This is a genomic window from Bradyrhizobium sp. S3.3.6 (assembly GCF_040546905.1).
Taxonomy (GTDB): Bacteria; Pseudomonadota; Alphaproteobacteria; order Rhizobiales; family Xanthobacteraceae; genus Bradyrhizobium; species Bradyrhizobium cytisi.
This window is the reverse complement of sequence record NZ_JBEPOT010000017.1, coordinates 112,520-170,190: the sequence shown is the minus strand read 5'-3', so window position 1 is coordinate 170,190 and position 57,671 is coordinate 112,520. Positions and strand designations below refer to the sequence as shown.

47 protein-coding genes and 1 pseudogene (2 of these 48 running past the window's edge) are annotated in these 57,671 nt (G+C 63.7%); 29 read left to right on the top strand and 19 right to left on the bottom strand.

The window, feature by feature from the left end; genetic code table 11:
* Positions 1 to 161, bottom strand: partial view of a helix-turn-helix domain-containing protein gene (locus ABID59_RS34560; RefSeq protein ID WP_354086327.1) — the start only. Its footprint begins 769 nt before the window's first position; 161 of the gene's 930 nt are visible here — the first part of the coding sequence; the start codon lies at positions 159 to 161; its stop codon lies off the left edge, out of view.
* 514 nt (positions 162 to 675) lie between these two features.
* On the opposite strand from ABID59_RS34560, the gene ABID59_RS34555 reads away from it, so the two are divergent.
* From ABID59_RS34555 to ABID59_RS34535, 5 genes are all read left to right on the top strand, one after another.
* Positions 676 to 1,626, top strand: coding sequence for a helix-turn-helix transcriptional regulator (locus tag ABID59_RS34555; RefSeq protein ID WP_354086326.1), 951 nt, complete (start codon positions 676 to 678; stop codon positions 1,624 to 1,626).
* A gap of 100 nt (positions 1,627 to 1,726) precedes the next feature.
* Positions 1,727 to 2,716, top strand: a complete 990-nt coding sequence (locus tag ABID59_RS34550; protein ID WP_354086325.1) for an alpha/beta fold hydrolase — start codon at positions 1,727 to 1,729, stop codon at positions 2,714 to 2,716.
* Positions 2,717 to 2,759: 43 nt separating this feature from the next.
* Complete coding sequence (locus ABID59_RS34545; protein ID WP_354086324.1) at positions 2,760 to 3,965, top strand: NAD(P)/FAD-dependent oxidoreductase; 1,206 nt, start codon at positions 2,760 to 2,762, stop codon at positions 3,963 to 3,965.
* 37 nt (positions 3,966 to 4,002) lie between these two features.
* Positions 4,003 to 4,920 carry an MBL fold metallo-hydrolase gene (locus ABID59_RS34540; RefSeq protein WP_354086323.1) on the top strand — a complete coding sequence of 306 codons (918 nt, stop codon included), beginning with the start codon at positions 4,003 to 4,005 and terminating at the stop codon, positions 4,918 to 4,920.
* Positions 4,921 to 5,091: 171 nt separating this feature from the next.
* On the top strand, positions 5,092 to 5,838 hold the full coding sequence (locus tag ABID59_RS34535; protein WP_354086322.1) for an SDR family NAD(P)-dependent oxidoreductase: 747 nt from the start codon (positions 5,092 to 5,094) through the stop codon (positions 5,836 to 5,838).
* A gap of 89 nt (positions 5,839 to 5,927) precedes the next feature.
* On the opposite strand, the gene ABID59_RS34530 is transcribed toward ABID59_RS34535, so the two are convergent.
* Both ABID59_RS34530 and ABID59_RS34525 read right to left on the bottom strand, forming a co-directional pair.
* The gene (locus ABID59_RS34530) at positions 5,928 to 7,058 is read right to left on the bottom strand and encodes a helix-turn-helix transcriptional regulator (protein ID WP_354086321.1); all 1,131 of its coding nucleotides are present in this window, start codon (positions 7,056 to 7,058) and stop codon (positions 5,928 to 5,930) included.
* 951 nt (positions 7,059 to 8,009) lie between these two features.
* The gene (locus tag ABID59_RS34525; RefSeq protein WP_502916848.1) at positions 8,010 to 8,123 is read right to left on the bottom strand and encodes a DUF3606 domain-containing protein; all 114 of its coding nucleotides are present in this window, start codon (positions 8,121 to 8,123) and stop codon (positions 8,010 to 8,012) included.
* 587 nt (positions 8,124 to 8,710) lie between these two features.
* On the opposite strand from ABID59_RS34525, the gene ABID59_RS34520 reads away from it, so the two are divergent.
* Entirely contained in the window at positions 8,711 to 11,839 is a 3,129-nt protein-coding gene (locus ABID59_RS34520; RefSeq protein WP_354086320.1) for an autotransporter outer membrane beta-barrel domain-containing protein, read from the top strand.
* Positions 11,840 to 12,045: 206 nt separating this feature from the next.
* On the opposite strand, the pseudogene ABID59_RS34515 reads toward ABID59_RS34520, so the two are convergent.
* Positions 12,046 to 12,165: pseudogene (locus ABID59_RS34515) on the bottom strand (non-homologous end joining protein Ku); the annotation flags it as partial.
* A 265-nt stretch (positions 12,166 to 12,430) separates the two neighbouring features.
* On the opposite strand from ABID59_RS34515, the gene ABID59_RS34510 reads away from it, so the two are divergent.
* Together ABID59_RS34510 and ABID59_RS34505 are read left to right on the top strand one after the other, a co-directional pair.
* Positions 12,431 to 12,919: a lipocalin-like domain-containing protein gene (locus ABID59_RS34510; protein ID WP_354086319.1), complete on the top strand. Its 489-nt coding sequence runs from the start codon at positions 12,431 to 12,433 to the stop codon at positions 12,917 to 12,919.
* 673 nt (positions 12,920 to 13,592) lie between these two features.
* A complete protein-coding gene (locus tag ABID59_RS34505; protein ID WP_354086318.1) occupies positions 13,593 to 14,981 on the top strand; it encodes an MFS transporter in 1,389 nt (462 codons plus the stop codon).
* Between the two features lie 8 nt (positions 14,982 to 14,989).
* Here ABID59_RS34505 and ABID59_RS34500 read toward each other — a convergent pair whose 3' ends face one another.
* Both ABID59_RS34500 and ABID59_RS34495 read right to left on the bottom strand, forming a co-directional pair.
* Positions 14,990 to 17,185, bottom strand: a complete 2,196-nt coding sequence (locus ABID59_RS34500; RefSeq protein WP_354086317.1) for a hypothetical protein — start codon at positions 17,183 to 17,185, stop codon at positions 14,990 to 14,992.
* 171 nt (positions 17,186 to 17,356) lie between these two features.
* Entirely contained in the window at positions 17,357 to 18,976 is a 1,620-nt protein-coding gene (locus ABID59_RS34495) for a B12-binding domain-containing radical SAM protein (protein ID WP_354086349.1), read from the bottom strand.
* A 272-nt stretch (positions 18,977 to 19,248) separates the two neighbouring features.
* Here ABID59_RS34495 and ABID59_RS34490 point away from each other — a divergent pair, with 272 nt between their 5' ends.
* From ABID59_RS34490 to ABID59_RS34445, 10 genes are all read left to right on the top strand, one after another.
* Complete coding sequence (locus ABID59_RS34490; RefSeq protein WP_354086316.1) at positions 19,249 to 19,698, top strand: (2Fe-2S)-binding protein; 450 nt, start codon at positions 19,249 to 19,251, stop codon at positions 19,696 to 19,698.
* Between the two features lie 11 nt (positions 19,699 to 19,709).
* Complete coding sequence (locus ABID59_RS34485; RefSeq protein WP_148752406.1) at positions 19,710 to 21,896, top strand: xanthine dehydrogenase family protein molybdopterin-binding subunit; 2,187 nt, start codon at positions 19,710 to 19,712, stop codon at positions 21,894 to 21,896.
* A 44-nt stretch (positions 21,897 to 21,940) separates the two neighbouring features.
* Positions 21,941 to 23,224 carry an FCSD flavin-binding domain-containing protein gene (locus ABID59_RS34480; RefSeq protein ID WP_354086348.1) on the top strand — a complete coding sequence of 428 codons (1,284 nt, stop codon included), beginning with the start codon at positions 21,941 to 21,943 and terminating at the stop codon, positions 23,222 to 23,224.
* The gene (gene soxX / locus ABID59_RS34475) at positions 23,217 to 23,666 is read left to right on the top strand and encodes a sulfur oxidation c-type cytochrome SoxX (RefSeq protein WP_148752410.1); all 450 of its coding nucleotides are present in this window, start codon (positions 23,217 to 23,219) and stop codon (positions 23,664 to 23,666) included. Before ABID59_RS34480 ends, soxX begins: the two co-directional genes overlap by 8 nt.
* An 8-nt stretch (positions 23,667 to 23,674) precedes the next feature.
* Positions 23,675 to 24,133, top strand: coding sequence for a SoxY-related AACIE arm protein (locus ABID59_RS34470; RefSeq protein ID WP_354086315.1), 459 nt, complete (start codon positions 23,675 to 23,677; stop codon positions 24,131 to 24,133).
* Positions 24,133 to 24,450: a thiosulfate oxidation carrier complex protein SoxZ gene (soxZ, locus tag ABID59_RS34465; protein ID WP_354035880.1), complete on the top strand. Its 318-nt coding sequence runs from the start codon at positions 24,133 to 24,135 to the stop codon at positions 24,448 to 24,450. The genes ABID59_RS34470 and soxZ overlap by 1 nt, the downstream gene beginning before the upstream one ends.
* Positions 24,447 to 25,226 carry a sulfur oxidation c-type cytochrome SoxA gene (gene soxA, locus ABID59_RS34460; protein ID WP_354086314.1) on the top strand — a complete coding sequence of 260 codons (780 nt, stop codon included), beginning with the start codon at positions 24,447 to 24,449 and terminating at the stop codon, positions 25,224 to 25,226. The genes soxZ and soxA overlap by 4 nt, the downstream gene beginning before the upstream one ends.
* Before the next feature lie 75 nt (positions 25,227 to 25,301).
* Positions 25,302 to 26,627, top strand: a complete 1,326-nt coding sequence (locus ABID59_RS34455) for an ABC transporter substrate-binding protein (protein ID WP_354086313.1) — start codon at positions 25,302 to 25,304, stop codon at positions 26,625 to 26,627.
* Positions 26,624 to 27,562, top strand: a complete 939-nt coding sequence (locus ABID59_RS34450) for a carbohydrate ABC transporter permease (RefSeq protein ID WP_354086312.1) — start codon at positions 26,624 to 26,626, stop codon at positions 27,560 to 27,562. Before ABID59_RS34455 ends, ABID59_RS34450 begins: the two co-directional genes overlap by 4 nt.
* Positions 27,559 to 28,398: a carbohydrate ABC transporter permease gene (locus ABID59_RS34445; protein WP_502916847.1), complete on the top strand. Its 840-nt coding sequence runs from the start codon at positions 27,559 to 27,561 to the stop codon at positions 28,396 to 28,398. Before ABID59_RS34450 ends, ABID59_RS34445 begins: the two co-directional genes overlap by 4 nt.
* A gap of 51 nt (positions 28,399 to 28,449) precedes the next feature.
* Here the strand turns inward: ABID59_RS34445 and ABID59_RS34440 are convergent, their stop codons facing one another.
* Positions 28,450 to 29,385 carry an oxidoreductase gene (locus ABID59_RS34440; RefSeq protein ID WP_502916846.1) on the bottom strand — a complete coding sequence of 312 codons (936 nt, stop codon included), beginning with the start codon at positions 29,383 to 29,385 and terminating at the stop codon, positions 28,450 to 28,452.
* A gap of 36 nt (positions 29,386 to 29,421) precedes the next feature.
* Between ABID59_RS34440 and ABID59_RS34435 the strand changes: the two genes are divergently transcribed.
* Positions 29,422 to 29,973, top strand: coding sequence for a TetR/AcrR family transcriptional regulator (locus ABID59_RS34435; protein ID WP_148752422.1), 552 nt, complete (start codon positions 29,422 to 29,424; stop codon positions 29,971 to 29,973).
* A 229-nt stretch (positions 29,974 to 30,202) separates the two neighbouring features.
* Entirely contained in the window at positions 30,203 to 32,050 is a 1,848-nt protein-coding gene (locus ABID59_RS34430) for a S9 family peptidase (protein ID WP_354086311.1), read from the top strand.
* A 51-nt stretch (positions 32,051 to 32,101) separates the two neighbouring features.
* Here ABID59_RS34430 and ABID59_RS34425 read toward each other — a convergent pair whose 3' ends face one another.
* Together ABID59_RS34425 and ABID59_RS34420 are read right to left on the bottom strand one after the other, a co-directional pair.
* On the bottom strand, positions 32,102 to 33,769 hold the full coding sequence (locus ABID59_RS34425; protein WP_354086310.1) for a regulator: 1,668 nt from the start codon (positions 33,767 to 33,769) through the stop codon (positions 32,102 to 32,104).
* Positions 33,770 to 33,773: 4 nt separating this feature from the next.
* Entirely contained in the window at positions 33,774 to 34,478 is a 705-nt protein-coding gene (locus ABID59_RS34420; protein WP_148752425.1) for a cysteine hydrolase family protein, read from the bottom strand.
* A 621-nt stretch (positions 34,479 to 35,099) separates the two neighbouring features.
* Here ABID59_RS34420 and ABID59_RS34415 point away from each other — a divergent pair.
* Complete coding sequence (locus ABID59_RS34415) at positions 35,100 to 38,576, top strand: indolepyruvate ferredoxin oxidoreductase family protein (RefSeq protein ID WP_354086309.1); 3,477 nt, start codon at positions 35,100 to 35,102, stop codon at positions 38,574 to 38,576.
* Positions 38,577 to 38,716: 140 nt separating this feature from the next.
* Here the strand turns inward: ABID59_RS34415 and ABID59_RS34410 are convergent, their stop codons facing one another.
* The 4 genes from ABID59_RS34410 to ABID59_RS34395 all read right to left on the bottom strand — a co-directional run bounded on the left by ABID59_RS34410 (position 38,717) and on the right by ABID59_RS34395 (position 43,672).
* On the bottom strand, positions 38,717 to 40,444 hold the full coding sequence (locus ABID59_RS34410) for an FAD-dependent oxidoreductase (protein WP_354086308.1): 1,728 nt from the start codon (positions 40,442 to 40,444) through the stop codon (positions 38,717 to 38,719).
* A 58-nt stretch (positions 40,445 to 40,502) separates the two neighbouring features.
* Complete coding sequence (locus ABID59_RS34405; RefSeq protein ID WP_354086307.1) at positions 40,503 to 41,522, bottom strand: S1C family serine protease; 1,020 nt, start codon at positions 41,520 to 41,522, stop codon at positions 40,503 to 40,505.
* 91 nt (positions 41,523 to 41,613) lie between these two features.
* Positions 41,614 to 42,063, bottom strand: a complete 450-nt coding sequence (locus ABID59_RS34400) for a gluconate 2-dehydrogenase subunit 3 family protein (RefSeq protein ID WP_354086306.1) — start codon at positions 42,061 to 42,063, stop codon at positions 41,614 to 41,616.
* 10 nt (positions 42,064 to 42,073) lie between these two features.
* Complete coding sequence (locus tag ABID59_RS34395) at positions 42,074 to 43,672, bottom strand: GMC family oxidoreductase (RefSeq protein WP_354086305.1); 1,599 nt, start codon at positions 43,670 to 43,672, stop codon at positions 42,074 to 42,076.
* A gap of 200 nt (positions 43,673 to 43,872) precedes the next feature.
* Here ABID59_RS34395 and ABID59_RS34390 point away from each other — a divergent pair, with 200 nt between their 5' ends.
* Complete coding sequence (locus ABID59_RS34390; protein ID WP_148752431.1) at positions 43,873 to 44,661, top strand: thermonuclease family protein; 789 nt, start codon at positions 43,873 to 43,875, stop codon at positions 44,659 to 44,661.
* Positions 44,662 to 44,875: 214 nt separating this feature from the next.
* On the opposite strand, the gene cyoD is transcribed toward ABID59_RS34390, so the two are convergent.
* Genes cyoD through ABID59_RS34370 form a run of 4 tightly spaced genes read right to left on the bottom strand, consistent with a single transcriptional unit; the run spans position 44,876 to position 48,726 of the window.
* Positions 44,876 to 45,265: a cytochrome o ubiquinol oxidase subunit IV gene (cyoD, locus tag ABID59_RS34385; RefSeq protein WP_148752432.1), complete on the bottom strand. Its 390-nt coding sequence runs from the start codon at positions 45,263 to 45,265 to the stop codon at positions 44,876 to 44,878.
* The gene (locus ABID59_RS34380) at positions 45,262 to 45,903 is read right to left on the bottom strand and encodes a cytochrome (ubi)quinol oxidase subunit III (protein WP_148752433.1); all 642 of its coding nucleotides are present in this window, start codon (positions 45,901 to 45,903) and stop codon (positions 45,262 to 45,264) included. The genes cyoD and ABID59_RS34380 overlap by 4 nt, the downstream gene beginning before the upstream one ends.
* Positions 45,903 to 47,903, bottom strand: coding sequence for a cytochrome o ubiquinol oxidase subunit I (gene cyoB, locus ABID59_RS34375; protein ID WP_148752612.1), 2,001 nt, complete (start codon positions 47,901 to 47,903; stop codon positions 45,903 to 45,905). Before cyoB ends, ABID59_RS34380 begins: the two co-directional genes overlap by 1 nt.
* Entirely contained in the window at positions 47,893 to 48,726 is an 834-nt protein-coding gene (locus ABID59_RS34370; protein ID WP_354086304.1) for a cytochrome ubiquinol oxidase subunit II family protein, read from the bottom strand. Before ABID59_RS34370 ends, cyoB begins: the two co-directional genes overlap by 11 nt.
* Before the next feature lie 269 nt (positions 48,727 to 48,995).
* On the opposite strand from ABID59_RS34370, the gene ABID59_RS34365 reads away from it, so the two are divergent.
* The gene (locus tag ABID59_RS34365) at positions 48,996 to 49,796 is read left to right on the top strand and encodes an SDR family NAD(P)-dependent oxidoreductase (RefSeq protein ID WP_354086303.1); all 801 of its coding nucleotides are present in this window, start codon (positions 48,996 to 48,998) and stop codon (positions 49,794 to 49,796) included.
* Positions 49,797 to 49,832: 36 nt separating this feature from the next.
* Here ABID59_RS34365 and ABID59_RS34360 read toward each other — a convergent pair whose 3' ends face one another.
* A complete protein-coding gene (locus ABID59_RS34360) occupies positions 49,833 to 51,137 on the bottom strand; it encodes a PQQ-dependent sugar dehydrogenase (RefSeq protein WP_354086345.1) in 1,305 nt (434 codons plus the stop codon).
* 205 nt (positions 51,138 to 51,342) lie between these two features.
* On the opposite strand from ABID59_RS34360, the gene ABID59_RS34355 reads away from it, so the two are divergent.
* From ABID59_RS34355 to ABID59_RS34340, 4 genes are all read left to right on the top strand, one after another.
* Complete coding sequence (locus ABID59_RS34355) at positions 51,343 to 52,536, top strand: urate hydroxylase PuuD (protein ID WP_354086302.1); 1,194 nt, start codon at positions 51,343 to 51,345, stop codon at positions 52,534 to 52,536.
* 157 nt (positions 52,537 to 52,693) lie between these two features.
* A complete protein-coding gene (locus tag ABID59_RS34350; protein WP_148752437.1) occupies positions 52,694 to 53,551 on the top strand; it encodes a VOC family protein in 858 nt (285 codons plus the stop codon).
* Between the two features lie 317 nt (positions 53,552 to 53,868).
* On the top strand, positions 53,869 to 54,471 hold the full coding sequence (locus ABID59_RS34345) for a hypothetical protein (RefSeq protein ID WP_354086301.1): 603 nt from the start codon (positions 53,869 to 53,871) through the stop codon (positions 54,469 to 54,471).
* Positions 54,468 to 54,746: an HGGxSTG domain-containing protein gene (locus ABID59_RS34340; RefSeq protein WP_354086300.1), complete on the top strand. Its 279-nt coding sequence runs from the start codon at positions 54,468 to 54,470 to the stop codon at positions 54,744 to 54,746. The genes ABID59_RS34345 and ABID59_RS34340 overlap by 4 nt, the downstream gene beginning before the upstream one ends.
* 97 nt (positions 54,747 to 54,843) lie before the next feature.
* Here the strand turns inward: ABID59_RS34340 and ABID59_RS34335 are convergent, their stop codons facing one another.
* Complete coding sequence (locus ABID59_RS34335) at positions 54,844 to 55,581, bottom strand: metallophosphoesterase family protein (protein WP_354086299.1); 738 nt, start codon at positions 55,579 to 55,581, stop codon at positions 54,844 to 54,846.
* 324 nt (positions 55,582 to 55,905) lie between these two features.
* Here ABID59_RS34335 and ABID59_RS34330 point away from each other — a divergent pair, with 324 nt between their 5' ends.
* Together ABID59_RS34330 and ABID59_RS34325 are read left to right on the top strand one after the other, a co-directional pair.
* Positions 55,906 to 57,417, top strand: coding sequence for a CYTH and CHAD domain-containing protein (locus ABID59_RS34330; RefSeq protein WP_354086298.1), 1,512 nt, complete (start codon positions 55,906 to 55,908; stop codon positions 57,415 to 57,417).
* Between the two features lie 87 nt (positions 57,418 to 57,504).
* On the top strand, positions 57,505 to 57,671 hold the beginning of the coding sequence (locus tag ABID59_RS34325; protein ID WP_354086297.1) for an inorganic phosphate transporter. Its footprint extends 1,453 nt past the window's final position; only the first 167 of its 1,620 coding nucleotides appear in the window; it begins with the start codon at positions 57,505 to 57,507; its stop codon lies beyond the right edge, outside the window.

Here is a 57,671-nt window from a genome sequence, read left to right as displayed (position 1 = left end):
GCAGCGAACGAGCCGGAAAGACCCGGCACAGGATTGTCGTTGCGTGTTTCGGTGACCGCAATCTCGGTGCCGCGCAGCGAGCGGGTCACCAGCGAGGGCGGCGCTTCCGCGAGGCGAAGGAAGTCTCCGAGCCGTTCGCCGTAAGCGCCTGTCCTGGTCATCGGATGTCTCTTCTGTGAAGGTCCAAAGAAAGGACCAAGAGCAGGCCACAGCGTCCTGCCATTTCGAGAACAGTATATCGGCTATCCACCCATTGCTGTCCACGACCGACGACGTCGCACCCGGCAAGGCCTGCGCGCTCGCCCCAGCGCGACCGGTATCAAAATTTTCCAATCATTTCATAACGATCCGGTTCGCGCCTTGACGACCTGAGGGTGTCGTCGACCGAAACGCGGCGATCACGACTTTTCACAAACGCACGCAAGCTGCACGCGTGAGGCATCCTGGGAGCAGGATCAGGCAACGCAGGGCAGCATCAGGAAAGACGCGGGCCTTCGTGCCGCCTAGAACCCGCAAATCAACGGTGCCTGAGCTGCAACGGATCGCCTTCGGCCCCCCGCCCATTCGTTGAGCAGGGATCGCCAGACCGGCCCGTTCGGCTCCGCCATGCGGCGGCCGACGCCATGATCGCGAAGTCGCGCACCCAGCGACGCGCCCCCAATACGAGCAAAGTCCATGAGCAAGATTGTGTTGCGTGAATCTTCGAATGAAATTCCCGCCGTGTCTCAGGTACGGCGCGACGCCCCGTCGGCCGGCGACCGGCCCCCTGCCGAAGTCGAGATGGCCCGCGTGCTCGGAACGGTGCCTTTCCGTATGGCATTGGATTCGTCCGGCGCCGGGATTGCGCATTGGAAGCACGAGCCATTGCACGACATCGTCGCGCCCATGGGCCACCACGTCATCATGGCTTACAACTGTTCGGTCCAGCGGATGGAGCGGCGGTCCGGACGATCCGTCGCGATCGGGACGTTTCGCCCCGGCGTGGTGACCATCATTCCCGAAGGATCGAGCTCGCGGTGGGACATTCCAAAGCCCGTCGACGTCGTCCAGCTCTATCTTCCACAGGCAACGCTGACGCGTGTTGCGGACGAAGCCAAAGCCGGAGCGCCGGCCGATCTTCTGGAGCGGACCGCCCATCCCGATCCCGTGACGTCCCGATTGCTCCTGAGTGCGGCGGATGTGCTGGAAGGCAATGAGGCGCTGGATACGCTGTTCAGGCAGCAACTGATGGATTTGCTGGCGACGCGCCTTCTCGCTGCGCACAGCGGCTCGCCGAACATAATCGCGCCGGTCAGGGGCGGGCTGGCGCCGAAGACGCTGCTTCGCGCGATCGAGCGCCTGCGCTCGGACAGCGATGACGACGTCTCGCTCGGGGCGCTTGCTGCGGAGGCCGGCCTGTCGCGCTTTCACTTCTGCCGCGCATTCAAGGACAGCACCGGGCTTTCGCCTCATGCCTGGCTGCGCCAGCACCGGCTTGAGCAGGCCATGAACATGCTGCGCGACACCGAATTGTCCGTCGTCTCGGTCGCGGCGACGCTCGGCTACGCCTCGCAGACCGCCTTTGCCGCCGCGTTTCGAAAGTTGACCGGGGAATCGCCGAGCGATTGGCGGCGGCGGGCGCGTTAGCAGCAATCGCGCTGCAATCGCGTCAATCGCGCTGGGGCATCGGCACCTGTGGTTCGCTAGGAATCATGGTGTCCACAAACTCCAGAAATGGAAACTGCAAATGGCCTTGATCAATTCCGTCAGCCGGCTCGCGAGCACCTCGCGGCGGAAAATCCTCGCGACATCGCTCATGTACGCGGCATCGATGACTGTCCGCTCCACCTCGGCAGCGGGTAGCGATACGAAAACAGCGGCCCTCTCGACCGGAACGAACGACGTTGCGACCTCGATTACCACCAACGACGGCGTGAAGCTCTTCTACAAGGATTGGGGACCGAAGTCCGCGCAGCCGATCGTGTTTCATCATGGCTGGCCGCTCAGCGCCGATGACTGGGATGCCCAGATGCTCTTTTTTGTCGGCAAGGGCTTTCGCGTGATCGCGCATGATCGCCGCGGTCATGGCCGCTCGAGCCAGGTCAGCGACGGGCATGACATGGATCATTATGCGGCCGATGTCGCAGCCCTCGTCGAGCATCTCGATCTTCGCAACGCCATTCACGTCGGCCACTCCACAGGCGGCGGCGAGGCCACGCGCTACGTCGCGCGTCATGGCCGCGATCGCGTCGCCAGGCTGGTGCTGATCGGCGCCGTGCCGCCGCTGATGTTGAAGACCGAGTCCAATCCCGGCGGATTGCCGCTTGAGGTGTTCGACGGCTTGCGCCGGCAGCTCGCCGCCAACAGGTCGCAATTCTATCTCGAATTCGCGGGCGGACCTTTCTATGGCTACAATCGTCCGGGTGCCGAGCCTTCGCAGGCCGCGATCTGGAACTGGTGGCGTCAAGGCATGATGGGCAGCAGCAAGGCCCACTACGACGGCATCAAGGCCTTCTCCGAGACCGACTTCACCGAAGATCTGAAAGCCATCGCCGTGCCGACGCTGGTCCTGCACGGCGGCGATGACCAGATCGTCCCCGTTGCCGACTCGGCAGCGCTGTCGGCCCGCCTTTTGAAGCACAGCACCCTGAAGATCTACGACCTGCTGCCGCACGGCCTGTGCACGACACATCCCGACATCGTCAACGCCGACCTGCTCAAATTCGTGACGGCGTAACCACGCGCTTCCATCGCAATACCTCAACCAAGGAACAATCGACATGCGCATCGTCATCATTGGCGCCGGCTTCGCCGGCATGTATGCCGCCCTTTCCGCGGCCCGGCTACGCGACATCCAGGGTGTCTCGCCGGAAAAGCTCGAGATAGCGCTGGTTTCGCCCGAGCCGACACTGGTGGTTCGCCCGCGGCTCTACGAACCGAAACCCGAAACCCTGACGGCCCCGTTGCAGCACGTGCTGAACGCGATCGACGTTGTCTATGTCCAGGGCCGTGCCGAGGCGATCGATACCGGGGCGAAGCTCGTCGAGATCGTTGCCGCACAAGGCGCCAGGAAGAAGCTGTCGTATGACCGGCTGATCGTCGCCACCGGCAGCCGCTTGTTCCGCCCGAACGTTCCGGGCCTTGCCGAGCACGGCTTCAGCGTCGACCAGCTCGATGACGCCATCGCGCTCGATCGCCATTTGCACCAACTCTCCAGCCGCCCGGCCTCGAAGGCGCGCAATACCGTCGTCGTGGCTGGCGGCGGCTTCACCGGAATCGAGGCCGCAACCGAGGTGCCATCGCGCCTGCGCGCAATTCTCGGCAAGGATGCGGAATTGCGCGTGGTCATTGTCGATCGCAACGAGGCGATCGCCCCGGACATGGGCGCGGGCCCCCGCCCCATCATCCAGGAGGCGCTACGCAAGCTCGGCGTCGAAACCAGGCTCGGTGTCGGCGTCGGCTCGCTCGATAAATCCGGCGTCACGCTCTCCAGCGGCGAGCACATCGAATGCGAAACCGTGATCTGGGCCGCCGGCATGCGCGCTGCTCCGTTGACGGCGCAGATTCCCGCCGAGCGCGACCAATTCGGCCGGCTGCTGGTCGACCGCGAGCTTCGCGTGCCATCCGTGAATGGTGTCTTTGCCACCGGCGACGCCGCACGCGCCGCGTGTGACGACAACGGCAATTACGCGCTGATGTCGTGTCAGCATGCGACCCGGATGGGCGCCTTCGCCGGCAACAACGCCGCCGCCGAGCTGCTCGGCGTTTCGACCAGGCCTTATCACCAGAAAGCCTACGTCACCTGCCTCGACCTCGGCCAAGCCGGCGCGCTGTTCACCCGCGGCTGGGAACGCACGGTCGAGATGGTCGGCGACGTCGCCAAGAAGACCAAGCAGGAAATCAACACGGTCTGGATCTATCCGCCCAAAGCCGAGCGCGCCGCAGCGCTGGCCTCGGCCGATCCGGAGCGCGTCACCTCTCTCTAGACATTTCACGATCCACAACGCTCAACAGGAGACTAAAATGAATCTGCACAACACATCCTCCCCTGCGACATCGAAACCCGAAGAGCTCGTCCCGTCGCGCTATGCGGTGCGGATCGGTGAGATCGACGTGCTGGTCGTCAGCGACGGCGTGCTGCCGCTGCCGACCACCATGCTGGCGCACAACGCCGACCCCGCCGTCCGGGCAGCCTGGCTGGATGGCATGTTCCTGCCGCCGGACGCTTTCGACTGGGCACTGAATGCGGTGATGGTGCGAAGCGGCGACAAGACCATCCTGATCGACGCCGGACTGGGCTCCGATCCGGACCTGCACCTGCCCAGGGCCGGGCAGTTGATCAAGCGACTGGAGGCCGCTGGGATCGATCTTGCGTCCGTGACCGACCTGGTGCTGACCCACATGCACATGGACCATGTCGGCGGGCTGCTCGTCGACGGCGTGAAGCAGCGGCTGCGCAAGGATCTGCGCATCCACGTGGCGGCGGCCGAGCTCAAGTTCTGGGAGGCGCCCGATTTCACCCACACCAACATGCCGCAGGGATTCCCGGATGCGCTTCGCGCCGCCGCCAAGCGGTTCGCGAAGGAGTACGGCAGCCAAATCCGGCCGTTCGTCGACGAGCACGAGGTCGCACCGGGCGTCGTCGTCCGTCGCACCGGCGGTCACACCCCCGGACACAGCGTGGTTCGCGTGGCCTCAGGCGGCGACGCCCTGACATTCGCCGGCGACGCCGTGTTTGCTGTCGGGTTTGAGCAGCCCGAGTGGCACAACGGCTTCGAGCACGATCCGGAAGAGGCGGCGCGCGTTCGTATCCGCCTCCTGCGCGAGATTGCCAAGACCGGCGAGCTGCTGGTGGCCACGCATATGCCGTTCCCATCCGTCGGCCATGTCGCAGTCGCCGGCGATGCCTTCCGTTGGGTGCCGGTGTTCTGGGACTACTGATCGCCGATCGCGACCGAACCGGGGCGCGTGCTCACGAGATGAGCGAGTTCGCGCTCCGGTTCAAGACCTTCACAACTGCCGGTCACCGAGAACCGTGACGGACCGCGGTGACCGACAAGCTCGTTTTCAATCCAACCAGACGGTGCGGCCGGCCGCACCAGAGACAGGAACATGCAAGATCAAAAAGTCGTCGTCGTGACAGGCGGCAGTTCAGGTATCGGGCGGGCAGCGGCGTTGCGCTTCGCGAAACAGGGCTACCACGTGCTCGTCACCGGCCGCCGCGCGAGCCTGATCCAGGAGACGATGCTGCAACACGCGAATATCGCGGGGATGGCGGCGGATGCTGCTTCCGCCGAAGATGCCAACCGTACGATTGCCAAGGCAGTCGACACATGGGGGCGCCTCGATGCGCTGGTCAACAACGCGGGCGCCGGCGCCATTCTGTCGCTGGCCGATGCGACCGCCGATCGCATCGCGGATATCTCCTCCGTCAACGTGGTCGGTCCAAGCCTGCTCGCGTCGGCCGCGCTTCCCCATCTCAAGGCCACAAGCGGCACGATCGTCAACGTCTCCAGCACCTTTGGGCACAAGGCTGCGGCCGGACTGTCGCACTACGCGGCCAGCAAGGCTGCCGTGGAGCATTTGACGCGGTGCTGGGCACTGGAGCTGGCGCCATTCGGCATCAGGGTGAACGCCGTCGCGCCAGGGCCAACCGAGACGGGCGCGCTGACCGGCATGATGGGATTGTCGGCCCAACAAGCCGCGGCGGTCGAAGAACAGGAGCGCGCCAGCATACCGCTCGGCCGCCGCGGAGTACCCGACGATATCGCCGAATGGATCGTCCAGCTCGCCGGGCCTGCCTCAGGTTGGATAACCGGCCAGGTGATCAGCATCGATGGCGGACTGGGGTTGGTCTGATCCGGCCGACCCAATAACGTTGCCTACCTGACGCTTCATGCGGGCACCACCGGCAGCTTGCGCGGCTCGTGGATGACATGAGTGTGCTCTTATCCGGCAAACGGCCGGGCATCTGCCGCAATGAGCTTGATCAAGTCCGCCTGACGGCGCACGCCGGTCTTTCCAAAGATATTCTGGAGATGAGTTTTCACGGTGGCCTCGCTGATGCCAAGCGTCTCCGCTATCTTAGGTACTCCGCTGACCTTGAGCACCGCATCAAGTACCCGCACTTCGCTCGGCGTGAGTCGGAATTGTCGCACCGCCACTTCGATCGGATAGGGCGCCGCCATTGATACCTTTCGGACGAAGACGGCAGCGACCGCAGAGTGTCGGCCCCCGATTTGACGCCGCGCGCCCGACGTCAGCGGCAGTATATCGGCGACCCAATTCTGGCCAAGCTTACTAGACAGCGGAATGGCAACACCATCCACGCCGACAGCGCCATCGCCACCGCTCGCGGCGGCGAGAACATTGCGCAATAGCTGCGCCGCATGTGGGTCCACAGCACTCAAATTATTGTTGACGGTTCGCAAGATCGTCGCATCGTCGAGCAGCGCCTGCGCGGCAATGTTGGAGAATGCGATATGACCGTGCTTGTCCAACAGAAAAACGCCGGCATCGAGCCCGTTGAGCGCATCTGACAGACTTCCGGCCTTTTCCTTTTGAAGGTCGATGACATTGCCGATCGACACCGCGCGGCGCATGTGGGGAACCAATAGATGCATGCGCTGCCGCATATCGTCGTCGGCAAGCCCTTGGCGCTCGTTTCGGAAGACTCCGAACTGAGCGAAGCTCGTTGCGGACTTGTCGAGCGTGGCAGCCAAATGATCGGCCCACCCATTCGGCTTGACCCACTCCTTGTAGAAGGTCGTCTCGACGAACTCATCATAAGGCAAAACGTTGGTCGTGTTGTAGATCTCCCCAACTTTGAAAAAGAATTGGGCCGTCAAACTCGGATCGAAGCGGATATATTTCTTGAAGTACGCGTCCACGCTGGACGGTTCAACATTGTATACGTAGTGAAGTTCACCCTGAACGGTGATGTCCTTCCAGTAGATTCCAGCCGCAGTTCCGCCGATGAATTGCGTCGCCTGCTCGAGAACGCCTACCCATAAGCTGGAGTCGAGTGCTGCGTCGTAGATATCGCCGATCAACTGCGACAAAAATTCCGGATCGACCATTCCCGACACCGCTCGTTGGACTGACTGCGATATTGATGCGGGCAATCGCATCAACCGACCTGTGGGACACCCATATGCCCCGAGACCTGATGGCTTTGAGCGTGTGTATGGCGCGAGTCGATTGCCTCCCGCCTTGGTTGAGCTTTGTACAGGCGTGGAATATCGCAGGCCAGCCCAGATTTGGTGCGCCAGTATCGTGGCAACTTGCCAGACGGCACAGCGAACAGGCACTTTGTCGAGTGGAACGGCAGTGGCGGCGATCAAGGCTGGCTTGGTGACAGGAGTGCGCCTCGCCCGCCTGGATCCTAACGCAGGAAACGTCACACTGCACACCTTGAGGCACACAGCGGCGACGCGACTCCTGGCCTGGCGCTTGAACGCTTGGCAGTCGCCGACATCGGAAGACTATCGCTTGCGGCGTGGGCAGCCCTATAAGTCGCTTCCGCGGGGCGGCGGCAGCCTTGGTTGCTCGGTTGCGGCTAGTGCCGTCGCATCGTTGCGGTCTGGAGCCGTGTCCACGTCGATCTCCTGAGGCACGCGCATGGCGGGCGGTCCGGCAACGCGCAGGCGATCATTCGCTGCTGGCGAGCCCACGTAACTTCAATCGTCAGTCATCGCGTCGATGCGCCCGATGGCAGCATCATGGGTGGTTTTTTAAGATGCGCGACGATGCAGCAGCTCTGCTGAGTTTTCCCGACGTGGCAAAACATTTTTCCGGAGTGCCGAGCTCAGAACCAGATCATGCAGGAAAAACTGCTGCATGCCCGAAAGCGAGCCTTCAATATCGCCCGCGAAGATTCGACAGCCGGTGTCTCCCCTGACGCGCCAGCGGCGAAGTTCGCGACGTGCTGAACTCGATCGGTGATACCTGCCCGGAATGCCCTCCTGATTAGAAGGACGGCGCCGGACCTCGAGGCCGACCCGGCTCTCCGATCAGCTGCCCAGTCGTTTCTAAACGCGCTTGCGCGCGTTGCCGACCTTTTTGACGGCCTTTTTCACCGCCGGTGCGGACTTTCCGGTCTCCTTCGCCTCAAACCGCACTTCGTAGTGCTGCCTGCCGGCCACCCTTCTTCGTTGTTTTGTTCAGCGAAACTGGCGTCGCGGCCGAAGATGCAATTCGGCAACACCTAACCCAGAAAGCGGTAGCTAAAGACCGGTATTGCATCGGCTTAAACCGAACGGCTGATGCGCGGGTACGCGATCCCGCGCCACGTTCGCTTCGCGGATGCACGCGCATGGGTTCTGTTTCGCGCGGGTCTAGCCGGCCGATCACAATCGGCGGCGTTTTGGAGCTGAGAACGCGAATGTCTGGCGCCTCCCAGGGGTTACCAAATCTGATCAGATCTCGCCCACGTGCTGATCGGATACCGATCAGGGCAGCTCAAGTAACCATGATAGCGCTCCCCCTGGCAGTATTTAGGCTGATCAGTACTGCGTCGGCGGCGAGCCCAGCCGGCAGGCGCCGGCGTCAGGCCGCCGCGGCGCTGCTTGCCGGGATGTGTCTCGCTGCGAGCAACGCGCGAGCACAGGACGCCACCTGGCTGTCCAATCCGGGCTCGGGCAGCTTCAATACCGCGGCGAACTGGACCCCGGCCGCCGTGCCAACGGGCACGGCTTTCTTCGGGGCTACGAGTACCCCCTCAATATCTTTCGTGGGCGACAACACGGTAGGTGGCTTCACCTTCAATGGGGGCGCCTCGAACTACAACTTCAGTGGCGGCGGTCTGCTGACATTCAATGGCGCCGGCATCGTTATCAACGGGGGCAGCGCTACATTCGCAAATGCCATCGACTTCATTGGTGCGGGCACCACGGCCGGTAGCGCCACGCTGAACGGCGGCGTGGATTTCTTCCAAACAAGCACAGCTGGAACTGCCACCATCAACGTTTCCGCAGGCTTTTTTGACCACAGCACGGCTGGCAACGCCACATTTACAGCCGGCAGCTCCTTGTTCCTTGACGACCACAGCACGGGCGGCAATTCGCATATTACCAATAGCACCGACATGCATTTGGCACACAGCGCCTCGGGAGGCGATGCCAGCATCACCAACATGAGCAGCGGCAGCATCTTGTTCCGGGATTCGAGCACCGCTGGCAACGCCCGGATCACCAACTCCGGCATCGTGGAGTTCGGCATCGACGGCGGTTCCGGCATCACCAACAGCACGGCCGGCAGCGCGACAATCTCCAACGTTGGTACCGGACAGATCGTATTCACCAATACCGCAAGCGCAGGCAATGCCACCATTGCGAACAACGGCACCACCTTTGGCGCAGAGATCGATTTTGGAGACAGCACCACAGCCGGTAATGCGACCATCACCAACAACGTTGGGATTATTCGGTTCGGCGCCAGCAGCACCGCCGGCAACGCCACCATCGTCAACAACGCCGTTTTCGACGATCACGACTTCCTCGTATTCAGAAATAACAGCACGGCTGGCGCCGCCATTATCATCACCAATGCCGGTAGCGTCACCGGCTTTGGTGACAGCGCCACTGGTGGCACCGCGCGCCTCATTACCAATGCGAATGGCTTCCTCGACATGTCAGGGCTGGCGACAGGCGGCATGACTGCTGGCTCAATCGAGGGTGCAGGCACCTATTTTCTTGGCGCGAACCAGCTCATTGTCGGCGGCAACGACCTCTCGACTGTCGTCAGCGGGGTCATTTCAGATGGAGGCGCAGGCGGTGGTGCCGGCGGCTCACTGGTGAAGGTCGGAGCCGGCACCCTGATCCTGTCGGGTATCAACACCTATACGGGAGCAACCGCGGTGAATGGCGGCACACTGGAAGTAAGCGGATCGATCGCCTCCACCAGCAGTGCGACGGCGGGCCCGGGGGGCGTGCTACAGGTCGACAATGGAGGCGCGTTGGGTACGGCGCCGGTTGCGCTCTCAGGCGGCTCGCTTCGCACCAACTTCAACGGGACATTCGCGAATAGCATCACGTTTTCTGCGGGCGCGCTCAGCTCTTTGACCGCAGCCGCCGGAACGCAGGTCATGCTTACCGGTCCTGCCTCCATCGCAAGTGGAGCAACCGCGCAGTTCGGCTCGCTGACGGATACCGGCACGGTCGTGTTCCAGCCGGGTAGCGGGACCATCGCCCCCTCGGCGGAGATGGTCGTCGCAGGCGGCAAGCTGATCGTGAATGGATCGCTCGCCGATGCCGCAATGAGTACGGTCAACTCGGGTGCCACCCTTGGCGGAACAGGTACCCTGGGCAACACCACTGTGGCAAGCGGCGGAACGTTCGCCCCCGGCAACGGCACGGCGGGGAGTTCGATGACCGTCGCTGGCAATCTCGCTTTCCAGTCCGGCGCGCTATATCTGGTCAGCCTCAACGCGACGAACTCGAGCTTGGCCAGCGTGACCGGCACTTCGACACTCGACGGATCGGTTGGCGTCAGCGTGGCCGCCGGCACCACTTTAGCGAAGAAGTACACCATCCTCACAGCGGCCGGGGGCGTCAGCGGGTCCTTCACCGATGTCGCGACGCTGGGCCTACCCGCGGGTGCGTCCGCCAGCCTGAGTTACGACTCCAACAATGCCTATCTGAACTTCACGCTGGATTACAGCGCCAGGAACAAGCTCAACATCAACCAGACCAATGTCGCCAACGCCCTGGCAAACTTCTTCAACACCAATGGCGGCATCGCCGCAGCCTATGCCTCCCTGTCGCCGAACGGCCTGACGCAAGCCTCGGGCGAATCCGCAACTGGGGCGCAGCAGACGACCTTCAATGCGATGAACTTATTTCTGGGATTGTTGACCGACCCCTTCATCGCCGGTCGCGACGGTGCCGGCAGCGGCACTCGCGTGACGCCATTCGCGGAACAGTCAGGCTCGCTGGGTTATGCGGCGAAGCCGGACAAGGATCCGCGCGATGCGCTGGCTGCGATCTATGCAAAGGCGCCGCCGCGTGGATTCGATTTCGATCACCGCTGGAACGTCTGGGCGGCCGGCTACGGCGGCTCGCAAGCGACCGACGGCAATGCGGCGCTAGGCTCGAACAATGCCAGCAGCAGCATCTATGGCACCGCTGTCGGTCTGGATTACCGCTTCTCAGCCAGCACCATCGCAGGCATGGCGCTGGCCGGCGGCGGCACCAGCTTTTCTGTCGGTGGCCTCGGTTGGGGTCGCTCCGACCTATTCCAGGCCGGCGTCTTCCTGCGTCATACTGTCGGCCCGGCGTATCTCTCAGCTGCACTTGCCTATGGCTGGCAGGATGCGACCACTGACCGCATCGTCACCGCGGCAGGCATCGATCATCTGCGCGCGGAATTCAACGCCAACACGTTTGCGGGCCGCCTCGAGGGCGGCTATCGTTATGTGACACCGTGGATGGACATTACGCCTTATGCCGCCGCGCAGGTCACGAATTTCGGCCTGCCGAGCTACGCCGAAAGCGTGGTGTCCGGCGGCGGCGCGTTCGCACTGGCCCAAGCGGCCAAGAGCGTGACCGATACCCGCAGCGAGCTCGGCTTTCGCAGCGACAGGTCGTTCGCCATGGAGAATGCCGTGCTGACGCTGCGCGGCCGTCTTGCCTGGGCGCACGATTTCAACCCGGACCGCAGCGTGGGCGCGGTGTTCCAGGCGCTGCCGGGCGCCGCCTTCGTTGTCAACGGCGCGCGGCAGGCCAGCGACTCCGCGGTGACCACGGTCGCCGCCGAGACGAAATGGCTGGACGGCTGGTCGGCCGCCGCTACTTTCGAGGGCGAGTTCTCCAACGTGACGCGCTCCTATGCCGGCAAGGGCGTGGTGCGGTATGCGTGGTAAAGGCCTACGTTCGGCTGAAAGATGAGCATTTGATGGATGATGGATTCAAAGCAACACCGGACCCGTGACGGTACGAGGTGGTGTCGCTGCGGTTCCGAAGTTCTAGGCCGGCCTCGGCCGCTTCAAAATCGCTCTTGGAAATGATGGCGGGTAACTCGATTGCCGATCGCATGTTTCGGTGAGGTCGGCGGGATAGGCTGCCGGAATGAGATAGGCCGGCGCTTCCGGTCGATGAGATCAATCAGCGCGGTTTCGTACTCGTCCTCGGACTTGTCGGGCTCGAAGGATTCGGATTTCTGATTGACGATGTGCCGGGCGAGATCAAGATGAAAGCGATAGGACGTTGCGGGGGCTGTAGCTAACACCCCGGCAGATACGCCTGCTGCCTTGTTGTTCTCTTGATCTATTTTGGCCTCGCTATCCTGCGAGTGGTTCTCGTCGGTCTTCCGATGCCGCCAGCAGGCGCCGTGCTCTGCGCACTGGCGCCTGGAGAACCTGAGGAGGTCGCAGCGAGGGAAGCGGCGTCCAATGAGTTTTATGAATCGACGATTGTTTGAATGCACCCGGTTATCTGCTGAGAGGGAGCAAGACATGGTACTTCTCCGCGTGTTTGCAGCTGCTCTTGTATGCCTCTGTTTTCAAGCTGGATTTGCCTTCGCGGAGGATACGTTGGGGCAACTCGCAGGTAGCTGGAAGCTAAGCTCATGGACAATTCAGATTATCGGTGGAGAGGCTGCTGAACCCTTCGGTCCCAATCCCAAAGGCAGGGCGATCTTCGCTGCGGACGGATACGTGACGTTCGTCACCGTGGCCGCAAATCGCAAACCGGCAACAAGCAATGACGAGTCGGCAGCCCTTCTGAAGTCGCTCCTTGCTTACTCCGGAAAATTTACGATCGAAGGAGACAAGTTTACAACCAAAGTGGATATATCGGCGAATGAGCTTCTCACCGGACAGGACCAAGTGCGATTTTTCAAGCTGGAAGGTGACCAGCTGACCATTCGAACAGCTGAACAAGTCAGCTCCGTTTTGCCCGGAAAGAGAGTGGTAGGAAGCCTTACTTGGGAACGCGAGCGCTGAGAGCGCTTGGCTGGCAATCTGTATTCAGCTTCGCCCGCTTCGATGAGGCATGAAGATGTCAGGTCAGGAAGCAGCCGGCGCGGCCAGAACCTTCAACCACGACAGACGCCTGATTTTCTGAATCTGGCTTACTGTCAGGCCGGTCTCGAGCCTGATTGAGTGTTCGCCTCCGGAAACGATCACCGTCAATTCCCCGAGCAGGTTGGTCTTGACGGTGGCCTTCCGGTATTTGACGTCGACGTCGTCGTCCGTAGCGCCCAGATCTATCCCATTACACTCGATCTTCGCGTGAAACGTGAAGCGCTATGCGCGTCCAAGCGCACGCGGCCCGATCGACCGCCATGATGACATCGTGCCGGTGTTTTGCCCGACGTGTCAACTTCGCCGGAGCGACAGGGGGCGCGGCGACGCCGCCTCAAAAACTCCTTGTCGCTCAGGGGGCTTTCTACTGTGCATGGGGTTGTTTTCGAACTTCTTGGTTCGGACGCGAAAGAAAAAGCAGAAAAAGCGCGCGCCCCTCCAGCCGCAGATTGAGCTGGAAGCGCTCGCGCAGGGTCATCGCCCGACCTTCGCGCATACAATGCATGCAAGCATATGCCTGTGGCAGCAGCCTCGGGCGTAGTACATGCCGGAAAGACCATTTGAGCCCCGCTGTCGGAGAACGCGCAAGGCAATGACAATCACGTTACCTGCCGCTGCGCGCGCGCCCGATCATCCCGTTGCCGATGGCCTGCCGGCCGCGCAGCGCCGCTGGGCGATTGCCGCGATCTTCACCGCGCTGGCGATGGCCTCGCTCGACACCGCGATCGCCAACATCGCGCTGCCCGCCATTGCCGCGGATCTGCATGTCAGCCCGGAGCAGTCGGTCTGGGTGGTCAACGTCTACCAGATCGCGCTGGTGGCGACGCTGCTGCCGCTCGGTGCGCTCGGCGAGATCGTCGGGCACCAGCGCATCTATCTCGGCGGCCTCGTGCTGTTCACCATCGCCTCGCTGTTCTGCGCCGTCGCCTGGTCGCTGGACAGCTTGCTGGTCGCGCGCACCCTGCAGGGCCTGGGTGCGAGCGGCATCATGAGCGTCAACACCGCGCTGGTGCGCTTCGTCTATCCCGGCCGGATGCAGGGGCGCGGCTTCGGCCACAACGCGCTGGTGGTCGCCACCGCCTTCACCTTCGGCCCCTCGATCGCCTCCGCCATCCTCGCGGTCGGTCCATGGCCGTGGCTGTTCGCCGTCAACATCCCGTTCGGCCTCGTCGCAACCGGCATCGGCTTTGCGATGCTGCCGAAGACGCCGCGCGCCGATCACGGTTTTGATTTCCTCGGCGCGCTTCTCGCCGCCATCTGCCTCGGCCTGTTCATCACGGGCATCGGCAGCGCCGCGCATAATCTGTCGCCTGCTATCGTCGCAGTCGAGCTGGTCACGGCGCTCGCGCTCGGCTTCATCCTGACGCGCCGCCACACCGGCCATCCCGCGCCGATGCTGCCGATCGACCTGTTCAGCCGGCCGATGTTCGCGCTGTCGGCGGCGACCGCCGTCTGCTCCTTCGCGGTGCAGGGCCTCGCCTTCGTCTCGCTGCCGTTCTATTTCGAGGACGTGCTCGGCCGCTCGCAGGTCGAGACCGGTTTCTTCATGACGCCGTGGCCGCTGGTGGTCGGCATCATGGCGCCGATCGCGGGACGCCTGTCCGATCGCCATCCGGTCGGCCTGTTGGGCGGCATCGGCCTCGTCCTGCTCGGCCTCGGCATGGCGCTGCTCGCGCTGCTTCCGGCGAGCCCGAGCATTCCCGATATCGTCTGGCGGATCATGATCTGCGGCATGGGGTTCGGCTTCTTCCAGGCGCCGAACATGAAGGCGATCATGGGAAGCGCGCCGCCACACCGCGGCGGCAGCGCTTCGGGCATCGTCGCCACCGCGCGCCTGACGGGGCAGACGACCGGCGCAGCGCTTGCCGCAGCGTGCTTTGCGCTCGCCGGCCACAACGGCGCGACCGTGGCCCTGGCGTTAGGCGCGGGCTTTGCCGCACTCGGCAGCGTGATGAGCTTTTTGCGGTTGGCGGTGAAGTAGGCCGGCTCTCACGGCGCCCTCTGCGCGATCGGCCGGCTCACGATCGCTGCCGCGTCGAGCGGCTCGCATGTGATCGTCCGCCGCAGCTTTGGTGGATTGTCCCAACCCGCGGTGTCGCTCAGGGGCTTATACGAGCCGTCCTGCGGCGTCAGAACGACCGGCTCCGATTTCAGGCAGGCATCGGGAAACGCGATGCCGTGTCCGCCGCCTTGCGAGAAATGCCCGACCAGCATCTGCGACGCCTGCATCCGTGCCGCCGGCGAGGCCCGCATCGAACGATCGGGATCGAACGCGCGATAGCATGGCCAGTCGGTATGACCGGGTGCGAACTCATAGGTGATCCTACAAGCCGCGCCGGCCGATTTCACGAACGGCGCATCCGAAGGCGCCGCGGCGTCGCGCTCGAACACCAGGGTCTGCAATGTCAGTGCTTCCGTCGTCGCATCCGGCGAGACCGGCCTGCCGGGATCGATCGCGATTTCACCGCGTGAAAACACCAGCCTGGTCCTGGGTTGAACGTCCCTGGTCTCCAGCACCATCACGGGTCTTGCGGCCCAGGAGCGATCCAGCTCCACGTCGCCGCTGCCCATCGTCAATCGCACGTTGCCGAGAGCCGGGTTGTCCCTGGCGAAATCGATCATGCGGAGGCGCACGGTCTCCTTCGATGCCTCCAGGCTGAGGAAGCGCAGATCGTCGACCTTGCGCGTGATCGGCATCATCGGGTCGAAGCGATCGTCGATATTGAACCGGACGATCTTCTTCAGCTTGGCCGCGGCGGGGCCCTTGGGCGTGGCCGGCGGCGCGACGTCGATCACGAGCAGCGCGCCACCCGGTGAAAAGGTATCGCCGAAGGCGCGCTGCCAGATCGCCGTCAGCGGCGAGCTCGTCCGCTGGTCGACGTCCCGCGCGAAGACGATCTGCTGTCCGGGACGAATGACCGGAAAATTCTGGAACGCGCCGAGCGCCGCGCCCGTGTTGACAGCTTCTCCGGTGAAGTGGATGCATCTGGACCGGTCGTCATGGCCGGATTGTTCGACCGGCCTTGATGCCGAACGCGAGCAGAAGCTGAGATCGTTGTCGACCGTCTTCTGCGGACTGATGGCCGTCGCGTAGATGGGCTCCGGCGCGCCTGGAATTTCCATCGGCAGCGGAGAGGTCGCGAACATGTCGACCTCCACCATGGTCAGCAACGACTCGGCGTCCTTTGAGCACAGATCCCGCCGCGGCAGCGTATTGGTGAGAAGCCGCGCGGCGTCGGCACCAACGATGCAGGACATGGTGTCCTGCGAATTGTTCCGGCTCATCCAGATCAGATGATCCTTGCCCCTGCTGTCGACCAGCAAATGCGGTGCCGCATGATGGCGGCGCGGCGGCAGCCAGATCGGGACGGTTTCCGACAGTATCGGCTCGCGCTTGAGCAGCGCCTCCGGAAGCTTGGTCACGCCCACCGAACGCAGCTCGGCGTCGACCTCGTTCGGATCCTGCGTGTACTCGAACACAGGCAGCTTTCCGCAGGTCATGCAGGTGACGGCGATGTCTGATCGCACGTTCTCGAAGGACAGGATGACCTGATCCGGCTCGTTGCGATATTTGGCGGGATCGACAGCCTTGAACGGATGATCCACGACACGGCTGGCCTGGAAGCCGTCAGAGCGGAACGGATCGGATTCGAACTCGAAATAGGTCGATCGATCCCAGCCGCGAAAGGCGTTGTATCCGCCCATGCTGACGCCTGCCAGGACCATCTTCGAATCGGTCTGGCAGCGCGTCGCGCTTCCGGTCCCGCTGCCATTGCGGATATAAGTGCAGAGCCGGAACGCCGCATTTTGCAGGATGCGATCGCAATCGTTCTGGTTATAGCCGTAGGTGGCGAGGCCGTGGCGATAGCAGAGATCGTGGAAGACGCAGGCCTGTCGGAAGCGCTGCAGGACGAGGTGGCGCCTGCCCTTGTCGTCCCTGCTTCCATCGAAGAAGATGTTGGTCACCGCGGGAAGGCTGCAGTTCAGTCCCTCGCCGCTGCCGCTGATCGTGCTGACGACCTCCGGTCCCGATTCGAAGGAGGTGATGGTGGCGGGCATCTCCCCATCGGTGATATCGTCGACATTCTTGTAGAGGGAGTCGGCGACGAACGAGGGCAGATAGTTCAAGAGCAGAAAGATCACGACGATCGCCGCGACCGCCCCGCCGATCACCTTCCTGGACATGCCGCACTCCGCTAAAGCTATTCTCGTCGCAATATGGCTGATAGGCTCGGAAATTGGCGGGCGTCGCCGCAATCGATGGCGCCCCGGTGTTAACCCGAGGACGATCGCCTCCAGGTTGTCTCGCTGTCAAGCGAGGGGCTCACAATCGCGGCCCTGAATTTGGGAGGGATGTCAGGCCAGATTTCGCGCCACGGTCTCGCCGTCAGCAACGACCGGAGCCGGCATTTGCTCATCCAGCGCGGCGAGGCGCGCGTCGATGGCATCGATGACCTTGCGCGAGAACGGCCCGAGATGCGCATAGGCCGCGATCATCTGCACGGCGATCCGCGCCGATGAGGTGTCGCGCTTGGCGCAATTCATGAAGGTCTGCCAAAGCGGCCCCCGCGCCTCGGGAAGGGCTGTGACTACCTTGTGCACCGTCTCCATCGCCCCGATCCTGGCGCGAATATCGCCCACGGCCAGCTCGGAGCGCTGCCTTGACCGGTCGAGCAGCGTCATCAGGCGATCAATACGGCTTGCATAGGCGGCCGGGCTGTAGATGTGCTCCAGCACCTTCTTGTAGTCCATCAGGATGTCGCGCAACGGCCGCACTGGATCGAAGTTGATCCCGGCCGTGCACTGATCGGCGCCGATGGTCGGCGCCACGTCGTGGCCCGGATGCAGCCGGCCCTCGCGCTCGAGCCGGCGTGTGAGCTGCGTGTTCGGCAACGCATAGAGCAGGCCGACCATGCTGACGGGAATCGCGGCCTCCTCGATGAAATCGATCATCGCGTCCGCCATCGAGACCTTCTCGTTGTCGAAGCCGACGATGAATCCCGCGGTGACGAGCATGCCGGCCGCGTAGATCTTGTGGATGCTCTCGGCGATGTTGCGCCGCGTGTTCTGCTTCTTGCGCATCGCAACCAAGGTGGCGGGATCCGGACTCTCGATGCCGACGAAGATGCCGAAGAAATTGGCCGCCCCCATCAGATCGAGCAGCTCCTGATCGTCGGCGAGGTTGACCGAGGCTTCCGTGGAGAGTTCGAACGGGTAGCCATGGGCGCGCTGCCATTCGGCCAGTTGGGGCAAGAACAGCCGCAGCGACTTCTTGTTGCCGATGAAATTGTCATCGACGAAGTCGAGATGTCCCCGGTAGCCCATCCGGTAGAGCGTCTCGAGCTCGGCCAGGATCTGCTCGTTCGTCTTGGTCCGCGGCACGCGGCCGTAGAGCTCGATGATGTCGCAGAACTCGCAGGTGAACGGACAGCCGCGCGAATACTGCACACCGAGATAGAGATAGTCCTCGAACTTAAGCAGGTCGAACCGCGGCACCGGCGTCTTGGTGACGTCGGCCTGGAATTTCGGCGCGGTGAAAGTGCCGGAACGCGCCCCACCCTCCCAGGCCGCGATGAACTCATCGATGACGCTTTCGGCCTCGCCGAGCACCCGGATGTCGGCCCTCTCATAGATGTGGGGGCTCGAGGTGGGATCGGGGCCGCCGACCACCACCGGCTTGCCCGCCGCGCGGCAGAGCTCGATCAAACGCAGCGTGTCGGCCTGCTGCGGCAGCATTCCCCCGGTGAAGACGACGTCGGCCCAGGCAAGATCCTCGTCGCCGAAGGGCGCCGTATTGCAATCGATCAGCCGGACCGTCCAGCTTTCGGGCAACATTGCCGCGACGGTGATCAGGCCCAGAGGGGCGGCTGGGCGCTTGACGCCCAGCACCTTGCAGGATTCGCCAAAGCTCCAGAAGGACTCTGCCGAGAACAGCGGATAGAGCATCAGCACGTTGCAGGGACTCGGCACGTTCAGGGAACTCCTTCTGTTTCGGGTGCAGTGTAGCAAAGCATTGCCGTCTTGCACCCGATAAAAGGGACAAACTGTCGCTCGTCCCTCAAGCCCCGGCGTCGCCCCAAACCATGTCCGCTGGCGCAGGGAGGCAACACCGCCCGATCCATAATCTTCCCGCGACAGCCAGAATCTTCGGCAGCCACCCCTCAGACTGTTGATTTGAACAGTTCCAGCTTGCCGGACACATTGCGTCCCTGAGTCCATCGGTGGATGGGCCAATCAGGGGACTTGCGATGGCAAACCTAACAATCAACGGAAAAACCCTCACGCTTGACGTCGAGCCGGACACCCCGCTGCTCTGGGCGATCCGCGAAAATGCCGGGTTGACCGGCACCAAATATGGCTGCGGCATTGCACAATGCGGCGCCTGCACCGTGCACATGGACGGTGTCGCCATCCGCTCTTGCGGGATCTCGGTCGCCGAGGCCGAGGGCAAGGCAATCACCACGATCGAGGGGCTCGCCTCGGGCAGCACGCTGCACAAGGTGCAGCAGGCCTGGATCGCCAAGGACGTTCCGCAGTGCGGCTATTGCCAGAGCGGCATGATCATGGCTGTGGCAGCGCTCCTGAACGAGAAGCCGAAGCCGACCGACGCCGACATCGACGAGGCCATCACCAATATCTGCCGCTGCGGCACCTTCCAGCAGGTGCGCGAAGCGATCCACACGATCGCAAGCGCCTGAGGAGCTGGCACATGAACAAGCATGTTTCTCCCAAGATGAACCGCCGCTCCTTCATCATCGGCACCGCCGCTGTCGGCACGGGCCTCGCCATCGGTCTTGATATCCCGTTCGGCGGTCCCGCCGTGGTCCGCGCAGCCGACGGCTCGCCCGAGGTCAACGCCTGGGTCGTGGTCAGGCCCGACGACACCGTGGTGATCCGCATCGCCCGCTCCGAGATGGGCCAGGGTTCGCTCACCGGCCTCGCCCAGCTGGTCGCCGAGGAGCTCGAATGCGACTGGTCGAAGGTCACGACCGAATATCCGACACCCGGCCAGAGCGTCGCCCGCAAGCGCGTCTGGGGCGATTTCTCGACCGGCGGCAGCCGCGGCATCCGGAGCTCGCAGGACTATGTCCGCAAGGGCGGCGCCACCGCGCGTGTGATGCTGATCCAGGCCGCCGCCGACGAGTGGAAGGTGCCGGCCGCCGAATGCACCGTCGCCAAGGGCGTCATCACGCACAAGGCATCGGGCAAGACGACGACCTACGGCAAGGTCGCCGAAGCCGCGGCGAAGCTGACGCCTCCGGCCGACGTCAAGCTGAAGGATCCCAAGGACTGGACCATCGTAGGCAAGGGCCTGCTGCGGCTCGACACCGCAGACAAGACCACCGGCACGATGGTCTACGGCATCGACATCAAGCTGCCGGGCATGCTGAACGCCGCGATCAAGGATTGCCCCGTGTTCGGTGGCAAGGTGAAGAGCTTCGACGAAGCCAAGGTCGACGGCATGAAAGGCGTCAAGAAGGTCGTCAAGGTCGGCGATTCCGCGGTCGCGGTCGTTGCCGACACCTGGTGGCACGCCAAGACCGCGCTGGAAGCGCTACCGATCGTCTGGGACGAGGGCGACAACGCAAAGGTCTCGAGCGAGACGATTGCGAAGTGGCTGGCCGAGGGCCTCGACGACGCACAGCCGGCCTATGTCGGCAACAAGAACGGTGACGTGAAGGCGGCAATTGCCGGCGCCGCGAAGAAGGTCGAGGCCGTCTACAACTATCCCTACCAGAACCACGCCACGATGGAGCCGATGAACGCCACCGCGCTCTACACCGCGGACAAATGCGATGTCTGGTGCGGCACGCAGAATGGCGAGGCGGCCTTCGCCGCAGTGCTGGAGGCCTCGGGCCTGCCGGCGGAGAAGTGCGACGTGCACAAGGTGATGCTCGGCGGCGGCTTCGGCCGGCGCGGCATGACGGACTATGTCCGCCAGGCCGTCGCGATCGCCAAGCAGATGCCGGGCACGCCGATCAAGCTGTTATGGTCGCGCGAAGAGGACATGACGCACGGAAGGTATCATCCGATCACCCAGTGCAAGATGACCGGCGCGTTCGATGCCGACAACAATCTGGTCGCGCTGCACTACCGCCTGTCCGGGCAGTCGATCCTGTTCTCGTTGCGCCCCGAAGCGTTGCAGAACGGCATGGATCCGGCCGCCTTCCAGGGCGTCGCCCAATCCGGCGAGGCCGCGTTCGGCTATTCGGTGCCGAACCTGCTGATCGAGCATGCGATGCGCAACCCGCATGTTCCGCCCGGCTTCTGGCGCGGCGTGAACGTCAATCACAACGCGATCTACATGGAATGCTTCATGGACGAGCTGGCCCATGCCGCAGGCCAGGACCCGCTCGAATTCCGCCGCAAGCTGATGGGCAAGAATCCCAAACATCTGGCGGTGCTCAATGCCGTGGCCGAGAAGATCGGCTGGACAACGCCGGCACCGCAGGGCGTCTATCGCGGCATCGCGCAGGTGATGGGCTATGGCAGCTATGTCGCCGGCGCCGCCGAAATCTCGGTGACGGACGGCAGCAAGATCAAGGTGCTTCGCATCGTCGCCTCCACCGATCCCGGCTACGTCGTCAATCCGGCGCAGGTGGAGCGGCAGATCGCGGGCTCCTTCGTTTATGGCCTCTCGGCGCTGTTCTACGGCGGCTGCACCGTCAAGGACGGCCGCATCGAGCAAACCAACTTCGACACCTTCAACTCGATGCGGATCAACGAGATGCCGAAGGTGGAATCGGTGATGGTGCCGAGCGGCGGATTCTGGGGCGGTGTCGGCGAGCCGACCATCGGTGTTGCAGCGCCTGCGGTGCTCAACGCCTACTTCGCGGCGACCGGCAAGCGTATCCGCTCGGTGCCGCTGCGCGACCAGAACATCAGCTTCGCGTAAGAGAAGCCGCGGCGGCCGTTATGGCCGCCGCGGCACTTGCCGGGATGATCCACATGACCACGCGACCGATGACACGGCGCACTGCCGTGCTCGGCATCACCGCCGCAACCGCGACATTGGCGCGGCCATCGGTCTTGCGCGCGCAATCGACAGGCCGCGTCGTCGTGGTCGGCGGCGGCTTCGGTGGAGCAGCCTGCGCCCGCGCGCTCAAGCGCGCGCAAGGCGACTCGCAAGTCATCCTGATCGAACCCAATGCGGTCTTCACCTCCTGCCCCTTCAGCAACGAGGTGATCGCGGGCCTGCGCGACATCGAAGCGCAGCAGTTTGACTACGACAGGCTAGCTGCCGATGGCGTCACCGTGATCGGCCAGGCCGTGACCGCCATCGAGCCGCAGCTGCGTAGCGTCCTGACGGCCGATGGCGTCGCCCTGCCCTATGACCGCCTCGTGCTCTCGCCCGGTATCGACTTCCATTTCGAAGCCCTGCCCGGCTATGACGAGGCCGCATCGGAAAAGATGCCGCACGCCTGGAAGGCCGGCGCACAGACGCTGCTGCTTCGCAGGCAGCTGGAGGCGATGGACGACGGCGGCACGGTCGCCATCGCGGTTCCCCCCAATCCCTCGCGCTGCCCGCCCGCGCCCTACGAACGTGCCAGCCTGATCGCGCATTATTTGAAGACGCGGAAGCCGCGCTCGAAAGTGCTGATCCTCGATGCCAAGGACGATTTCTCGCAGCAGCGGCTGTTCGAGAAGGCATGGAAGGAGCTTTACGGCGAGACGATCGAGCGCATCGGCCTGTCGCAAGGCGGCCGCGTCACCTCGGTCGATCCCGCGACCAAAACCATCGTCACGGAGTTCGGCAACTACACGCCTGACGTCGCCAACGTCATCCCGCCGCAGCGCGCCGGGCACATTGCCGAGATCGCGGGCGCAACTGACGCCACCGGCTGGTGCCCGATCGATCCTGTGACCTTCGAGTCAAAGCTCGTCAAAAACGTCCATGTCATCGGCGACGCCTGCCTCGGCGGCGGCATTCCCAAATCGGCATCGGCCGCAAACGCACAAGGCAAGGCCTGCGCTGCAGCCATCGTCAACCTGCTCGCCGGCCGTACGCCGGAGGCGCCACGGCTGACCGGCGTCTGCTACAACACCGTCGCACCCGGCTACGGCTTCTCGCTCGCCGGCAACTACCAGCCGAGGGGCGACATCTTTGCCGAGGTCGAAGGCGGCGCGACGAGTCCGGTCGATGCGCCGCGTGAACTGCGCGCCCGCGAGGCGGCCGGGGCGGAACGCTGGTTTCAAACCATCACGGCGGACACTTTTGGCTAGATCGACGGTCCACATCGTTGCCCTGATCGCCAGCCTCGCGCTCGTCTCCAACACGAGCGCCGAGGGACTCGCGCCCTACAAGATTGTCGGCGACGGCATCGCGGAATCGCTCACTGGCTCGCCTGGCGATCCCGCGCGCGGGCGCGCGCTGGTGCTGGCACGCACGACGACCTGTATCCTCTGCCATTCCGGCCCGTTCCCGGAAACGCGGTTTCAGGGCGACCTCGCGCCTGATCTCACCGGCGCGGGGAACCGCTGGACTGTGAGCCAGTTGCGGCTTCGGATGGTGGACGCCTCGCGCTTCAACCCGGACACCATCATGCCGTCCTATTACCGCAACGACGGCCTCGTCCGCGTCGGACGCAATTTCACCGGCAAACCGATACTGTCGGCCGCGGAGATCGAGGACATCGTGGCTTATCTTGCAACACTTCGGAACTAGGACTGGTCATGCCAACGACGCGACGACAATTTCTAACCCTGGCTGGCAGTGTCACGGTCATTCCAATCGTTACATCACGGCCGGTCGAAGCAACGCCCGCGATGCTCAACACGGCCATCCGCAACATCGTCGGCGAGGCGCCAATTCGCACCGGCAAGGTCAAGCTCGACATTCCGCCTCTGGTCGAGAACGGCAACACGGTGCCGATGACGGTCAGCGTCGCGAGCCCGATGACGGCAGACGACTACGTCAAGAGCATCCACGTCTTCAACGAGAAGAACCCGCAGCCGAACATAGGTCATTTCTATCTGAGCCCTTCTTCCGGCCGCGCCCAGATCTCGACGCGGATCCGGCTCGCCGACACCCAGAAGGTGGTCGCGATCGCCCGCCTCTCCGACGGCAGCTTCTGGCAGGTCACAGCGGATATTGTCGTGACGCTGGCCGCCTGCACCGAGGAGGTGAACTGATGGCCGCCCTCATCAACGTCCCCGCAAAGGCCAATCGCGGCGACATCATCGAGATTCGCACGCTGACCTCGCACATCATGGAAACCGGCTTTCGCCACACCGTGGACGGTGCGCTGGTGCCGCGCGACATCATCACGAGCTTCACCTGCCGCTACAACGGCACCGAGATCTTCCGCGCCGATCTGTTTCCGGCCATCGCCGCCAATCCCTATTTGTCCTTCTTCACGGTCGCCAGGGAGAGTGGCAAGTTCGAGTTCGAATGGATCGGCGACAACGGCTATTCGTCCACCGCATCGGCATCGATCACGGTCGAATGAATTTTTGGCGCGCGATAGTGCTGGCGGCGCTGGCCGCCACGGCTCCTGTCCTGCTCGCCGGCGAAATCCCGCCCGACGCGCGCCGCTCCGGCTATTCCTTCATGGGCCCCGATACCCGCGCCATGCAGGATGACGACAGCTCCAATCCGGGCATGCTGTTCGTGCTCGACGGCGAGGCGCTGTGGACGAAGAAGGCGGGCAGCGCGCACAAGGCGTGCGCGGACTGCCATGGCGATGCGCGAAGCAGCATGAAGGGCATCGCGGCCCGCTATCCCGCCTTCGACAAGGCGCTCGCGCGCCCCGTCACGCTCGACCAGCGCATCAACCTCTGCCGCGCCAATCATCAGCAGGCAGCACCGCTGCCCTACGAGAGCCGCGACGTCCTGGCGCTGTCTGCCTTCGTTGCCCACCAATCGCGCGGCGTCGCAATCACCGCAGGCGACGATCCACAACTCAAGCCTTTCGTCGAACAAGGCCGCAATCTCTTCATGCAGCGCGAGGGTCAGCTCAACCTGGCCTGCACCAATTGCCACGACGACAACTTTGAGAAGCGCCTCGCGGGCTCGCCGATCACGCAAGCGCAGCCGACCGGCTATCCGCTCTATCGGCTGGAATGGCAGACGCTGGGATCGCTGGAGCGGCGCCTGCGCAGCTGCATGACCGGTGTCCGCGCCCAGGCTTATGACTACGGCGCGCCCGAACTGGTGGCGCTCGAGCTCTATCTGATGTCGCGGGCGCACGGAATGCCGATGGAAACGCCAGCGGTGCGACCGTAACGCCCAAATTAGGGCTAGGCAGGCGTGGAACGGTCGCTAGTATCCCCCCAAATTGAGTCACAGGGAGGAACTAAAGTGGCTGACCACAAAATCTCGCGCCGTACGCTTTTGACCGGCACAGCCGCAGCTGGCGCGCTCAGCCTGACGGGATTGCCGGCGCGCGCCGAGGTGAACTGGAAGAAATATGCCGGGACCAAGCTGGAGGTGATCCTCGCCAAGGGACCGCGCGGCGATAACTTACAAAAATACGTCAAGGAATTCACCGAGCTCACCGGTATCCAGGTCGAGGCCGAGCAGATTCCCGAGCAGCAGCAGCGCCAGAAATGCGTCATCGAGCTCACCTCGGGCCGGCCGAGCTTCGACGTGGTCCATATCAGCTATCACGTGCAGAAGAGGCAGTTCGAGAAGGCTGGCTGGCTCGCCGACATGACGCCATTCATGAAGGATCCGACGCTGACCGCGCCCGACCTGGTCGAGAGCGATTTCTCGGCTGCCGGCCTGCAATACGCCAAGAACGACAAGGGCCAGATGCTGTCGCTGCCCTGGTCGGTCGACTATTTCATCCTCTACTACAACAAGGAGCTGTTCCAGAAGAAAGGTGTTGCCGTCCCCAAGACCCTCGATGAGATGGTTGCGGCCGCGGAGAAGCTCACCGACACCAAGGAAGGCACCTTCGGCTTCGTCGGGCGAGGCTTGCGTAATGCCAACATGACGTTGTGGACCAACTTCTTCCTCGACTACGGCGGCGAATTCCTCGATGCCAAGGGCAACATCCTGACGGACGGCCCCGAAGCCATCGAAGCGACCAAGCTCTACCAGACGCTGCTGACGAAAGTTGCCCCTCCTGGCGTGGCCGGCTTCAACTGGATGGAGTCGATGGCGTCGTTCACGCAAGGACGTTCGGCGATGTGGATCGACGGCGTCGGCTGGGCGCCGCCGCTGGAAGATCCGGCCGCCTCACGCGTGGTCGGCAAGGTCGGCTACACCGTGGTCCCGGCCGGACCGAAGGGGCAGTATTCGGCCACCTACGGCGACGGCGTCGGTATTGCCGCGGCGAGCAAGAACAAGGAGGCGGCCTATCTGCTCTGCCAATGGATCGTCTCGAAGCAGCAGGGCGCCCGGCTGCTCCAGGCCGGCGGTGGTGTCCCGTTCCGCAACTCGATCCTTGGCGATGCCGAGGTCCAGAAGGGCGTGAAGATGCCCAAGGAATGGCTGCAGTCGGTGATCGATTCCGGCAAGATCAGCAAACTTGGTCTTCCCGTCGTGATCCCGGTCGCCGAATTCCGCGACATCGTCGGCGCGGCGATCACCGCGACCCTGTCCGGCGCCGATCCCGCGACTGAGCTGAAGAAGGCAAACGATCAGTTCCGGCCGATCCTGGAGCGTAGCGAAAAGGCGTGAGTGTATTGACACAATCGACTCCGGGCGCGGCACAGTCTGCTGCCGCGCCGGAGAAGGAATTGCGACCGCCATCCTATTGGCCGTTCGTGGTGCCGGCGCTGGTCGTCGTGCTCGCCATCATCATCTTTCCGTGGGTCTTCACCATCTGGATGAGCCTGAACGAGTGGAAGGTCGGTTCGCCGACCACCTTCGCCGGATTCTCCAACTATCTGCGGCTGACCAGCGATCCTCGCTTCATCGAGGCGATCGGACATACGCTGGTCTACACCGTGCTGTCTGTGGTGTTGCCGCTCGTGTTCGGCACATTCGCGGCCGTGGTGTTTCACCAGAAATTCGCGGGACGCGGCTTCCTGCGCGGTGTCTTCATCATGCCGATGATGGCAACGCCCGTGGCGATCGCACTGGTCTGGACCATGATGTTTCACCCGCAGCTCGGCGTGCTGAACTATCTGCTGTCGCTGGTCGGCATCCCTCCGCAGCTCTGGGTGTTTCACCCGGCAACGGTGATCCCCTCGCTGGTGCTGGTCGAGACCTGGCAATGGACGCCGCTGGTGATGCTGATCGTGCTCGGCGGCCTCGCCGCGATCCCGACCGAGCCTTACGAGAGCGCGCAGATCGACGGCGCGAACCTGTGGCAGGTGTTCCGCTTCATCACCCTGCCGCTGATCATGCCATTCCTGTTCATCGCCGGCATGATCCGCATGATCGACGCCGTGAAGAGCTTTGACATCATCTTCGCGATCACGCAGGGCGGACCGGGCTCGGCCTCGGAGACGATCAACATCTATCTCTACAGCGTTGCCTTCTCTTATTACGACCTCGGCTACGGCTCGGCGATCGCGGTCGTGTTTTTCCTGCTGATTGTCCTGCTTGCGGCGGTGATGCTCTACGCGCGCCAGCGCATGCTGTGGACCGAGATCGCGAGCGACGCATGACCCCAGGTCAGATCAACCCAAGGCAAATCATCGGCAAGATCAGCCTGTGGTTCGCGGTACTGGTCATCGTGTCGCCGGCAATCCTGTTCTTCCTCTGGATGGTGTCGCTCTCGCTCAAATTCGAGGTCGACAACGCCGCCTACCCGCCGGTCTTCGTCCCCGAGCATTTCGCCTGGAAGAACTATGCCGACGTGGTCGCCTCCAATCGATTCGTGACCTATTTCTTCAACAGCCTGATCGTGACTGGAAGCGCGACGGCGCTCGCGCTGATCGTCGGAGTCCCCGCCGGTTACGGCATCGCGCGCATGGCCGCGCATAAATCCGCGATCGTGATCCTGATCGCCCGCATCACGCCCGGCCTGTCCTACCTCATCCCGCTGTTCCTGCTGTTCCAGTGGCTGGGACTGCTCGGCACGCTGGTGCCGCAGATCATCATTCATCTCGTGGTGACGGTACCGATCGTGATCTGGATCATGATCGGCTATTTCGAGACGACTCCGCTGGAGCTGGAGGAAGCCGCGCTGATCGACGGCGCCACGCGCTGGCAGGTGTTCCGCCACGTCGCGCTGCCGATTGCAAAGCCCGGCATCGCGGTCGCCTTCATCCTCGCGGTGATCTTCTCCTGGAACAATTTTGTGTTCGGCATCGTGCTGGCCGGACGCGAGACCCGCACCCTGCCCGTCGCCGTCTACAACATGATCTCGTTCGACCAGCTGAGCTGGGGACCGCTCGCCGCCGCTGCGCTGATCGTCACTCTCCCGGTGCTGCTGCTCACGGTATTCGCCCAGCGGCAGATCGTGGCCGGGCTCACGGCAGGTGCGGTCAAGGGCGGGTAACCGCTCCTCACCCAGCGATACGATGCTGACGCTTGTTCCGGCCGCATGCCGTCAAAAGGCTCGCGCCGCGCGGGGAGGCTGCGATGCGGCTACCACATCGAGCCGCAGATCCTTTCGAATCCCGGCGTCCACCAGACCGGCTGGCGCAAACCTGCGAAGGAGCCGCAGGCGGTTCGCGAGCTTGCCCGCCGCATACCGGACTTTCGGCTGCGCCGCGCTGGCCGCCTTCAGAACGGTCTCGGCCACGACGGCAGGGAGCTCGGCCGTTGCCATCACCTCGTTCACCCGCTTGATGACGCCCGCGCGAGACTCGCGATACTCGTCGAGCTTGGCATCCGGCTCCATGAAGTTCGCATCGAATGGCGTCTTCGTGTACGCTGGCTCGATGACCGAGACCCGGATGCCGCGCGTGCGCAGCTCATGGTCGAGCGATTCCGAATAGCCTTCCACCGCGTGCTTGGTCGCAGCATAGAGCGCGCCATAAGGCATCGGTAGAAAGCCAAGCACGGAGCCGATGTTGATGATGCGACCATTCCCTTGGCGTCGCATGTGAGGCACGACAGCGCGCGTCATCCTTACCAGTCCGAAGAAATTCGTGTCGAAAATCGATCGAGCCTGATCCATCGAGCTCTCTTCCGCTCCGGCAGGGGCAACACCGAAGCCGGCGTTGTTCACGAGCAGATCGATGCGGCCCTCGCGCTGCATCACTTCGCCGACGGCGGCTTCAACGGATTCATCGCTGGTCACATCGAGGGCCAGCATCTCGAACGACCGCCTGCCGGCCTGTGCGCCTCGTCTGCTGGTGCCGTAGACCTTGTAGCCGGCTTTCGCGAGCCGCTCCGCTGTGGCTTCGCCGATGCCTGATGAGGCGCCGGTAACAAGCGCGATCCTTGTGTTGGTCGTATTCACGAGCTTCTCCTGTGAGGGTGCCAGCCCCGAACGATTTTGATTACGGTCGTAACTATTGATGTAAATGACGATCGTCATTATGATTGTCAAGACCCGGGACCAAGGATCTGTGACATGCGCGTTTCAAAGGAACAGGCGGCCAAGAATCGCGAGCGCATTCTCGATGCCGCCTCCCGCCTCATGCGAGAGCGAGGCATCTCCGGCATGGGTGTCGACGCGCTGGCCGACGCTGCCGGGATGACCCATGGCAGCATGTACAGTCAGTTCGGCTCCAAGGAACGGCTTGTCGAAGAAGCGGTGGCTCACGCCGTTGTCGGCAAAGAGCGAGAAATACCCGACGGATTTGCGCTCGGGGACTATTTTTCCGAGTACCTCTCGGCGGGACATCGCGACAAACCGGGAAGCGGTTGCCCTTTCGCAGCCCTGTGTTGTGAGATGCCGCGCCAAAGTGGCGGCGTGAGAGAACGTTTCACAGCCGGAGTGCGGCGCATGATCGGGCTGCTGAGTGCTCGAATGGCCTCAACGCTAAAGCCGCGGCAGCGCGAAGAGAAGGCGCTCGCGACGGCCGCCTCCCTGATCGGAGCACTCGTGCTCGCCCGGGCCGTGAACGATCCCAAGCTGTCGGACGACATTCTTCGCGCGACCAGAAATCAGTTAGGCGATTGATCGCACCTAGTAGCGCCGCCGACGTTTCTACGTGGAGTTGACGGACGGTCCGCGCGCCCGTATGCGACACATCGTAGCGCTACCATACGTGACAACAAAGGCATAAACTGCGCTGGTTGTGCACACGAACGCGATAGAGACGCCAATGTCAGCTCGCCCCCTGATTCCGCGCCGGAAGCTGTTTGGTAATCCCACATACGTTGGAGCCAAGCTATCGCCGGATGGTCGATTGCTGTCCTGGCTTGCTCCCGTCGACGGCGTTCTGAACGTCTGGGTGTCACCGGTCGACAGCATCGCCGCAGGACAGCCAGTGACGCGCACCCGAGGCCGACCAATCAACTGGCAGACCTGGAGCCCGGATGGTCGCTACATCATGTTTCTCAACGACGAGAACGGGGACGAAAACCTGCATTTGTTCGTGGTCGATCCCCACACGCTGGAGCTTCGGGATCTGACGCCATTCGCAAACGTCCGGGCGCTTCCAACCTACTGGTCGCACGTCGTGCCGGACAAGATCGCGGTCAATCTCAACGATCGCGACCCGCGATGGCACGACACCTTTCTGCTCGATCTGGCAAGCGGCGAGCGTTCTCTGATCTGGGAAAATCGTCAGGAGTTCGACTATGTCGGGCTCGACTGGCAGCTGAGGCCGCGCCACGCCCGGAGCAACGCGGCCGACGGAGGTACGCGGCTTTGGCGCCTCGAGCGTGGGACGGCGACGCATTGGCGCGACGTCCCGTTCGAGGCCTACACAAGTACACGGCTCTGGACGTTCGACGCCGGATGTAACCACCTCCACATGAGCTCGAGCCTGGAGCAGGACAAGTCGGCACTGCTGCGGATCGACTGGTCGACCGGCGAAGAGCGCGTCCTGTATCAAAGCAACCGCGCCGACGTGACGGGTGCCATCTTCAATACCAGAACCTTCGAACCGGAAGCGGTTTGCATCGACCCCGGCCGGCAGGAATGGGCGGCTTTAACGCCAACAGTTGCAGGCGAGCTCGATCTGATCAGGGCGCGACTGCCGGACCACGCATTTCACGTCGAAAGCCAGAGTGATGATGGCCGGCAATGGATCGTGGCGGGCCACGCGCCAGATCAGCCCGTCACATATCATCTGCTTGACCGCGATAGGCAGACCATCACCGAGCTATTCACGGCGCGGCCCGAGCTAAGACCCTACCGCCTCGCACCGATGCAGGAAGTTCAGGGCAAGTCGCGCGACGGACTCACGCTCGTCTCCTACCTGACGCTACCGGCGGATATCGAGGGCGACCGCCCGCCCCGGCCGCTGCCGATGGTCCTCATCGTCCACGGTGGTCCGTGGGGCCGGGACATCTACGGCTATCGCAGGGATCACCAATGGCTGGCCGATCGTGGCTACGCCGTGCTTTCGGTCAACTATCGGGGATCGACGGGTTTCGGCAAGGCGTTCGTCGCGGCAAGCGAGAAAGAGCACGCGCGCAAGATGCATGACGACCTCATCGACATGGTCGATTGGGCAATTGCCGAGGGCATCGCGCAGAAGGACAAGATCGCGATTTTCGGCCTGTCCTACGGTGGACTGGCCTCGTTCGTCGGCGCGACCTTCACGCCGGACGTGTTCTGCTGTTCCGTACCGGTCGTAGGCATCTCCAACCTGCAAACGCTGCTGGAATCCATGCCGCCCTATTGGGCCGGCTTCGCTGAATTCATGTATCGCAGTTACGGCGATCCCCGCACTGAGGAAGGCCGCAAGCTGCTGGCCGAACGCTCGCCGATCAACAAGGTCGACAACATCAAGAAGCCCATGCTGATCTTTCATGGCGCCAACGACGTTCGCTGCAAGATTGCGGAAAGCGACACCATCGCGGCGGCCATGCAGGCGAAAAAGATTCCCGTGACCTACATCGTCTATCCCGATGAGGGACACGGATTTCAGAGGCCGCCGAACCAGCTCTCCCATCTCGCAATTGCCGAAGCGTTCTTTGCACGGCATCTGGGCGGCGCCTGCGAGCCCGTCGGCGAGGATTTCAATGGATCCAGTCACGAGGTTCGTGCCGGGGCCGATATCCTGTCCGATCTGGGCCTGGCCTGAAAAAGCGGCCGGGCGACATGGTCACCCGGCCGCGATCAATGCCGGCTAAAGCTACTCCGCCGGCGCGGCGTGCATTTCCGGATGAGAGGCATAATGCTCGGTGGTGCCGAGCTTGCTGGCCGTGAACAGGCCGGCCGCCATCACGGCATAGGCGAACGCCACCGCAGGCGTCACGCCGAAGCCGCCGCCGATGCCGACGGCTTCGCCGTGCATGAAGCCGAAATAGGTCAGTACCGCGCCAACGAGCGCGAAGGCTGACGCCTTTTCGAAATCGCGCTCGATGATAAAGACGCCGATCGCACCGAGGATGAGGCCACCAAGGATGGAGCCGCCGCCCATCACTTCCAGCCCGTGATAGAACACGCCCTGCTGCGGCAATGCGGCGATCGCTGCGGTCTTGACCGCGTCGGCCTTGTCGGCGGCCATCCCGCCAACCGTTGCTGCGGCCGTCATGGTCGAGCCCAGCATGGTGTCGATCTGGAGCTTGGCCCAGGCGGCGAGATGCGGGGTCAGCGCCAGCACGATCGCCGGCGCGTGCTTGACCGGCGTGGTCTGAAACGCCTGCGCACCGATCAGCATGCCGATATAGAGCAGGATCGGCGAGATCGCGACCACCGGCACCAGCGCCAGCAGCACCGAGATGATGCCGAACCAGGCCAGCACCACCACCATGATGCCGGTCGCAGCCGAATAGCCGATGCGGCCGCCCATCGCCTTCCAGCCGGGATGGCCGATATAGACGGCGTTGATGAAGGGATTGCCCATCAGGCAGCCGATCAGGCTGACGATGCCGTCGGCGGTCAGCACGCGCGTGGTCGGATATTCGTCACCGGCCGCTTCAGCGCTCTCCACATTGTCCATCGCCTCGACCAGGTCATAGATTCCGAACGGAATGGCGGTAACGAGGATGACGCCGAGATATTCGAAGCCGGAGAAGACATAGCCTACCGCCGGGATCGGCACCGAGAAGCCGAAATTGGAGAAGGCAGCCCCCACGCCCGCGATGCTCAATCCGCCGAGGCCGAGCCCGAACAGATTGGAGCCCCAGGCGATGATCATGCCGGCCGCAATGGCGACGAGACCCGCAGGAATGCCTTTCGGATACTTCACACCACCAAACCAGCTCACCAGGATGATGGCAAAGCAGACCAGGCCGATCTGCGGCGTCATGTACATCTCGAGCGCAGGCCGCATCGAGATGAAGGTGACGGAGACGCCGGCAAGCGTGCCGAGCAGCGCTGCGCGCGGCGTGATCTTGCGAATGAACGGCGCGACGAAGCCGCCGATCATGAGGATGAAGCTCTGGAAGAACACCCAGACCAGGCCGGCCGACCAGCCCTTGAGCGGATCGCCGGTCTTGAGCGTGATCGGCAGCATGATCACGAAGGTGACGATGAACATGTGCGGCACGCTGACACCCGAGGGCAGCGCGCAGACGTCGCTGCGGCCGGTCTTCTGCGCCAGGCGATAGGCAAGGAAGGCGTAATAGAAAGTCGACAGGCACATCATCAGCCCGAGCGCGGGCAGGATGCGGCCGAATACGAGACTGTCCGGCATCTTCAATACGAAACGCAGCAGGCCCGTGAGCACCAGCATGTTGACGAGGATATTGGTGCCGAAGCCGAAAAACGCGTTCCAGTCGCCCGATGTCCATAACGCCGGCTTGAACTCGGGCTTGTTCAAATCGGACTTGCCGGCCGTCCCCGTCAATGTGCTCATCATATTACCCCTGTGTGGTCGAAGTCTTCATCGCCTCCAGTACTGCAGCTGAGTCAGCTACCCAGCCGAAGATGCCGCCCTGGGCCTTGATCATCTTCAGGCCCATCTCGTGAAACTCGGGGAAGTAGGATGCGCAACCGTCCGAGATGACGACGCAGCGATAGCCGCGGTCATTGGCCTCGCGCACGGTGGTGTTGACGCACACTTCGGTGGTGACGCCGCACACCAGAAGATTCTCGATGCCATATTGCTCCAGCACATCGGTGAGCTCGGTGGCGTAGAACGCGCCCTTGCCGGGCTTGTCGATGATGACCTCGCTGTCGAGCGGATAAAGCTCCGGGATGATGTCGTGACCGGCTTCGCCACGAATAAGAATGCGGCCCATCGGACCGGGATCGCCGATCCGCAAGGACGGTGCGCCGCGCTCGACTTTCGCCGGCGGCGCATCGGAGAGATCGGGCAGATGGCCCTCTCGGGTGTGAACCACCAGCATGCCGGTGTCGCGCGCAGCCTTCAGCACCGCGCCGATCGGCTTCACGGCGCGCGCGAGCTGACTGACGTCGTTGCCGAGCGTTTCACCGAAGCCACCGGGCTCCATGAAGTCGCGCTGCATGTCGATGATCACGAGCGCGGTGCTCGCCCAGTCGAGCTGGATCGGCTCGGGTTCGGCGCTGATGACGCCCAGTGTCGGCTTGGTTGAGCTCAACATGACTCAAGGCCCCCGCGAGAACTCTCTTTGCCAGGAGTTCTGCAAGCGCCGTGCCATTGTGTACAATTGCGATTGAACGCGCAGCGTAGAGAAATTCGCTGCGCTATCAGAATGTTATCGGATGAGATCGTCTCTGCTTATTCGCTGTGCGACGGCTTTGCGACGTGCATTTGCTCAAAGGATGAGCGCTCTCCGTCGTCATTCCGGGGCGACGCATAAGCGTCGAGCCGGAATCCATCGGGCCGCAATATATGAGGCGAAATGGATTCCGGGCTCACCACTTCGTCGCGCCCCGAATGACGAGCGGAGAGTGTGGCGCTGCCACCCCACCCCAAACAGCTACCGATGTTTTTCCTCATACGCCTACGAATCCTTCAGCGTCGCCATATTGCGCAACATCGTCGCGACAAACGTCCTTGCCTTTGTCGAACGCGCGTCTTCACCCCCGGGGCTTCTGTACGGCGCCTGCCACAAGCCATGACGAGCGGGAGCGCCACGGATGCGGCCAGCGATATTGACTTCACCGGTCCATGCTTTTGACTGCGACCAGCTGCTTCGCAACCGAAATTCCCTCCCGCAGCGCACACCCTCGCCGGACCAAGAAAAGCAAGGACTTTCGAAATGACGCTGATGCAGGTCGAGCTGGACGACAAGTACCGGCTCGAATCGAAGCGGATCTTCCTGTCCGGCACCCAGGCCTTGGTCCGCCTGCCCATGCTGCAGCGCGAACGCGACCGACTCCAGGGGCTCAACACCGGCGGCTTCATCTCCGGCTATCGCGGTTCCCCGCTCGGCATGTACGATCATGCGCTGTGGCGCGCGAAGTCGCACCTCCAGCAGCACGACATCGCCTTCGTCCCCGGCCTGAACGAGGATCTGGCGGCGACCGCCGTCTGGGGCAGTCAACAGGTCGGCCTGTTTCCCGGCGCCAAGGTCGATGGCGTATTCGGCATCTGGTACGGCAAGGGCCCCGGCGTCGACCGATCGGTCGACGCGCTCAAGCACGCCAATGCGGCCGGTACCTCGCTCAATGGCGGCGTGCTCGCGCTCGCCGGCGACGACCACGGCTGCCAGTCCTCGACGCTGGCGCATCAGAGCGAGCAGGTGTTCGCAGCAGCCCTGATCCCCGTGATCAATCCGGCAACGCTGCAGGATTATCTCGATCTCGGCCTCTATGGCTTCGCGCTGTCGCGCTTCTCCGGCTGCTGGGTCGGCTTCAAGGCGATCAGCGAGACCGTGGAAAGCTCGGCCTCGATTGACAGCGATCCCGCGCGCATCCAGATCAGGCTCCCCGATGATTTCGAGATGCCGCCCGGCGGCCTCAACATCCGCTGGCCCGATCCGCCGCTGGACGCCGAGCGGCGGTTGTTCGGCCCCAAGATGGCCGCGGTGCAAGCCTTTGCCCGTGCCAACCAGCTCGACCGCATCGTGCTCGATTCAAAGCCCGCGCGGCTCGGCATCGTCGCGACCGGCAAGGCCTATCTCGATCTGCGCCAGGCGCTGGCCGACTTGGGGATCACCGACAAGGACGCGCAGGATCTCGGCCTTCGCATCTACAAGGTCGCACTGACCTGGCCGCTGGAGGAAAGCGGCGCCAGGCGTTTCGCCGAAGGCCTTCAGGACGTGCTGGTGGTCGAGGAAAAGCGCGGCTTCATCGAAGACCAGCTGATGCGCATCCTCTACAACATCGATGCGTCCCGGCGTCCGACCGTCACGGGAAAACGCGACGAGAGCGGCGCGCCGCTGCTGCCGAGCGAAGGCGAGCTGACGCCGACCATCGTTGCGGGCGCGCTGGTGGCGCGGCTGCGCAAGCTCGGTCATCACAGCCCGGTGCTGGAGCAGCGTCTCGCCCGGCTGGAGGCCTTCGACAATCCCGTCACCGCCACCACGCAGATCAAGCTCGCGCGCACGCCGTTCTTCTGCTCGGGCTGCCCGCACAACACGTCGACGCGTGTGCCCGAGGGCAGCCGCGCCATGGCCGGCATCGGCTGCCACGGCATGGCCCTGAGCATGCCGACCCGCCGCACCGACCTGATCTCGCACATGGGCGCCGAGGGCGTGAACTGGATCGGCCAGTCGCCCTTCACCACCGAGAAGCACATTTTTCAGAATCTCGGCGACGGCACCTATACGCATTCCGGGCTCCTCGCCCTTCGCGCGGCATCGGCCGCCGGCATCAACATCACCTACAAGATTCTCTACAACGACGCCGTCGCGATGACGGGCGGCCAGCCGGCCGAGGGCGCCTTTAACGTCGCACAGATCGCGCACCAGGTCTGGGCCGAGGGCGTCAAGCGCCTTGCGATCGTCTCGGACGATCCGAGCAAATATCCCGACGGCAATTACTTCCCGCAAGGCGCGACCATCCATCACCGCCGCGAGCTCGATGCCGTGCAGCGCGAGCTGCGCGACATCACGGGCCTCACGGTCGTGATCTACGATCAGACCTGCGCCGCGGAAAAGCGCCGCCGCCGCAAGCGCGGTCTCTATCCCGATCCCGCCAAGCGCGCCTTCATCAACGAGCTCGTCTGCGAAGGCTGCGGCGATTGCTCACAAGCGTCCAACTGCGTCTCGGTGCAGCCGCTGGAAACCGAGTTCGGCCGCAAGCGCCAGATCGACCAGTCGAACTGCAACAAGGACTTTTCCTGCGTCGAGGGCTTTTGCCCGAGTTTTGTCACCGTGCATGGCGGTTCACTGAAGCGCGTGAAGACGTCGGCGGTGGATTCAGGCCAGATGTTCGCCGATTTGCCGCTGCCGCCCGCGCGTGAACTCGAAGGCCCCTACAACATCCTCGTCACCGGCATCGGCGGCACCGGCGTCATCACCATCGGCGCCCTGCTCGGCATGGCCGCTCATGTCGACGGCCGCGGCTGCTCGGCGCTGGATTTCACCGGCCTGTCGCAGAAGAACGGCGCCGTGATGAGTCATGTCCGTATCGCACAGAGGCCGGAGGACATTTCCGCGGTCCGTATCACCACCGGCGGCGCGGACGTCATCCTCGGCTGTGACATGATCGTCTCGGCCGGCCCCACCGCGCTGAGCCGCGCCGAGCGCGGGGTGACCAAGGCCTATATCAACGCCGACCTGCAGCCGACCGCCAGCTTCGTGCAAAACCCCGATCTCGATTTCGAGATGGGCACGATGCAGACCGTGCTGCGCGACGCCATCGGCGACAAGAACCTCGACATCATCGACGCGACGGGCGTCGCCGCGGCGCTGATGGGCGACAGCATCGCGACCAATCCCTTCATGCTCGGCTTCGCCTTCCAGAAGGGCGCGATCCCGCTGTCGCTGGAGGCCCTGCTCCGCGCCATCGAGATCAACGGCGCCGCGATCGAGATGAACAAGCTCGCCTTCACCTGGGGACGGCTGGCCGCCCACGACATGTCGCGCGTGCGCAGCGTGCTCCAGTTCAAGAGCCGGGCGAGCGCGCCGACGAAGTCGCTCGACGACATCATCGCGACCCGGGCGGAGTTTTTGACCGGCTATCAGAACAAGGCCTATGCGGATCGCTATCTCGCGGCCATCGCCAAGGTACGCAAGGCGGAAACGGCTACCTCGCCCGCGTCCACGGAGCTGACCGAAGCGGTCGCAAAAAACCTGTTCAAGCTGATGTCCTACAAGGACGAGTACGAGGTCGCGCGGCTCTACACCGACGGCAGTTTTGCCAGGAAGGTGTCGGAGAAATTCGACGGTGACTTCACGCTGAAGTTCCATCTGGCGCCGCCGATCTTCGCGCAGCGTGACAAGACGACCGGGCATCTGCAGAAGAAGGAGTTTGGCGGCTGGATGATCCACGCCTTCCGCGTGCTGGCGAAGCTCAAGTTTTTGCGAGGCGGCGCGTTCGATCCGTTCGGCCGCACCGAGGAGCGGCGGGCGGAGCGCAAGCTGATCGAGGAATATCTGTCGATGATTGATCAGCGGACAGCCGGCCTGCAGGCGGAGGAAATTCCGCTGCTGGCGAGGCTTGCCCGCGTGCCGGAGACGATCCGCGGCTTCGGCCATGTCAAGGAGGCGAACGTCAAGCTGGCTGCGGCCGAGAAGGCGCGGCTCGAGGCCGAGCTGGAGAACAGCCGTTTCGCTGCGGCGGCGGAGTAACGACGAGAGGGGCAAGCCCTCTGCTCGTCATTGCGAGGAGCCCTTGCGACGAAGCAATCAAGACTGCCACGTGGAATGATTCCTGGATTGCTTCGCTGCGCTCGCAATGACGGAGATTGTGGATACAGCGGAGATAACGATCAGAGGGATAGCTTGGCAGCACGCGTCGCCGTCACCACACCCCCCTCCGCCAGATGTCGTCCCGCGATATACCCGAACGTCAGCGCCGGCCCGAGCGTGATGCCCGGCCCGGGATAATTCCCATTCATGATCGAGCCCATGTCGTTGCCGCAGGCGTAAAGGCCCGCGATCGGCGTGCCGTCCGCGCGCAGCACGCGCGCCTGCGCGTCCACCTTCATGCCGATGGCGGTGCCGAGATCGGCCGGGTAGATGCGCATCGCGAAGAATGGCGCATGGTGGATCGACGCGACGCAAGGGTTTGGCTTATTGCTGATATCGCCGAGGTGCCGCTGGTAGATGGTGCTGCCACGGCCGAATTCGGGATCGCGGCCCTCCTTCGCGCCGGAATTGTAGCTCGCGATCGTCGCACTCAGCACAGACGGCTTGATGCCGATCTTCGCCGCGAGCTGCGCGATATCAGGCGCCTCGATCAACTCGCCGCTCGCGATATAGCGCCTGGTACCACGCGCAAATGGCTTGATGCGGCCGAGGCCATAGCTCCACAGGAACTGACGGTCGCAGATCAGATAGAACGGCCGATCCGGCTCGCCATTGCCATCGCGCAGCATGGCGAGCACGAACTCATGGTAGGACAGCGCCTCGTTGACGAAGCGTCGCCCCGCCGCGTTGACGGCGATCACGCCGGGCTTGGCGCGGTCCGTCACGGTATGCGGAAAGACGCCGCGGCTGCCGTCGTCACGGCGGAACAGCGAAGCAGGTACCCAATAGGCCGGGCTGGTCGCCTCCGTGTTGAGCGCAGCACTGGCCGTCATCGCGAGCCGAAGCCCGTCGCCTGTACCTGCTGTGCTGGTCGCCGAGACGAAGCCGGCCGCAGGCGGGAAAAAGCGCTTGCGCAACGCGGCGTCGTGCGAAAAGCCGCCGGTCGCCAGCACGACACCTCGCCTCGCTGCGATGGAGCGATCGCGTGAGCCATGGCGAATGACCACGCCGCTGACTCGATCGCCCTGCACCGACAAATCCTCGACATCGGCGCTGAAGAGGATCTCGACCTGCCGCGCCAGCAGCGACGCATAGAGCCGCGCCGCAAGCGCATTGCCGAGATGCAATGTCGTGCCGCGGGGCCAGCGCAGCCGCTGCAGCGCATACTCCGAGACCAGCCGCGCCGCACGCAAGGTCGAGCGCAGCGATTTTCCGATCCGGCGCAGATGCCGGATGTCGAGGCGATTGACCATCATCCCGCCGAACAGCGTGAACTCCGGCAATGGCGCACGCAGCCGCGCGAAATGCGCGCCCAGCCGGGTGCCGTCGAACGCAACTGGCTCCAGCACGCGTCCGCCCGGCGTCGCACCGAGCCGCTCCGGATAAAAGTCCGGATAGGCTTTCACCGGCTGCAGGCGAACTTCCGTGTTGGCTTCGAGATAGGCAACCGCCTCTGGCCCACGCGCAAGGAAGGCAGCGCGCAGGCCCGCATTAGCGGGCTCCGGCACCGTGCTCGACAGATACCGAACGGCATCCGTGATGCTGTCGGCGAGCCCCGCCTCCTTCATCCTGGCATTGGCAGGGATCCACACCATGCCGCCGGACCACGCGGTCGTGCCACCGACAAAGGCGGTCTTCTCGATCACCAGCACGTGCAACCCTTCGGCGGCGGCAACCGCCGCAGCGGTCATGCCGCCGGCACCGGCGCCGATGACAATGACGTCGTAGGTCTCATGCGCCGGCATCATGCGGCTGGGGTGCGGAGGCGAGGCATGACACCGTCATACCCCGCCCGTGGCCTCACAGCTAGCGCTGCGGCTTCCGCTCGATCGGATCGATCTCGATCGCCCGCAGGCGCCCGAGTCGCAGCACGTCCATGGCGAGCCGCCTGCCAATCCGGTCGCGGTCGAGCACCCGGATCAGATCGTCGACGCCGTTGATGTCGACACCGTCCAGCCTGATCACGACGTCGCCTGGCAACAGGCCCGCCTTCGCCGCCGGGCCGTCCTGCTCGATCTGCATCAGGAGCGCGCCCATCTTGTTCTCGACGCCGGCCAGCACCGCGTGCCGCCGCGGAACAGGCGCGGTCTGCCCGGCGACGCCGATGAAGGCGCGGCGGACGTAACCATGGCGGATGATCTCCGAGAGCACGAACTGCGCGGTGTTGCTGGCAACCGCAAAGCAGATGCCTTGCGCGCCATTGATGATCGCGGTGTTGATGCCGATCACCTCTGCATTCGACGACACCAGCGGTCCGCCGGAATTGCCAGGATTGAGCGCGGCATCGGTCTGGATCACGTCCTCGATGGTGCGGCCGCTGACGGAGCGGATCGAGCGCCCGAGCGCCGAAACGACGCCGGCGGTGACGGTCGATTCAAAGCCGAGCGGATTGCCGATCGCGATCACAAGCTGGCCGCGCCGCAACGTCTTCGAGTTGCCAAGCGCGGCATAGGGCAAATCGCGCACGCCATTGGCGCGCAGCAGCGCCAGATCTGTATCAGGGTCGACGCCGAGCACCCGGGCGTCGCCGACGTTGCCCTCGACGTCCCGCAGCCGGATCTCCTTGGAGGTCCCAACCACATGGCTGTTGGTGAGGACGAGCCCATCCGGCGAGATCACGATGCCCGAGCCGAGCCCGCCCCGTTCGCGGCCGTTCGGCACTTTTGGCCCGGTCTCGACGCGGACGACGGCTGGACCGACGCGGTCGGTGACGTCGATCACGGCATTGGAATAGGCGTCCAGCAGGGCCCGGTCATTGTCCGGGACAGCCGCCGCCGTTCGCGATGACACGGCGTCATCGACGATATCTGAAGTGAAATCCAGCATGGCAAAAGTCCTTGAGGCTCACACAGATGGTGGCCTGTTCCGTCAGGCGCAAGTGGCCCGTCTGGGGCGCAAGGCTGGACTGCCTAGGTGGCTAGGGTGCCCGCCGCAACGTACCGGACCTGGCCTTGACCGGGTCGAGCAGCGACCAGTCGCCGTCCGGGAGCACATAGCCGTTGGGGAACGGCGCGCGCAGCTCGAGCCCGAGCGAGCGCAGCACGCGATCGTCGCGGTAGTAGCATTGCAGCACGACGCGAACGAGCGTTGCGGCCGCCGCGCCGCCCTGCTTGCGAAACTCCTGCACCACTGCATCGCGCCTGGCGGCATCGAGCTCCGCGAGCGGCTGGCCGGCCAGCCGCGCCAGATGGTCCAGCGCCGCCGTCACCCATCTGGCGTCGCGCCCGAGCGTCGCAAGAATGTCGGCCTGGATCGCGGGGTCGTCAGCGCCGGGCACCTTGTACTCGTCGCTAGCGGGAACGATTATCGCTGCGATAGTGCGGAGGTCGTCGCGCTGGGCGCGCGTGAGTTGATGGTCTGCGGACATGGCGGCGGCCTCAGTCGAACAAATTGGCAAGGCGCTGCTTCATCTGGTCGGCGATGTAGAGCGCGAGGGCCTGGATGGTGGAGGTCGGGTTCACACCGCCCGAGGTGACGAAGATGCTGCCGTCGACAATGAACAGGTTCTTCACGTCATGCGTGCGGCCCCATTCGTTGACGACGGAGCGTTTTGGGTCGGTGCCCATCCGCGCGGTGCCGAGCAGATGCCAGCCGCCCCACGGGATCGGCGAATTGATGCAGATGTCGGTCGCCCCTGCCATTTCCAGGACCTCGCGGCCGCGGGCGAGCGCATGGTCCATCATCTTCCGGCTGTTCTCGCTGATCGTATAGTTGATCTTCGGCGCGGGGATTCCGTGGCTGTCCTTCAGCACCGGATCGAGCGTGACCTGGTTGTGCTCCTCCGGCAGGTCCTCGCAGATCGCGGAGAACCCGAGCCGATGGCCGTTGAGCTTGCGGAAGACGCGGTGATGATCTGCGCCCCAGGGCAGAATGCCCTTCTGCTCGCTGACGACAGCCTCGAACACCGGCCCGGCCCCGCGCACGAACTGGACGCCATACCCGCGCACGAAGCCGCGCGACAGGTCCGTGTCATACCACTCCTTGCTCCACAGGCAGGTCGGCGGCGCGCGGTTGCTGTCGGTCGGCTCCTTTACGTAACCATAGATCTGCGCATAGGGGTGGAACATCAAATTCTTGCCGACGAGGCCTGACGAGTTGGCAAGACCGTCCGGGAAGCGGTCAGATTTCGAGTTCAGCAGCAGCCGCGGCGTGCCGACGCCGTTGCAGGCAATGATGACGACATGCGCCGGCTGGAACTGCTCGACCCCGTCCTTGTCGTAATAGACCACGCCCATGGCCATGCCGTTCTCGTCGGTCGTGATCTCGCGTACCCGGCAATGGGTGCGCAGCTCGACGCCGGCGCGGACCGCATGCGGCCAATAGGTGATGTCGGTCGAGGATTTTGCACCTTGCGCGCAGGCCGGCGTGCAATGGCCGAGATTGATGCAGCGGGCGCGGCCCTCATAATCCATGGTCGCAACCGTCGTGTCCGACGGCCACCAGTGCCAGCCGAGCTTGTTCATGGCCTTGCCGATGATGGCCCCGGACAATCCAAGCGGCTGTTGCGGCATCGGCGGATGCGTCAGCGGCGACAGCGGATCGCCCGATAGACCGGACGTGCCCATCATCCGGTCGTTCTCTTCGAAGAACGGGGTCAGGGCGTCGTAATCGATCGGCCAGTCGTCGGCGACGCCGTCCAGCGTCTTCACCTTGAAATCAGAGGGATGCAGTCGCGGCCAATGCGCGGTGTACATCACCGTCGAGCCACCGACCGCATTATAGTTGACGACCTTGATCGGCGAATTGTCGTCGTTGATCGGATAATCTTCGGGTCGGCCGCGGACATTCGGGCTCGACGACCACTCGCCGTAGAATTTGGCCTCCCAGTCGCGGCCCGTGCTGGGATATTCCGCCGGATTCATCCAGCCGCCCTGCTCCAGGCAGAGAATGTGCATCTTGGTCTCGGCCAGCGACCACGCCACTGCGGCGCCCGAAGCGCCGGCGCCGATGATCAGGACGTCCACGGGGTCTTTCATCAAAAAATCTTCCTCCCGCCCTCGCCGCTTCGCGGGCGATTCGGCCGTCACGGTTCACAAGGCCGGCAAACGATAGGGGCAGACCGGCCGGCGAGTAAAGGCTCGCGCGCGAATGTCGCACTTCGCACAGCGCAGACCATTGGTATCGTCCCAGCCGGATGCTAGGAACGGAGGCCAAGAGCAATCGATAGCGAGAGATTATGTCCGTCGAGAATTCATTTGCCGCAGCCCGCGCCTTCGCGCTCGTTTTATTTCTCGCTCTGTCCGGATCTCTGGGGATCTCCAGCCCCGCCACCGCGCTGACCGCCGCCGCGACCGTCCGTGACGCCAATTCCATTCAGCTCGGCGACGTCACCTACCGGCTCGACGGCGTCGACGCGCCCGAGCTGGACCAGATCTGCATCGACGATCACGCCGATCCCTGGACCTGCGGCATCGAGGCCCGCGACCAGCTCACCAAGCTGGTCGGCGGAAAGCCCGTGCGTTGCGACGATGTCGGTCCCGAGAAGAATTTTGGCAAGCGCCACCGCGCGGTCTGCACGGTCGAGGGCGACAAGGTCTCGTTGAACGAGCAGCTGCTCAAACTGGGCTTTGCCATCGCGCGCGAGCCCACCAAGGCCAACGTCAAGCCGGCGGCTGCCGAAGCCAAGACGGCATCTGCCGGCATCTGGAAGGGCTGCTTTGTTGCACCGCAAGAATTCCGCACCGGCAAGAAAGATGGCGCCCTGCTCGGCGCCGCCTGCCGCGCCGACCGCGACAAGGAGATTCGCGCGGTGCTGTTTCCGGAAGAACTGACGGCGCCGCCGAGCTGCGCCATCAAGGGCAAGCTCGCTGTGCGCGCGCGCGTCACCGGCAATATCGGCATCTATCATCTGCGAGGCTGCCCGAGCTACGCCGCAACCACCCAGCCGGACCGCTGGTTCTGCTCGGAGGACGACGCGCAGGCCTCGGGCTTCCGCAGGGCCTACAATTGCCGCCGGCCAAAGTGAGCAAGTGGTTCACGCAGCCGTGAGTGGTAGACCGAGACAGTATTGATCCGGAATTGAACTCCGTCGCGAATTGGTACACTCATAAACGTGCGCACGCGCCTTGCGCGAGTGCATCCTTGGCAGGCGATCCTCATCGGATTGTCTTTGCTCGGGCGTTTCCTCCCTAGACTTGGGCCGCTTGTCACAACAAGCGGCTCTTCTTTTCTGCGCGGCGCTAGCTGTGCATCCGAATGAACTGATCCATCGGCGGCATGTTCTGATTGAGATGCGCCATGATCCAGACGGTTCCGCCCACCACCAGGAACACGACCAGCAGCCCGAAGGCCAGCGCCAGCACGTTGTTGGTGTTGTCAGGCCCCGTGGTGATGTGCAGGAAGAACACCAGATGCACGCCCATCTGCGCGATCGCGAGCACGATCAGCGCGACGGGGATCGAAGGCTGCCAGACCAGATCGGTACCCGCGATAAAGAACGAGGTCGCAGTGAGCAGCAGCGCGAGACCCAGGCCGACGACATAACCGACGATCCGCTCGCCTACGCTGTGCTGCTCTTCTTCGCCCGGAGCGAGATCATGTTCAGTCCGCGCGTGCGTCTGATCGCTCATACGCCACTCCCTAGCAGATAGACGACGGAAAAGACGCCGACCCAGATGATGTCGAGCGCGTGCCAGAACAGCGCGAAGCACATCATCCGGCGCAGGACGTCGGCGCGAAAGCCCTTGGCGAAGACCTGGGCCATCATGGTGAGCAGCCAGAGCACTCCGGCCGACACATGCAGGCCGTGACACCCGACCAGCGAGAAGAACGCAGTCAGGAACGCACTGCGCGACGGGCCATAGCCGCGGGAGACGAGATCGGCGAATTCGCGGAACTCGATCAAGAGGAAGATGAGGCCGAGCACGCAGGTCACGGCCATGCCGAGATAGAACCAGAACCGGTTGCGGACGTCGGCCGCAATGCTCGCCATGCCACAAGTGAAGCTCGACAGCAGCAGGCAAACCGTCTCGATCGCAACGTTCCGCTGCTCGAAGATCTCCGAGCCTTTCGGGCCGTCGGCGGTCTGGCTGACCAGCACCGCATAGGCCGCGAAGAAGCAGGAGAACATCACGATGTCGGAGAGCAGGAAGACCCAGAAGCCGTAAGCCGTCACGATGCGCTTCGATGCGGGGCCGGGATGCTCGACGACGAGCCCGATGTGATGGGGATCGGCATGGGCGCGGCCGACGGTCGCTGTCATCGACATCAGATCGCTCCCGCCATGCTGACGAGGCTGCGCCGTTCCTCGAGATTGATACGGTCGATGCGCGCGACTTCGTCCGCCGGAATGACGTATTCGTCATGGTCGCGCCAGGCGAACACGACGAAGGTCGCGAACGCGCCAATGCCGCCCAAGATCACCATCCACCAGATGTGCCAGATCAGCGCAAAGCCCATGATGGTGGCGAAGAACGCGCAGACGAAACCCGTCGGAGAGTTCCTGGGCATCTCGATGTCGTGGTATTCGGGCGCAGTGTGCTCGAGCGATTGCTGCTGGGCGTGAATCTTTATGTCCCAATAGGCGTCTTCGCCGCGCACGTCGGGATGGAAGGCGAAATTGAACACCGGCGGCGGCGACGAGGTCGCCCATTCCAAGGAGCGGCCGTCCCAGGGATCGCCGGTGCGGTCGCGCAAAGCCTCGCGGTTGCGGATGCTGACAACGAGCTGCATGATCTGGCAGATCACGCCGATCGACAACACGGCCATGCCGATCGCAGCCACGATCATCCAGGGTCGCCACTCCGCGACGTCATAGTGCTGCATGCGCCGCGTCATGCCGAGCATGCCGGCGACATAGAGCGGAAGGAAGGTGACATAGAAGCCTGAGAAGGTAAACCAGAACGCGAGCTTGCCCCAGCGCTCGTCGAGGCGGAAGCCGAACGCCTTGGGAAACCAGTATTCGAAGCCGGCGAAGGCGCCGAACAGCACGCCGCCGATGATGACGTTGTGGAAATGCGCCACCAGGAACATGCTGTTGTGAAGCATGAAATCCGCCGGCGGCACCGCAACCAGTACGCCGGTCAAGCCGCCGATGATGAAGGTGACCATGAAGCCGACCGCCCACAGCATCGGCGTCGCAAAGCGGATCCGGCCACCATACATCGTGAACAGCCAGTTGTAGATCTTCACCCCCGTCGGCACCGCGATGATCATGCTGGCGATGCCGAAGATGGCGTTGACATCGGGACCCGCGCCCATCGTGAAGAAATGGTGCAGCCAAACCATGAAGGAGATGATGCAGATCGCCATGGTGGCGAGCACCATCGAACGGTAACCGAACAGCGCCTTGCCGGAAAAGGTCGACACCACCTCGGAGAAGATGCCGAAGGCCGGCAGCACGAGGATGTAGACCTCCGGATGGCCCCAGGCCCAGATCAAATTCATGAACATCATGACGTTGCCACCGGCCTCGTTGGTGAAGAAGTGGAAGCCAAGATAACGGTCGAGCAGCAGCATCGCGAGCGTCGCGGTGAGGATCGGGAACGCCGCAACGATCAGGAGGTTCGAAGCCAGCGTGGTCCAGCAAAACATCGGCATGCGCAGATAGTTCATGCCCTTGGTGCGCAGCTTCAGCACTGTCGTGACGAGATTGATGCCTGCGACCAGCGTGCCGACGCCGGAGATCTGCAGCGACCAGGCGTAATAGTCGACGCCGACGCCCGGCGAATAGGACAGTTCCGATAGCGGCGGAAAGGCGAGCCAGCCGGTGCGCGCGAACTCGCCGATCACGAGCGACAGGTTGACCAGCAGCGCGCCTGTCGCGGTCAGCCAGAAGCCGACTGAATTCAGCGTCGGAAAAGCGACGTCGCGCACGCCGAGCTGAAGCGGCACGACGAGGTTCATCAAGCCGATCACGAACGGCATCGCCACGAAGAAGATCATGATGGTGCCGTGGGCCGAAAAGATCTGGTTGTAGTGTTCCGGCGGAAGATAGCCCTGCGACTGGTACGCGATCGCCTGCTGTATCCGCATCATGATGGCATCGCTGCCGCCCCGCAGCAGCATCACTGAAGCCAGCAAGATGTACATCACGCCGATGCGCTTGTGATCGACGCTGGTGATCCATTCGTGCCAGAGATAGGGCAGATGGCCCTTCACGATGACCCAGATCAGCACTGCCAGTATCCCCACCAGCACCACGGCGCCCGCGATCAGCGGAATCGGCTGGCCGAACGGGATCACCGACCAATCGAGCTTACCGAGCATCATGGCCTCCACTGTGCGGTCGGCCGGCATCGGATAGCAGTTCCGGTCCGGGCCCGGGCGGGATGTGCTGGGTCGAGATCAGGTCGAACAGGCGCGGGTCCTCGAGGCGATAGGTCGGCCTGCCCGTCTCAATGCCCTGCTGCATCAACTTCTTATAGCTGTCCTCATTCAGCACAGCGTCGGTCTTCGCGGTGGTCGCCACCCAATCCGGAAAAGCGAGCGACGAGACTACGTTGACGTCGAACATCATGTCGGGAAAGCCATCGCCGGAAAAATGCGCCGACAGCCCCTTGAGCTTACCTTCGTTGTCGGCACGCAGGTTAAGCCTCGTCACCATGCCGTTCATGGTATAGATCATGCTGCCGAGCTGCGGGATGAAGAACGTGTTCATCACGCTCGACGACGTCAGCTGGAAATTCAGCTCGGCACCAGCCGGCACCGTCAGCGCGTTGACCGTGGCGATGCGCTGGTCGGGATAGATGAACAGCCATTTCCAGTCGAGTGAGACGGCCTGGATCCGCACAGGGCTCCCGGTCCCCGGCACCGGTGCTGCGGGATCGAGCTTATGCGAGCCGATCCAGGCAACGCCGCCGAGCAGGATCACGGTCAGTGCGGGGATCGCCCACACCACCATCTCGACGCGACCGGAATAAACGAAGTCGGGTTGGAAGCGCGCCTTCGGATTGGATGCGCGAAACCAGAACGCAAAAGCCAGAATCGCGAAAATAGTCGGCACCACGATCGCGAGCATGATGAAAACGGAATCGACCAAAATGGTGCTGTTGGCCGCAGCTACGGGCCCTTGTGGATCAAGCAGATTCATCGGCAAGCCACTGGCGATTGGGAAACCCCGAGGGAAGCGTAGCGCGAAAAGCCCCCAGCAACAAACGCAGTTGCGTGCAGACGGTTCCACAACACGCCTGCTCGCCCGAGCCGTCCCGCGCCGCGGCATGCAATTCCATGCGATGTCAATGACATCGCAGGCCTTCTCACCTCAGCGCTCCGTTGCTAATTTGCACGAAAATATCGGGATGGAACGATATGCAGGGCCCTGAGGACGATGCCGGCCTCGCCGGCCGGGAGTGAACTGACATGCGCCTAAAGGACAAGATTGCGATCGTCGTCGGCGCCGGCCAGAGCCCCGGCGAAGGCATGGGCAACGGCCGCGCCACCGCGCTGACCTTCGCGCGTGAGGGCGCGAAGGTGCTGTGCGTCGATCATCATCTGGAATCGGCGCAGGAAACTGTCGATCTGATCGCCGCAAAGCAAGGCATCGCGGCGGCCTTCAAGGCCGACGTAACCAAGTCTGCCGACATCAAGGCGATGGTCGCCGACGCCAAATCGCGCTGGGGCCGCATCGACGTGCTGCACAACAATGTCGGCGTCAGCCTGTCCGGCGGCGATGCGGAGCTGCTAGAGATCACCGAGGAAGCGTTCGACCGCGTCGTCGCCATCAATCTGAAGAGCTGCATTCTGGCGGCCAAGGAAGTGATCCCGATCATGCGCGCGCAGAGAAGCGGCGCCATCATCAACATCTCCTCGATGGCCGCGATCACCACCTATCCTTACGTCGCCTACAAGGCGACGAAGTCGGCGATGATCGCCTTCACCGAACAGCTCGCCTACCAGAACGCCGAATACGGCATCCGCGCCAACGTCATCCTGCCCGGCCTGATGAACACGCCGATGGCGGTCGACACCCGCGCCCGCGAATGGCACAAGACCCGCGCCCAAGTCGAAGCCGAACGCGACAGCAAGGTGCCGCTGCGCAAGAAGATGGGCACCGGCTGGGACGTCGCCAATGCCGCGCTGTTCCTGGCGTCGGACGAGGCGAATTTCATCACGGGCGTGACGCTGCCGGTGGACGGCGGAGCGAGCGTGAGGCGGGGATGAGGTCTCTCCCTGCACGCGGGAGAGGCGAGAGCCACATCAATGGCTCACCCGCCAGATGGTGCCGCCCGTATCTTCCGAGACCAGCAGTGCGCCATCCTTCGCCACCGCGATGCCGACCGGCCGTCCCCACACTTGTGCGTCGTTCACGACAAAGCCGGTGACGAAATCCTCGTACTCTCCGGTCGGCTTGCCGTCTTTCATCTTGATACGGATCACCTTGTAGCCGGTGCGCTTCGAGCGATTCCAGGAGCCGTGCTCGGCGGCGAAGGCGTCGCCCTGGTACTCGGACGGAAACTGCGTGCCCTGGTAGAAGGTCATGCCGAGCGAGGCCGAATGCGCCTGCACCAGCACATCAGGGATCGTCACCTTGTCCTTGAGGTCCGGCCGCGCGCCGGCGTGACGCGGGTCTTCATGGTTGCCGATGTAGAACCATGGCCAGCCGTAGAACGCGCCTTCCTTCACGCTGGTCACGTAGTCGGGCACGAGATCGTCGCCGAGGCCGTCGCGCTCGTTGGTCGAGCACCAGGGCAGCCCGGTCTGCGGCTGGATCGCGAGACCGACACAGTTGCGGATGCCGGTGGCGTAGAGCTTGCGGTCCTTGCCTTCGGGGTCGAAGGAGAGTACTGCCGCACGCTCGGCCTCATAGCCCCAGGACGCGCCGACGGCTTGCGTCCGCGACCAGGCCTCGAGCCCGCCGGGCGGGCTCCCCATGCCTTCGGCGACATTGCTGGCAGAGCCAACCGACACCAGCATGCGCTTGCCATCGGGCGTGAACACGATGTCGCGGGTGGAATGCCCCGACCCGTGCGCCAGGTTCGCCACCACGATTTCGGGCTTGCCCGACGCCTTCAGGTCACCGGCGTGATAGGGAAAGCGCACGACGTTGCCGGCATTGGCGACATAGACCCATTGCGGATTGTCGCCGTTCGGGAAGAAGGCGATGCCGAAAGGACGGTTGAGCCCGCTGGCAAAGACCTCGTTGGTCGCAGCCTTGGCGCCGCCCTCCCCAAGGCGCAGCACGCGAATGCGCCCGGGCCCGGTCTCCGCAACGAAAATGTCGCCATTAGGCGCGACCCGCAGCACGCGCGCATCGGAGAGACCGTCAGCCAACAGCTCGATCCTGAATCCCCGGGGCACCAACGGCGTGGCGCTGCCACGCGACGTCACGCGCGTGGCATTGGAGACCGACGGCGATGCCCCGGGCTTGGGCAGATCATCAGGGCGGATCAGCCTGACGGTGCCGGGCTTGTCGGCCTGCCAGCTGCCATAGGCATCCTTGCCTTGCAGCACGGGCTCGGCTCGTGCACCGGCGCAGGCCACCAACAGCCAAGCGGGCACCATCACGTGCGAAACACGAATTGTCACGTCACCTTCCTCCCGGACTTTTCTGCCAAATCCCACGTCAGCTCATGCCCGCACGATGTGCATTTGGTATGACCCATCGTACTGGAAAACAACGCGGATCGGTGCGACAGATTGTAAGGGCACGGCCGCCGGTTGCGGTCATCAAAGCTGCGGCATCGATGTCGCGATTGATGGGGTGATCATGTGGGGATCGATCTTATCGGAATGGGCGAGCCTGCTGCTGCGCTGGCTGCATGTGGTGGCGGCGATCGCCTGGATCGGCAGCTCGTTCTATTTCATCGCCCTCGACCTCAGCCTCAAGCCTAAGAGCGACTTGCCCGACGGCGTCCAAGGCGAGGCCTGGCAGGTCCATGGCGGCGGCTTCTACCGGATCATGAAATATCTGGTGGCGCCGACCCAGATGCCGGACGAGCTCACCTGGTTCAAATGGGAGGCCTACACCACCTGGCTGTCCGGCTTCGCGCTGATGGTGGTGGTGTACTATCTCGACGCCGATCTGTTCCTGGTCGACAAGTCGATTCTCGACCTGACGCCGACCCAGGCAGGGCTGTTCAGCTTCTGTAGTCTCGCGCTGGCGTGGCTGCTTTACGAGGCTGCCTGCCGCACCGGGCTCGCACAGCGCGAGCTCCCGTTTGCCATCGGCGGCTATCTGTTCCTGGTCGCACTGACCTACGCCTTCACGCATGTCCTGAGCGGACGCGGTGCCTTCAACCAGATCGCGGCGATCATCGGAACCATCATGGTCGCCAACGTGTTTGCGGTGATCATCCCGAACCAGAAGAAGATCGTCGCCAGCCTGATCGCGGGCCGGGCGCCCGACCCGAAACTCGGCAAGACCAGCAAGGAGCGATCGGTCCACAACAATTATCTGACGCTGCCGGTCGTCGTGCTGATGATCAGCAACCACTATCCCCTGCTCTATGCCACGCGCTTCAACTGGATCATCGTTGCGATCGTGCTGGCGCTGGGACCGGTGATCCGCCACTTCTTCAACGAGGGGCACGCGGGGCGCAAATCGCCGTGGTGGGTGTGGGGCGTCGCAGCAGCGGGCGCGATCGCGATCCTGTTCCTGTCTGCGGCCGGCCCGCGCGAGGTGAAGACGGGCGCGCTGTCGGCACAGCCGACGCTCGCCAATGTCGAGGAGATCGTGATGTCCCGCTGCAGCATGTGCCACGCGGCCGAGCCGGTCTGGGCCGGCATCGTGACCGCGCCAAAGGGCATCCTGCTCGACGCGCCCGAGCACATCCACCGCAACATCCGCCTGATCGGCCGCGTGGCGGCCTGGTCCAATGCGATGCCGCCGGGCAACATCACCGAGATGACCAGCGAGGAACGCGCCATCCTCGCTGCCTATATCAGCGAGCAGGATCGCTGACGCCGTTGGCCTTCGCGTCGATGCAGCGTTTCGCGGAATGATATTCCGCATGTCCCGAAGATTTGAAAATGACTTGATCGCCTATCCGGCGTAGACAGGACCGGCGGCCACGGGCCGCCGTCCAAGCTCGGTTTGCATTCGTTGCGGGGAAATCACAGTGGCTCTCAAGAACATCATCGGTATCGACCACGCCGTGGTCATGGTGAAAGACCTCGACAAGGCCGCCGAAAATTACAGGCAGCTCGGCTTCACGCTGTCGCCGCGCGGCACCCACAGCGCCCACATGGGCACCGGCAACTACACCATCATGTTCGACCCGGACTATATGGAGCTGCTCGGCGTGCTGGTGCCAACCGAACACAACGCGCCTGCGCGCGCCTTTGTCGAGCGGCACGGTGAAGGCATCGAGCGCGTCGCCTTCACCGCGGTCGATTCCGCGGCCGGCGCCGAAGAAATCCGCGCGCGTGGCCTCACACCGATCGGTCCGACCGATTTCGAGCGGCCGGTCACGCTGCCTGATGGCACCGTCGCGGCCGCCAAATTCCGTACCTTCATGTGGCCGACGGCAGAAGCCCCCGGCGGCGTGCGCATCTTCGCCTGCCAGCACAAGACCCGCGAGACGGTGTGGATCCCCGAACTGATGACGCACGCCAATGCAGCGAAGCGGATCAGCGAGGTGCTGATCGCGACGCCCGAGGCCGCGAAGGAAGCGGCCCATCTGGCGCGGCTGATCGATCGCGAGCCGAAAATAGAGATCGACGGCGCGGTGACGGTGACATCGGGTGGCGACCGCGCCGACTTCGTTTATCTGACGCTCGACCAGCTCGGCCAACGCTATCCGGGCGTACCGCTCGCCGGCCTCTCCGAGCGCGGCGGCGCGGCGCTGGTGCTTGTCAGCGGCGATCTCGCCGCGACCGAGAAAACGCTGGGCTCGGCGGGCATCCGCAGTGGAGCCGCGGTCGTAGTGCCCCCGGCCAAGGCCAACGGCACCCTGCTCGCCTTCATTGCCGGCTGATTTGCCGCTCCCCGGACAAGACTCGCGAAAACAACCCCATGCACAGTAGCCGCCGCCAGTCAGAACCGGGACTTGCGGGGAGACGACTTACGTAATCCCGAAATTCCGTTTGACACGTCGGGCAAAACAGGCGCACGATGGCATCATCGCGACAATCGCCCGTGTCCACGCCCGCCCGATCCTGGGCGCGCTCGATACATGGCCGCGCGTAAGCTTCTCATCGACATCTGAACATCTCAACCGCCGCATAGCAGGCACGCGATCGGCTTCGCGCGGCCTGCGAGCCCTCGCGCCTGCACCGGTAAAGGACCCACCGCATGACGACACTTCCGACACTGACCGAGACGATGAACATCGCGCCAACCGATCATGCCCCGATCATCGCAAGCCCAAAGGTAAAACTCCGCCGCCGGCGCATCGTGATCGACCATCCCGACCCCAGCACCGGCGAAAAGCTGCTGGCCGAGGCACTCGGCGCCGTCGATCGCGAGGCGCTGCATGGCCTGTTGAGCCAGCTGGTGAAAGCCAGCGCGGTTGCGTGCAGGCCGGACCAGGGCAATCTCGCCTTCATGGTCTCGATGCTGAAGAGCATTACGCCAAAGGACTCGCTCGAGGCCATGCTGGCGGCGCAGATGGTGAGCATTCACGTCGCGTCGATGCGCTGCGCCTGCCGCCTCGCCTGCACCGACGACGTGCCACAGCAGGAAAGCCTCACGCGCGCACTGACCCGGCTGGCCCGCACCTACGCAGCCCAGATGGAGGCCCTGAACCGCCATCGCAGCAACGGCGCGTGTGCGATCACGGTGCAGAATTTGTCGGTGCAGGACGGCGGCAAGGCCGTCGTCGGCCATTTCACGCAGCATGCGAGCCTGATCGCCGCGCAGCCGGGCCTGGCGGACGCGGCGGCCGTCACCGCGTGAGCCACGCCCGAAACACCGGCCCGATTCGGGCGAGCCTCCGTTGCGGAGCGCAGACACGTAACGGCGGCGCGTGTCGCGCGCCGGCGCTGCGCGGCAAGACGCGCTGCCGCATGCACGGTGGCGCTTGGGGATCGGGGGCGCCATTTGGAAACAGCAATGCCGTCAAGCATGGCTTCTTCACCGGCGAGGCCATCGAAGAACGAAAGCTTGTCCGTGCGGTGTTGACGGAAGCAGAGGATTTGTTGCGCGAACTGTCTACCCGACGGCGCTGCTGAGGGAAGCGGCGCCATAGAAAGAGGTGTGTTGCCGTAGCGAAGGCTTACCCTCAAATCCACGCGGCGAGCCGCCTGGCCGGCGCATCTTCACTAACTCTCACCGTTCGACCCACCCCGTTGCAATCGCGCTTGCCCAAATCGGCATGCCTCTGCTGCGAGCGAGTTCAGCCATGGCCGTGCTGTCGTAGGGCACGTAGCGGAGCGTCGCGGACCAGCCTGCGCGGGCGCGCTCCAGAATGGCGTAGCAGGCGTGCGGGGTGCCGACCTCGACCACATAAGGAACAGGCGTCCGTCCATCGTAACCGGGCAATCCGACGCTGCCGGGATTGACGATCATTCGCCCGTCCCGCAGGCGGATCACCCGCGGGATGTGGGTGTGCCCGCAGAGAATGAGTTTTGCGTCGATGCCTTGGGCGCCGGCCTCGATCATGTCGATCGGGCTGGCGCGGACGCTGCCGTTGGCGGCGACGTGATCGAGCCAGAACGCGGCATCGTCCCTGGGGGCTGCATGACAAAGGAAGGCGTCCTCCCGATAGACAAGCGTCGGCGGCATGCTCTCCATCCAGTCGAAGTGTCTGCGCTCCAGTTGCTGGAAATCGCTGCGGGCCGATTTGCCGACCCGCGACAGGTCGACGAGAATGCGATCCTGGTCGCCCTGCACCGATGGAAAGCCCCGCGCGATCAGCAGATCCGCAGTCCGGGCCGCCTCGAGCGGGCCGCTGACGTGATCGCCGAGGTTCACGACGTCATTGATGCCGAGGTCGGCGATGTCCGCCAGCACCGCCTCAAGTGCCGGGCAATTTCCGTGGATGTCCGCGATCGCGGCAAATTTCATCGACCCCCCCTCTCTTCAGGACGGCCGACGACATTCCGGTGCGGGACGATGCAGACGTGACGCTTCGCTTTAGCTGCATTTGGAGAAGCGCCCGCAAGCTGAGTGTCAAATCGGCGCTGTCCTCAAAACTATCACCGCCCGGCGCGCGCAAGCAAGCGACGGCTCGGGCCTCTTTCGGATCACGCGCCTCCCGCCCCCAACCGGCCGCTCTCCCGCCCGGTTCCGTGAAGCTTTCATGACGCCGCAGATCCAGATTGAAATGTCGGCAGCTCCGGAACTTCCCGCAGTTGCGCCACTTTGAATCGGGCAACGGAAGCTCTGACGATGAATGCTGAAACGGAACTGAAATTCCGCGTCGCACCGCGAAGCTTGTCATCCGTCTTGCGGACCGGCGCAAACGGACGTGGGCGCGAACGGGCAGAACAGGCGCTCGTGTCGACCTACTACGATACGAGCAAGCACAAGCTCAGGCGGCATGGTCTCACGCTCCGGGTCCGCAAGGTTGACGGACGCTACGTGCAGACCGTGAAAGCGGGCAACGCGGGAAGCGTTACGCGCGGCGAATGGGAGAATGAGGTCGCAGGCGCGAGACCGGAGCTCGAGAAGGCGAGAAAGACGCCGCTCGAGGACCTCACGACCAAGAAGCTTTCCCGCAAGCTCAAGCCGGTCTTCCAGACCGAGGTTCGTCGCACCACGCAGACCAGGCGGGTCCGAAACAGCCAGATCGAACTCGCCGTCGACCGCGGCCGGATCGGCGCGGGACCGCGGGCGCGGCCGATCGCCGAGCTCGAGCTGGAATTGAAGTCCGGAGACGTCGCAGACCTGTTCCGGCTGGCACGCAATGTCGAGCGCAAAGCGGGCGCCGAGCTCGATCTCCGTTCGAAAGGCGAACGAGGTTACCAGTACGCCACAGGCGGCGGCCGCGGGGCGCAACGCGCCGAACCGATCGAGCTGAAGTCCGAACTCTCGCCGCGCGATGCGTTCCGGGTTATCGCGCTTTCGACGCTGCGTCATTTCACGGCCAACGCCGATCCGGTGCGCGACCAGGACTCCGAGGGAGTGCATCAGATGCGCGTCGGCCTGCGGCGGCTGCGTGCGGCCATCTCGTTGTTCGACGATATCCTGCCACGGGCGAGCACAGCAGGGGTGAAGACCGAACTGAAGTGGCTTACTGACGAACTGGCACCGGCACGTGAAATCGACGTGTTCTTGAAGGAAAGCGTTCAACCGGTCGCCGAAAAGGGCGTCCCGAAGCGGGGGGCGCGCGCGATCCGCGAGAAATTCTCCAGACAACGAGCGGCGGCCTTCGGACGTGCCCGCAATGCGGTGACGTCGGCCCGTTACCGCCGCCTGCTGATCGACGTGATCGAGTGGATCGAAACTGGACAGTCTCGCGCCGATGATGACCGGTCGATCGCCGCCTACGCCGCGGCAGTGCTCGACCGGCGCCTCCGGAAGGCTCGAAAGCAGGGCAAGCGCCTCAACGATCTCGACGCGACGCAGCGCCACAAGCTGAGGATCAGGATCAAGAAGATCCGCTATGCCGTCGACTTCTTCAGAAGCCTCTACGGCAATCGCGCCCGGCAGCGGCTCGCGGATCTTTCCGACCGGCTGAAGCGGATTCAGTCTGCCCTCGGATCGCTCAATGACTTCATGGCGCACCGCGAATTGGCGATGGAAGCGGCGTTGGCAGCGCCGCCTGCGAACCGGCGCGCCCAGGCGTTCGCATCGGGATTCATCGTCGGCCAGGAACACGAGACCGCGGTCGGGCTGAGGAAGGACGCCGCCAAGGAGCTTCATCGGTTGCGGCGCCTGCGCGTCGATCCCGACGGCTGAGTCACAAATCTGAAAGCAGCGCCGGGACGCCGCGACGTCCGGGTTCACAGGGATCATTGCTGACCGACCGACCAACGAGCAATCCACATGTCCGATCTTGCACTGAACGATCGACCGCGGGGCTCCGAGTCCGCCGCCAAACCCGACCTCGATCGCAAGCCACATGTGAGCGTGGTCGCGGCCTTCCTGCTCTTCCTGGTCAGCGGGATCGGCTACGCGGCCTATGGCGTGTTCACCGACACGCATAACGTGGG

Coding starts and splice junctions, on each gene's coding strand:
- ABID59_RS34555 (WP_354086326.1), top strand. CDS start 676: ATGAGCAAGATTGTGTTGCGTGAATCTTCGAATGAAATTCCCGCCGTG.
- ABID59_RS34550 (WP_354086325.1), top strand. CDS start 1,727: ATGGCCTTGATCAATTCCGTCAGCCGGCTCGCGAGCACCTCGCGGCGG.
- ABID59_RS34545 (WP_354086324.1), top strand. CDS start 2,760: ATGCGCATCGTCATCATTGGCGCCGGCTTCGCCGGCATGTATGCCGCC.
- ABID59_RS34540 (WP_354086323.1), top strand. CDS start 4,003: ATGAATCTGCACAACACATCCTCCCCTGCGACATCGAAACCCGAAGAG.
- ABID59_RS34535 (WP_354086322.1), top strand. CDS start 5,092: ATGCAAGATCAAAAAGTCGTCGTCGTGACAGGCGGCAGTTCAGGTATC.
- ABID59_RS34530 (WP_354086321.1), bottom strand. CDS start 7,058: ATGGTCGATCCGGAATTTTTGTCGCAGTTGATCGGCGATATCTACGAC.
- ABID59_RS34510 (WP_354086319.1), top strand. CDS start 12,431: ATGGTACTTCTCCGCGTGTTTGCAGCTGCTCTTGTATGCCTCTGTTTT.
- ABID59_RS34505 (WP_354086318.1), top strand. CDS start 13,593: ATGACAATCACGTTACCTGCCGCTGCGCGCGCGCCCGATCATCCCGTT.
- ABID59_RS34500 (WP_354086317.1), bottom strand. CDS start 17,185: ATGTCCAGGAAGGTGATCGGCGGGGCGGTCGCGGCGATCGTCGTGATC.
- ABID59_RS34490 (WP_354086316.1), top strand. CDS start 19,249: ATGGCAAACCTAACAATCAACGGAAAAACCCTCACGCTTGACGTCGAG.
- ABID59_RS34485 (WP_148752406.1), top strand. CDS start 19,710: ATGAACAAGCATGTTTCTCCCAAGATGAACCGCCGCTCCTTCATCATC.
- ABID59_RS34480 (WP_354086348.1), top strand. CDS start 21,941: ATGATCCACATGACCACGCGACCGATGACACGGCGCACTGCCGTGCTC.
- ABID59_RS34470 (WP_354086315.1), top strand. CDS start 23,675: ATGCCAACGACGCGACGACAATTTCTAACCCTGGCTGGCAGTGTCACG.
- soxZ (WP_354035880.1), top strand. CDS start 24,133: ATGGCCGCCCTCATCAACGTCCCCGCAAAGGCCAATCGCGGCGACATC.
- soxA (WP_354086314.1), top strand. CDS start 24,447: ATGAATTTTTGGCGCGCGATAGTGCTGGCGGCGCTGGCCGCCACGGCT.
- ABID59_RS34445 (WP_502916847.1), top strand. CDS start 27,559: ATGACCCCAGGTCAGATCAACCCAAGGCAAATCATCGGCAAGATCAGC.
- ABID59_RS34440 (WP_502916846.1), bottom strand. CDS start 29,385: ATGACGATCGTCATTTACATCAATAGTTACGACCGTAATCAAAATCGT.
- ABID59_RS34435 (WP_148752422.1), top strand. CDS start 29,422: ATGCGCGTTTCAAAGGAACAGGCGGCCAAGAATCGCGAGCGCATTCTC.
- ABID59_RS34425 (WP_354086310.1), bottom strand. CDS start 33,769: ATGAGCACATTGACGGGGACGGCCGGCAAGTCCGATTTGAACAAGCCC.
- ABID59_RS34420 (WP_148752425.1), bottom strand. CDS start 34,478: ATGTTGAGCTCAACCAAGCCGACACTGGGCGTCATCAGCGCCGAACCC.
- ABID59_RS34415 (WP_354086309.1), top strand. CDS start 35,100: ATGACGCTGATGCAGGTCGAGCTGGACGACAAGTACCGGCTCGAATCG.
- ABID59_RS34410 (WP_354086308.1), bottom strand. CDS start 40,444: ATGATGCCGGCGCATGAGACCTACGACGTCATTGTCATCGGCGCCGGT.
- ABID59_RS34405 (WP_354086307.1), bottom strand. CDS start 41,522: ATGCTGGATTTCACTTCAGATATCGTCGATGACGCCGTGTCATCGCGA.
- ABID59_RS34400 (WP_354086306.1), bottom strand. CDS start 42,063: ATGTCCGCAGACCATCAACTCACGCGCGCCCAGCGCGACGACCTCCGC.
- ABID59_RS34395 (WP_354086305.1), bottom strand. CDS start 43,672: ATGAAAGACCCCGTGGACGTCCTGATCATCGGCGCCGGCGCTTCGGGC.
- ABID59_RS34390 (WP_148752431.1), top strand. CDS start 43,873: ATGTCCGTCGAGAATTCATTTGCCGCAGCCCGCGCCTTCGCGCTCGTT.
- cyoD (WP_148752432.1), bottom strand. CDS start 45,265: ATGAGCGATCAGACGCACGCGCGGACTGAACATGATCTCGCTCCGGGC.
- ABID59_RS34380 (WP_148752433.1), bottom strand. CDS start 45,903: ATGTCGATGACAGCGACCGTCGGCCGCGCCCATGCCGATCCCCATCAC.
- cyoB (WP_148752612.1), bottom strand. CDS start 47,903: ATGCTCGGTAAGCTCGATTGGTCGGTGATCCCGTTCGGCCAGCCGATT.
- ABID59_RS34370 (WP_354086304.1), bottom strand. CDS start 48,726: ATGAATCTGCTTGATCCACAAGGGCCCGTAGCTGCGGCCAACAGCACC.
- ABID59_RS34365 (WP_354086303.1), top strand. CDS start 48,996: ATGCGCCTAAAGGACAAGATTGCGATCGTCGTCGGCGCCGGCCAGAGC.
- ABID59_RS34360 (WP_354086345.1), bottom strand. CDS start 51,137: ATGGTGCCCGCTTGGCTGTTGGTGGCCTGCGCCGGTGCACGAGCCGAG.
- ABID59_RS34355 (WP_354086302.1), top strand. CDS start 51,343: ATGTGGGGATCGATCTTATCGGAATGGGCGAGCCTGCTGCTGCGCTGG.
- ABID59_RS34345 (WP_354086301.1), top strand. CDS start 53,869: ATGACGACACTTCCGACACTGACCGAGACGATGAACATCGCGCCAACC.
- ABID59_RS34335 (WP_354086299.1), bottom strand. CDS start 55,581: ATGAAATTTGCCGCGATCGCGGACATCCACGGAAATTGCCCGGCACTT.
- ABID59_RS34330 (WP_354086298.1), top strand. CDS start 55,906: ATGAATGCTGAAACGGAACTGAAATTCCGCGTCGCACCGCGAAGCTTG.